General features: G+C 66.2%; 47 protein-coding genes, 1 tRNA gene and 1 pseudogene (1 of these 49 running past the window's edge). 23 read left to right on the top strand and 26 right to left on the bottom strand.

Annotated features, from left to right (window positions below):
- From ACZ6YI_RS10515 to ACZ6YI_RS10480, 8 genes are all read right to left on the bottom strand, one after another.
- Positions 1-887, bottom strand: partial view of an O-antigen ligase family protein gene (locus ACZ6YI_RS10515; RefSeq protein WP_465778590.1) — the 5' portion only. Its footprint begins 343 nt before the window's first position; 887 of the gene's 1,230 nt are visible here — the first part of the coding sequence; its start codon is at positions 885-887; its stop codon lies beyond the left edge, outside the window.
- Entirely contained in the window at positions 887-1,777 is an 891-nt protein-coding gene (locus tag ACZ6YI_RS10510) for a glycosyltransferase family 2 protein (protein ID WP_465778589.1), read from the bottom strand. The genes ACZ6YI_RS10515 and ACZ6YI_RS10510 overlap by 1 nt, the downstream gene beginning before the upstream one ends.
- A 1-nt stretch (position 1,778) precedes the next feature.
- A complete protein-coding gene (locus tag ACZ6YI_RS10505) occupies positions 1,779-3,203 on the bottom strand; it encodes an MOP flippase family protein (protein ID WP_440324479.1) in 1,425 nt (474 codons plus the stop codon).
- Between the two features lie 12 nt (positions 3,204-3,215).
- Positions 3,216-4,448 (bottom strand): glycosyltransferase, encoded by a 1,233-nt coding sequence (locus ACZ6YI_RS10500; protein ID WP_465778784.1) that lies wholly within the window; start codon positions 4,446-4,448, stop codon positions 3,216-3,218.
- Between the two features lie 2 nt (positions 4,449-4,450).
- Positions 4,451-5,680 (bottom strand): colanic acid biosynthesis pyruvyl transferase WcaK, encoded by a 1,230-nt coding sequence (gene wcaK / locus ACZ6YI_RS10495; protein ID WP_465778588.1) that lies wholly within the window; start codon positions 5,678-5,680, stop codon positions 4,451-4,453.
- A 2-nt stretch (positions 5,681-5,682) separates the two neighbouring features.
- The gene (locus tag ACZ6YI_RS10490) at positions 5,683-7,854 is read right to left on the bottom strand and encodes a polysaccharide biosynthesis tyrosine autokinase (RefSeq protein WP_465778587.1); all 2,172 of its coding nucleotides are present in this window, start codon (positions 7,852-7,854) and stop codon (positions 5,683-5,685) included.
- Between the two features lie 494 nt (positions 7,855-8,348).
- Entirely contained in the window at positions 8,349-9,365 is a 1,017-nt protein-coding gene (locus ACZ6YI_RS10485) for an LLM class flavin-dependent oxidoreductase (RefSeq protein ID WP_465778586.1), read from the bottom strand.
- Between the two features lie 46 nt (positions 9,366-9,411).
- Positions 9,412-10,095, bottom strand: a complete 684-nt coding sequence (locus ACZ6YI_RS10480) for a hypothetical protein (RefSeq protein ID WP_465778585.1) — start codon at positions 10,093-10,095, stop codon at positions 9,412-9,414.
- A gap of 119 nt (positions 10,096-10,214) precedes the next feature.
- Here ACZ6YI_RS10480 and ACZ6YI_RS10475 point away from each other — a divergent pair, with 119 nt between their 5' ends.
- From ACZ6YI_RS10475 to ACZ6YI_RS10460, 4 genes are all read left to right on the top strand, one after another.
- Positions 10,215-11,114 (top strand): LysR family transcriptional regulator, encoded by a 900-nt coding sequence (locus tag ACZ6YI_RS10475; RefSeq protein ID WP_465778584.1) that lies wholly within the window; start codon positions 10,215-10,217, stop codon positions 11,112-11,114.
- Between the two features lie 76 nt (positions 11,115-11,190).
- A complete protein-coding gene (locus ACZ6YI_RS10470; protein WP_465778583.1) occupies positions 11,191-11,961 on the top strand; it encodes a YkgJ family cysteine cluster protein in 771 nt (256 codons plus the stop codon).
- Positions 11,962-12,031: 70 nt separating this feature from the next.
- Positions 12,032-13,069: a Dyp-type peroxidase gene (locus ACZ6YI_RS10465; protein ID WP_465778582.1), complete on the top strand. Its 1,038-nt coding sequence runs from the start codon at positions 12,032-12,034 to the stop codon at positions 13,067-13,069.
- Positions 13,062-13,862, top strand: coding sequence for a family 1 encapsulin nanocompartment shell protein (locus ACZ6YI_RS10460; RefSeq protein WP_465778581.1), 801 nt, complete (start codon positions 13,062-13,064; stop codon positions 13,860-13,862). Before ACZ6YI_RS10465 ends, ACZ6YI_RS10460 begins: the two co-directional genes overlap by 8 nt.
- Before the next feature lie 85 nt (positions 13,863-13,947).
- On the opposite strand, the gene ACZ6YI_RS10455 is transcribed toward ACZ6YI_RS10460, so the two are convergent.
- From ACZ6YI_RS10455 to ACZ6YI_RS10445, 3 genes are all read right to left on the bottom strand, one after another.
- Complete coding sequence (locus ACZ6YI_RS10455) at positions 13,948-16,998, bottom strand: efflux RND transporter permease subunit (RefSeq protein WP_465778580.1); 3,051 nt, start codon at positions 16,996-16,998, stop codon at positions 13,948-13,950.
- Positions 16,995-18,089, bottom strand: a complete 1,095-nt coding sequence (locus ACZ6YI_RS10450; protein ID WP_465778579.1) for an efflux RND transporter periplasmic adaptor subunit — start codon at positions 18,087-18,089, stop codon at positions 16,995-16,997. The genes ACZ6YI_RS10455 and ACZ6YI_RS10450 overlap by 4 nt, the downstream gene beginning before the upstream one ends.
- Before the next feature lie 81 nt (positions 18,090-18,170).
- Positions 18,171-18,773, bottom strand: coding sequence for a TetR/AcrR family transcriptional regulator (locus ACZ6YI_RS10445; protein WP_465778578.1), 603 nt, complete (start codon positions 18,771-18,773; stop codon positions 18,171-18,173).
- Between the two features lie 145 nt (positions 18,774-18,918).
- Here ACZ6YI_RS10445 and ACZ6YI_RS10440 point away from each other — a divergent pair, with 145 nt between their 5' ends.
- Positions 18,919-20,481, top strand: a complete 1,563-nt coding sequence (locus tag ACZ6YI_RS10440) for a DHA2 family efflux MFS transporter permease subunit (protein ID WP_465778577.1) — start codon at positions 18,919-18,921, stop codon at positions 20,479-20,481.
- Here ACZ6YI_RS10440 and ACZ6YI_RS10435 read toward each other — a convergent pair.
- Together ACZ6YI_RS10435 and ACZ6YI_RS10430 are read right to left on the bottom strand one after the other, a co-directional pair.
- Positions 20,469-23,519: a TonB-dependent receptor gene (locus ACZ6YI_RS10435; protein WP_465778576.1), complete on the bottom strand. Its 3,051-nt coding sequence runs from the start codon at positions 23,517-23,519 to the stop codon at positions 20,469-20,471. The genes ACZ6YI_RS10440 and ACZ6YI_RS10435 overlap by 13 nt on opposite strands.
- 180 nt (positions 23,520-23,699) lie before the next feature.
- Positions 23,700-24,083: a TraR/DksA family transcriptional regulator gene (locus ACZ6YI_RS10430; RefSeq protein WP_440324453.1), complete on the bottom strand. Its 384-nt coding sequence runs from the start codon at positions 24,081-24,083 to the stop codon at positions 23,700-23,702.
- 104 nt (positions 24,084-24,187) lie between these two features.
- Here ACZ6YI_RS10430 and ACZ6YI_RS10425 point away from each other — a divergent pair, with 104 nt between their 5' ends.
- Positions 24,188-24,466 carry a hypothetical protein gene (locus tag ACZ6YI_RS10425; protein ID WP_440324451.1) on the top strand — a complete coding sequence of 93 codons (279 nt, stop codon included), beginning with the start codon at positions 24,188-24,190 and terminating at the stop codon, positions 24,464-24,466.
- A gap of 129 nt (positions 24,467-24,595) precedes the next feature.
- Here the strand turns inward: ACZ6YI_RS10425 and ACZ6YI_RS10420 are convergent, their stop codons facing one another.
- Positions 24,596-25,642 (bottom strand): permease, encoded by a 1,047-nt coding sequence (locus ACZ6YI_RS10420; RefSeq protein WP_465778575.1) that lies wholly within the window; start codon positions 25,640-25,642, stop codon positions 24,596-24,598.
- An 81-nt stretch (positions 25,643-25,723) separates the two neighbouring features.
- On the opposite strand from ACZ6YI_RS10420, the gene selD reads away from it, so the two are divergent.
- Complete coding sequence (gene selD, locus ACZ6YI_RS10415; protein WP_465778574.1) at positions 25,724-26,764, top strand: selenide, water dikinase SelD; 1,041 nt, start codon at positions 25,724-25,726, stop codon at positions 26,762-26,764.
- Between the two features lie 60 nt (positions 26,765-26,824).
- On the opposite strand, the gene ACZ6YI_RS10410 is transcribed toward selD, so the two are convergent.
- The 8 genes from ACZ6YI_RS10410 to ACZ6YI_RS10375 all read right to left on the bottom strand — a co-directional run bounded on the left by ACZ6YI_RS10410 (position 26,825) and on the right by ACZ6YI_RS10375 (position 35,899).
- A tRNA-Sec gene (locus tag ACZ6YI_RS10410) sits at positions 26,825-26,920 on the bottom strand.
- 11 nt (positions 26,921-26,931) lie between these two features.
- Positions 26,932-28,866, bottom strand: coding sequence for a selenocysteine-specific translation elongation factor (selB, locus tag ACZ6YI_RS10405; RefSeq protein WP_465778573.1), 1,935 nt, complete (start codon positions 28,864-28,866; stop codon positions 26,932-26,934).
- Complete coding sequence (gene selA, locus ACZ6YI_RS10400; protein WP_465778572.1) at positions 28,863-30,266, bottom strand: L-seryl-tRNA(Sec) selenium transferase; 1,404 nt, start codon at positions 30,264-30,266, stop codon at positions 28,863-28,865. The genes selB and selA overlap by 4 nt, the downstream gene beginning before the upstream one ends.
- A 33-nt stretch (positions 30,267-30,299) precedes the next feature.
- Complete coding sequence (gene fdhE, locus ACZ6YI_RS10395; RefSeq protein ID WP_465778571.1) at positions 30,300-31,247, bottom strand: formate dehydrogenase accessory protein FdhE; 948 nt, start codon at positions 31,245-31,247, stop codon at positions 30,300-30,302.
- Positions 31,244-31,903, bottom strand: coding sequence for a formate dehydrogenase subunit gamma (locus ACZ6YI_RS10390; RefSeq protein WP_465778570.1), 660 nt, complete (start codon positions 31,901-31,903; stop codon positions 31,244-31,246). Before ACZ6YI_RS10390 ends, fdhE begins: the two co-directional genes overlap by 4 nt.
- Positions 31,900-32,817, bottom strand: a complete 918-nt coding sequence (gene fdxH / locus ACZ6YI_RS10385; RefSeq protein ID WP_440324437.1) for a formate dehydrogenase subunit beta — start codon at positions 32,815-32,817, stop codon at positions 31,900-31,902. The genes ACZ6YI_RS10390 and fdxH overlap by 4 nt, the downstream gene beginning before the upstream one ends.
- A 10-nt stretch (positions 32,818-32,827) precedes the next feature.
- Positions 32,828-35,293: a formate dehydrogenase-N subunit alpha gene (gene fdnG, locus ACZ6YI_RS10380; protein ID WP_465778569.1), complete on the bottom strand. Its 2,466-nt coding sequence runs from the start codon at positions 35,291-35,293 to the stop codon at positions 32,828-32,830.
- 12 nt (positions 35,294-35,305) lie between these two features.
- Positions 35,306-35,899 carry a hypothetical protein gene (locus ACZ6YI_RS10375; protein ID WP_465778568.1) on the bottom strand — a complete coding sequence of 198 codons (594 nt, stop codon included), beginning with the start codon at positions 35,897-35,899 and terminating at the stop codon, positions 35,306-35,308.
- A gap of 396 nt (positions 35,900-36,295) precedes the next feature.
- Between ACZ6YI_RS10375 and ACZ6YI_RS10370 the strand changes: the two genes are divergently transcribed.
- Both ACZ6YI_RS10370 and ACZ6YI_RS10365 read left to right on the top strand, forming a co-directional pair.
- Positions 36,296-37,120: a restriction endonuclease gene (locus ACZ6YI_RS10370; protein ID WP_465778567.1), complete on the top strand. Its 825-nt coding sequence runs from the start codon at positions 36,296-36,298 to the stop codon at positions 37,118-37,120.
- Between the two features lie 98 nt (positions 37,121-37,218).
- Positions 37,219-37,542 carry a carboxypeptidase-like regulatory domain-containing protein gene (locus tag ACZ6YI_RS10365; RefSeq protein WP_465778566.1) on the top strand — a complete coding sequence of 108 codons (324 nt, stop codon included), beginning with the start codon at positions 37,219-37,221 and terminating at the stop codon, positions 37,540-37,542.
- Between the two features lie 95 nt (positions 37,543-37,637).
- On the opposite strand, the gene ACZ6YI_RS10360 is transcribed toward ACZ6YI_RS10365, so the two are convergent.
- On the bottom strand, positions 37,638-38,384 hold the full coding sequence (locus ACZ6YI_RS10360) for a glucose 1-dehydrogenase (RefSeq protein ID WP_465778565.1): 747 nt from the start codon (positions 38,382-38,384) through the stop codon (positions 37,638-37,640).
- Positions 38,385-38,827: 443 nt separating this feature from the next.
- Here ACZ6YI_RS10360 and ACZ6YI_RS10355 point away from each other — a divergent pair, with 443 nt between their 5' ends.
- The 4 genes from ACZ6YI_RS10355 to ACZ6YI_RS10340 are packed head-to-tail and all read left to right on the top strand — an operon-like array spanning position 38,828 to position 43,444.
- On the top strand, positions 38,828-39,892 hold the full coding sequence (locus ACZ6YI_RS10355; protein ID WP_440328315.1) for an HlyD family secretion protein: 1,065 nt from the start codon (positions 38,828-38,830) through the stop codon (positions 39,890-39,892).
- Positions 39,889-41,427 carry a DHA2 family efflux MFS transporter permease subunit gene (locus ACZ6YI_RS10350; RefSeq protein ID WP_465778564.1) on the top strand — a complete coding sequence of 513 codons (1,539 nt, stop codon included), beginning with the start codon at positions 39,889-39,891 and terminating at the stop codon, positions 41,425-41,427. The genes ACZ6YI_RS10355 and ACZ6YI_RS10350 overlap by 4 nt, the downstream gene beginning before the upstream one ends.
- Complete coding sequence (locus ACZ6YI_RS10345; RefSeq protein WP_465778563.1) at positions 41,417-42,874, top strand: efflux transporter outer membrane subunit; 1,458 nt, start codon at positions 41,417-41,419, stop codon at positions 42,872-42,874. The genes ACZ6YI_RS10350 and ACZ6YI_RS10345 overlap by 11 nt, the downstream gene beginning before the upstream one ends.
- A 3-nt stretch (positions 42,875-42,877) precedes the next feature.
- Positions 42,878-43,444 carry a TetR/AcrR family transcriptional regulator gene (locus tag ACZ6YI_RS10340; RefSeq protein WP_465778562.1) on the top strand — a complete coding sequence of 189 codons (567 nt, stop codon included), beginning with the start codon at positions 42,878-42,880 and terminating at the stop codon, positions 43,442-43,444.
- Positions 43,445-43,447: 3 nt separating this feature from the next.
- Here the strand turns inward: ACZ6YI_RS10340 and ACZ6YI_RS10335 are convergent, their stop codons facing one another.
- Positions 43,448-45,745, bottom strand: coding sequence for a sensor domain-containing protein (locus tag ACZ6YI_RS10335; protein ID WP_465778561.1), 2,298 nt, complete (start codon positions 45,743-45,745; stop codon positions 43,448-43,450).
- Positions 45,664-46,707 (bottom strand): annotated as a pseudogene (gene xth / locus ACZ6YI_RS10330) (exodeoxyribonuclease III). Before xth ends, ACZ6YI_RS10335 begins: the two are co-directional and overlap by 82 nt.
- Before the next feature lie 134 nt (positions 46,708-46,841).
- Between xth and ACZ6YI_RS10325 the strand changes: the two are divergent.
- Together ACZ6YI_RS10325 and ACZ6YI_RS10320 are read left to right on the top strand one after the other, a co-directional pair.
- On the top strand, positions 46,842-46,994 hold the full coding sequence (locus ACZ6YI_RS10325) for a hypothetical protein (RefSeq protein WP_440328909.1): 153 nt from the start codon (positions 46,842-46,844) through the stop codon (positions 46,992-46,994).
- Between the two features lie 6 nt (positions 46,995-47,000).
- Entirely contained in the window at positions 47,001-47,288 is a 288-nt protein-coding gene (locus ACZ6YI_RS10320) for a hypothetical protein (RefSeq protein ID WP_440328907.1), read from the top strand.
- Positions 47,289-47,331: 43 nt separating this feature from the next.
- Here the strand turns inward: ACZ6YI_RS10320 and ACZ6YI_RS10315 are convergent, their stop codons facing one another.
- Positions 47,332-47,940: a flavodoxin family protein gene (locus ACZ6YI_RS10315; protein ID WP_465778560.1), complete on the bottom strand. Its 609-nt coding sequence runs from the start codon at positions 47,938-47,940 to the stop codon at positions 47,332-47,334.
- Positions 47,941-48,080: 140 nt separating this feature from the next.
- Between ACZ6YI_RS10315 and ACZ6YI_RS10310 the strand changes: the two genes are divergently transcribed.
- From ACZ6YI_RS10310 to ACZ6YI_RS10275, 8 genes are all read left to right on the top strand, one after another.
- Positions 48,081-48,404, top strand: coding sequence for a YXWGXW repeat-containing protein (locus tag ACZ6YI_RS10310; RefSeq protein ID WP_465778559.1), 324 nt, complete (start codon positions 48,081-48,083; stop codon positions 48,402-48,404).
- A gap of 75 nt (positions 48,405-48,479) precedes the next feature.
- Entirely contained in the window at positions 48,480-49,469 is a 990-nt protein-coding gene (gene tehA / locus ACZ6YI_RS10305) for a dicarboxylate transporter/tellurite-resistance protein TehA (RefSeq protein ID WP_465778558.1), read from the top strand.
- Between the two features lie 162 nt (positions 49,470-49,631).
- Positions 49,632-50,258 carry a hypothetical protein gene (locus tag ACZ6YI_RS10300; protein ID WP_465778557.1) on the top strand — a complete coding sequence of 209 codons (627 nt, stop codon included), beginning with the start codon at positions 49,632-49,634 and terminating at the stop codon, positions 50,256-50,258.
- Positions 50,259-50,439: 181 nt separating this feature from the next.
- Positions 50,440-50,610, top strand: coding sequence for a hypothetical protein (locus tag ACZ6YI_RS10295; RefSeq protein WP_440328898.1), 171 nt, complete (start codon positions 50,440-50,442; stop codon positions 50,608-50,610).
- A 286-nt stretch (positions 50,611-50,896) separates the two neighbouring features.
- Positions 50,897-53,626: a TonB-dependent receptor gene (locus tag ACZ6YI_RS10290; RefSeq protein WP_465778783.1), complete on the top strand. Its 2,730-nt coding sequence runs from the start codon at positions 50,897-50,899 to the stop codon at positions 53,624-53,626.
- 16 nt (positions 53,627-53,642) lie between these two features.
- Positions 53,643-55,010: an APC family permease gene (locus ACZ6YI_RS10285; protein WP_465778556.1), complete on the top strand. Its 1,368-nt coding sequence runs from the start codon at positions 53,643-53,645 to the stop codon at positions 55,008-55,010.
- On the top strand, positions 54,992-55,936 hold the full coding sequence (locus ACZ6YI_RS10280) for a carbohydrate kinase family protein (RefSeq protein WP_465778555.1): 945 nt from the start codon (positions 54,992-54,994) through the stop codon (positions 55,934-55,936). The genes ACZ6YI_RS10285 and ACZ6YI_RS10280 overlap by 19 nt, the downstream gene beginning before the upstream one ends.
- Positions 55,914-57,311, top strand: coding sequence for a family 4 glycosyl hydrolase (locus tag ACZ6YI_RS10275; protein WP_465778554.1), 1,398 nt, complete (start codon positions 55,914-55,916; stop codon positions 57,309-57,311). Before ACZ6YI_RS10280 ends, ACZ6YI_RS10275 begins: the two co-directional genes overlap by 23 nt.
- Positions 57,312-57,671: the final 360 nt, after the last annotated feature.

Genomic DNA, 57,671 nt, shown 5'->3' with positions numbered 1-57,671 from the left:
AACTTCAGGCCGGAGATCTGCTCCATGATCGGTACGCCATTACCGACGCCGTAGCCGAGCATGTTCTGTTTCAGCGCGATGCCGGCGTTGGTCCACAGGGCCAGGCGGCCGACGTTCTTATGCTCCAGCTGGGTCTCGGCCTGCAGGTTGAAGCGGTCGAGCACCGGCACATCGATGACCTGCGACAGGATCAGGCCCACGACCAGCACGACCATGGCGACGCAGAAGAACGTGTAGAAGTAGTAGTGGCGGGTCTTCCGCATGCGCCAGGCGGCGATGAAGATGGACACCGCGGCGCCGATCAGGCCGGCGCGCGAGAGCATGGTCGCGCTGGTGAGGAAGGCGATGCCCGCGGCGATGGGGTAAGCCCGGGTGCCGATAAGCAGGATGGAGAGCAGGGCGAGCAGGCTGGCCTCGATATTGCGGCCGCCGGTGGACATGTACAGGACGCTCGAAGCCGATTCGCTGCGTGTGTAGATGGAGCCGAGCGCGTTGGCATAGGCGATATCGCGCAGGAAGATGAAGACGATGCAGCAGCCCAGCATCCAGACGAAGATCCGGCGCAGCTCGATCTCCGCAAGTTTGTGGCCGAAGACCATGCCCAGGAAGTACGACGAAGCCACGAACACGATCAGCGTGGAGCGCAGGCCGCCACCGTAGGTCGCCGCGGCCGCCATCGAGGTAGCGGTAAGCACGCCGATGAAGGCGGTGGCCGGGTTGAGCTTGAGATGGCGCACCGCCGGCAGGTACAGCACCGGCATCATCAACAGCAGCAGGTGGTACACGTTCACGTGGGTCTTGCTGGCCGAACTGTGCCCGAGCGGAATCTGGACGAAGATCATCGCCATCAGGGTGATCGCCATCGCGCGGGTCTTGTTGATCGCCATCAGCCGAGGGCCACGCCGAAGAACTTGTGGATGAGGACCTTCAGCGTCGATTTGTACCCGCCGAGCGAGAAGTTCCTGGCGATATCACCCAGCGGCGGCCGCTCGCGGTTCATCACGTACTGGATGTTGCGGTGGTTACGCCGCTGGTCGGCGCTCATGAGGCCGGCATGCTTGGCGATGAAGCGCTCGCTGCCCTCGGCGCGCTTGCTCGAGTTCCGGATGCGGGCGCGGCTGCGATCGTCATCCACGAACGAGAGCAAGTGGCGTGAGCGCACGGCCGGGCCGAAACGTTCGGCCAGGCGGATCCACATGTCGTAGTCCTGCCAGCTCGGCATGGCCTCGTCGAACCCGCCCAGTTCGCGCATGCGCGAAAGCTCGGTGAGCACCTGGTTGCCGGCGTGGTTTGCGTAAAGCAGGCCGGGCAGGGTGAGCGGATCGGACTTGAACAACTCGGCGGAACCGTACTTCCGGTCGCGCAGCGGCTCGACCTGCTGCAGGTCCTGGAAGTAGCGGAACCGGGTGCAGGCGAAGGAAGGCGCATGCGCCTCGTACAGCCCCACCAGGCATTCTACCCGCTGTGGATGGAAGAAATCGTCGTCATCGAGGCCGGTGACATAAGTGCCACTGGCGTGCTCGATGCAGCGGTTACGGGCACGGCAGGCGCCCTGCGGTGTGTCGTTACGCAGGTACGTGAACTTGCCCGGGTATCGCTCGATGTATCCGGCCATCACCTCGGGGGTATCGTCGTCCGACGCCTCGTCACACACGAGGATCTCGATCTCCGGATAACTCTGGGCCAGGACGGAGTCGATGGCGCGGCGCAGCAACGCCGAACGGTTGCGGGTAGGGATGTAGACACTCACCAGCGGCATGGCGTGTTCGCTCCTCATTTCAGGCTCCCACCGGCGCCGCATGGCGCGAGAGCAACACGGCACGATTGCGCCAGGCCAGCCAGGCGAGCGGCGGCACGGCGAACGCGAAACGGATGGCGCAGGCCTTCCAGTCGTCGGCGGGGTAGATCGCGACGGCCAGCATCAGGAAGGCATAGGGGATGAAGCTCTCCAGCGTCCAGGCGCTGAAGAAATCGCGTGGGGTGATCGAAATGATCTTCGACGAGAAGAAGTAGTACGAGAGGATGGTGGAGAGCACCTGGCTGAAGGCCAGGGCCACCGCCATCACCTCGAGTGAGCGCGACATGGCGCCGAAAACGCTCACGGCGAGCGTGATCCCGCAGATCTTGAGGTTCCAGCTGAACTCGATGTCCGAACGCCCCAGGCTCTGGCTGAGGGCGCCGATGAGCGAGCCCAGCGGGCGCAGCATGCCAAACAGCAGCATCAGCGGGATGAGCGCGGCGACGCCGTCGTAGCGGTGGCCATACAGGATGGTCACCGCCAGCGGCGCGGCGACGGCCAGCATGATGAAGACCGTGGCGCTGAAGATGGACACGCCGCGCAGGCCGAGCAGGTAGATGCGGCGCAGCGCGGCCGGATCGCCCTGCAACGTGGCCAGGCGCGGCAAGGCCAGGCGGGCGGCCACGGGCATGATCAGCTTGGTGGGCTGCAGCACCAGCTCCTTGGCGAGCGAATAGACGCCCAGCGAGGCAAGGCCGAGGAATTTGCCGAGGATGATCTGGTCGGCCTGGCTGCGTAGCTGGTTGATCACCTGCGAGCCGAACTGGAAGGCGCCGTAGCGGAACGCTTCCCCGATGATCTGCCGGTCGAATTCGCGGCCCGGGTGCCACTCGCGGTCGGAGGCCAGCACGAACAGCGCGAGGCGCACGAAGCTGTTCACCACCATCGCCCATACCGCCGCCTCGATCGACGCGTTGAACCCCAGGACCATGACCACCAGGGTTGCCAGGCCGGACAGGCGGCCGGCGACTTCGATACGTGCAAGGCGCGGGATCTGGAACGCCTTGATCAGGCTAGCCTGGTACTGGGCAGCGACGCCAAGCATCAGGAAGTTCAGCGTGGACAGGCGCATGAGCTGGCCAAGCACCTCGGACTGGTAGAAGTCCGCGATGCCGTACGAGGCGACGAAGAGTACGGCGGCGGAAACCACGCCCAGGCCGGTGCTGATGAGGAACAGCGAGGTCCGCTCCGGCTTGCTGATGTCCTGGCGGTGGATGAGGTAACTGGAAAGCCCCATGTCCTGCAGCATGGTGGCCACCGCGTTCACCACGTTGACGATGGCGAGCGCGCCGAGCAGGTGCGCATCCACGTGGTGAGCCAGCAGGGCGATCTGCAGCAGCTGGCTGAGCGCGCTGACGACGGTCGAGCCAGCGGTCCAGAGTGCGTCGCGGCGAACGGATGCCATCGTGCGCCTCCGTCAGGCCAGCTGCGCGGCCAGCTGGTCGTGCAGCCGGTGCTGGTTGAAGCGGGCTTCCACGGTCTCGCGGGCGTGACGCGCGACGGACGCCAGGTCGTAGGATCCGTGCTGGATTGCCGTCAGCTTTTCAGCCAGCGCCGCCGCATCGCGTTCCGGGACCAGCCAGCCGCTCCGGCCGTCCTCGATCAACTCGGGGATGCCGCTGTGCACAGTGGAAAGGCAGGGGACGCCCGCGGCCATGGCCTCCATCAGGGAGACCGGGATGCCTTCCTGGTCGCCGTCCGCGGCGGTGACGCTGGGCAGTGCGAAGACGTCGGCGGCGCGCAGCGCGGCCTGGACGAACGCCTTGTCACGGCGGCCGCGCAGATGGATGTGGGCCGCCATGCCACGCGAGGCCACGAAAGCCTCGAGCTCGGCCTGCAGCGGGCCGTCGCCGATGATCTCCAGATCGATCGGCACGCCGTTCGCGGCGGCGTCGGCCACCGCTTCGCACAGGTAGCGGACACCCTTCTTCTCGACCAGCCGCGCAACCGTCACCACGCGCAGTGTGCGTTCCGGCGAGAGCGCGTCGCTTGCCCGGTGGCGGAACGGGAAACTCTCAAGGTCGACACCCATGCGGTGCACCTGGATCTTCTCCGGCGCACAGCCCATGGCCTCGAGCTTGCGCTGCCAGCGCGTACTGATCGGGAGCATGCGCTCGCCGGCGCTGAAGAGGATGGGGTAGTCCGCCGCGTGGCGGGCCAGGACGCTGTGCTGCGAAAGGTCGTAGCCGTGGAACACCGTGTACAGCGGGCCTTCGATGAGGCCGAGCGAACGCAGGTGCACGGCCAGGATACCGGTCGGACCGAAGTGGGCGATGATCGCGTCGGCCTTGATCGGGTGGCGGATCCGGCTCACGGCACCGGCGAGCGTCAGGCTGCGCGCGACGTGGCCGTACCGCCGGGCCGAGAGGGCGCCACGCACGCGCGGCTCGCCTAGTGCGGGCAACACCTGCTTCACGCGGTCGAGCAGGCGCTGCCAGCCGGGCATCACCGATGCCGACTGGTTGAAGACGAAGGTGGCGCGATCCATCAGGCCCCGCTGCTCCACGATGTCGCCCGGCGTGGGCGAACTGCCGCGGCTGACCGCCAGGATCCGCACATCGAACCCGCGATCGAGCAGGCCGACGATCTGGTCGATCACGAAGGTTTCCGAGTACTTCGGAAACTCGGGGAGGACGAACAGCACCACCATGGTCACGACCCGACGCCGAGCGTCGCAAGGACGGATTCGCGCGCGAAGGCCTTCTCGCGCGCCACCGCGGCGGCGACGCGCGGCCGCAGGCCCTCGTCCTGGAGCAGGCCGAGCACCTTGGTCTTCAGCGAGCCATCCAGCAGCGATTTGACGGGCATGGACAGCTCCGACGTGCCGAGCCGCTTCATCACGCCCTCGCTCTTGTGTTCGTACGCCAGCGCCACCGCCGGCGTGCCGAAGTTCATGGACATGATCGCGCTGTGCAGGCGCGTGCCGATGGTGAGCGCGCACTGGGCGAAGCGGTTGCCCAGCTCCACGTCGTTGAGCTCGTCCATCTCCACATCCATGGCATCGGCACGGCGCATCCGGTTGCGGACGCGCAGGGCGATCATGCGATCGTCCTTGGGGTAGCCATCGATCGCGGTGCAGGTGGAAAGGGCCTGCACCTGGTAACCCGCGTCCGCCACTGCGTCGAGCAGTTCGGCGAAGGCGGTTTCGTAGGTGTCCTGGCTGATGCCAAGGCGCTTGTCGAACGGGGCCAGTTCCCGGAAGGTGACCGCGACCGTGGGCCGTGCACTGGCCTGCACGGGCTCGCCGGTGGAGACCAGCCATGCCGTGTCGGCCGCGGCGCGCACCTTCGTCTGCGGCACCTGGCCATCGGCCATGTGCTTGAGGCTCACTTCCTCGCGCAGCGCGAGCGCATCGACCCGCGCCATGACGTCCTGCGAGATCCTGCGGAAGAACGGGTGCTCGAACGGACCCACGCTGTGGCCGATGAAGAAGATGGGCCGGCCGGCCAGCAGGGCGCACAACGAGTGGTCGTACTGCGTCGGCCCGTAGAGGTCCACGAAGAACGAGCCACCCACCTGGATGACCAGGTCGTACGACGCCAGCGAGGCGATGTACTCCTTGTGCCGGCGCGGCAGGCCGATGAACCGGGACCAGCCGGTCTTCATCATGTGGCCGTGCAGCAGCCACGGGATGAAGCGGCGGAGCACCTTGGCGCGCAGCGACCCAAAGCGCTTCTTCCCCGCCTCGTTGTAGTAAGCGTTGAGCGTATCCGGCTCGAGCCGGCGCCCCAACAGCCATGCGGAGCTGGTCGGGAAGCGGCTGATCACATCGATCCGGCCGCCCGGGATGGCTTCTTCCAGGCACTGGAGCAAACCACGAAGGATGGCGGCGTCACCGCGGTTGCCGCAGGTGTGGTTCCCGACGATAAGGATGCGCGTCATGGTTACGTCGGCTCGGTCTGGTACTTGTAGTAGGCGTAGGCGGAATACCCGGCGGTGCGGCGTTCCACGGCGTTGAAGATGGCGCCCTTGAGCTCGACGCCGTTCTGCTCGAAGCGTTGCTGGGCCAGGGCCAGCTCGCGCGCCTTGTTCAGGCCAAAGCGCGCCACGAGCAGGCTGGTGCCGGCGTGGTGGCCGATCACCGCGGCATCGGTGACCGCGAGGATCGGCGGCGTATCGATGATGATCAGGTCGTACTTCGGCACCACGCCCTCGATGAACTGCGTGAAGTTCTGGTGCATCAGCAGTTCGGAGGGGTTGGGCGGTACGCGCCCGCGGGTGATGAAATCCACGTTGGGCACGATGTTCTTCTGCATCACCGCGTCGACTTCACGCGTGCCGACGAGCACATCCGAAAGGCCTTCGCCGGCGCGGATACCGAGGTGCTGGTGCAGGGTGCCGCGGCGCATGTCGCCGTCGATCAGCAGTACGCGCTGGCCGGATTGCGCGATGACCGCCGCGAGGTTCGCGGAAACGAACGTCTTGCCGGCGAACGGGCTGGCACCCGAGATCATCAGGATGTTGTTCTTCGCCTCCAGCCGCGCGAAGTGCAGGCTGGTGCGCAGGCTGCGGAAGGCTTCCACGGCGAGGTCGGCCGGATCGGCGACGGCGAGCAGCGTGCGCTTCTTGCCGCGGTTGGTCGTGGTCTGCCCACGGCTGAGTGGCACGGAGGCGTAAACCGGCAGTCCCAGGTCTTCGATCGCCGTGGGGTCTTCGACGCCACGGTTGAGGATCTGCTTCAGGAACACGAAGGCGAGGGCAAGGAAGCCACCGAGGAAGGTGGCGATGACGACCACCAGCGCCTTGCGCGGCTGTACCGGCTGGTTCACGTCGACGAGCGAACGATCCACGATGCGCACGTTGCCGACCGTGCCGGCGCGGGCGATATCCAGCTGCTGGGCCTGGTTGAGCAGGCTGGTATAGGTATTGGAGCTGACCTGCACATCGCGGTTGAGCTTCAGCAGCTCCTGCTGGGTATCCGGCAGGTCGCCTACCTGCTTCTCCATGGCCGCCTTCTGCGCCTGCAGCGTGCCCATCTGCTGTTGCAGCGCCTGGTAGGCCGGGTGGTCATGGGTGAAGCGGCGATCGATGTCCGCCTGCTGCATGTGCAACTGCTGGATGTTGTTCTCGACGCCGACGATCTGGTCGAGCAGGCCCTTGGTCTGCATGCTGATATCGACCGCATGCGACTTGGTCTGGAACACGTTGAGGGCCGCCTGGGCGCGGTCGAGCTCGTTGCGCACCTTCGGCAGCTGGTCCTTCACGAACTGCAGCTGGCTCGCGGCTTCGGCCGAATTCCGTTCAACGTTCTGCCGTACGTATGCCTGCGTGACATGGGCCATCAGGTTCTGCGCGAGGACCGGGTCGGCGTTGTTGTAGCTGAGATCGATGATGCCGGAATCCGCGCCTTGCTCCAGGGCAACGATATCGGTCTGCAGCTTGCTGATCGTGGTGAGCGGCGGCTGCTCCACCACATCGAAGCGCGTGCCCGGGTTGGCGACCAGCTGGCGGATCTGCACGGTGACATCGCCCGCCTTGACGAGCTGGCCGACCGTGCCTTGCGCCAGGGTCTTGCCGTTATCGTCCAGCAGGGTGAACTGGTGGTTCTCGCCGGCACGCAGTTCGAGCTTGTGGTTCAGCAGGTTATCCGGCAGGTCGAGCTTGAAGATGTCGACGATCTCGCCACCCCAGCCGTAACGGCTCAAGCCGAAGCGGACGGGGCCGAGGTTGCCGGGCTTGCGGCCCCGCGAGAGATAGTCGCCGAATATCGGCATGCGCTGCGGATCGACCTGGACATTCAGCTTCAGCTCGTCGACGGCCTGGCCGATGACCAGGCGCGACGTGATGAGCGCGATTTCTGTGGTGGCTTGCGAAGCGGTGGTACCAAGTGACTGCGTGAGGTCACTCAGGCCGGGAAGGGAAGGCGTCTTCTGTTCCACCTGCACCACGGACGTGGCCTGGTAGATCGGTGTGGCGAACACCGTGTAGAGAACGCCGATTAGGAAGAAGGCTCCGGTGACAGTAGCTATGACCCACTTATGGTCTAAAAGCGTGCCGAACAGCGCGTTTAGGTCGAGGGTGTCGTTGTCACGCGCCTGATCTGTTGAGTTCATCATGCGTGGGCAGGGTGTCCCAGAGTGAAATGGCCGTCCGAACGGTTATAACGAGGTTTTGATGAATGACTCACTAAGCGCATGAATCTCACGCTTCCGTTCGACACAAAATCGCAACACCTCCGTGCACCACGGTGAATGCACCGTGATGGTGAAATCCATGTCGTAAGCACGTGGGGGACAGTCTTCAGAATTGTCGGACAAATGATGCCGCGACACTTCTAATCGTGGTGCTTCGCCTTCGGAGCTTAGACGCGAGGCGTGCGCGGCGGGTAGCCCACGCGGACGTGTTCTGCGACACGCATCAATAAAATACATATCCGATGTCGGATATAAGCGTAATTCGTGATGGTTCAGTGAGTGTGCATAATTGATACGTGCACGCTCACCTAACGAACGGTTCACGATCGGGCAGGAATCGCTGCGCTGCACATCTCTGCATGGCGCGTTGCGCCGGGACACGCGGCCAGCACGTGTCGCAGCGCATTAGGAGACGATTAACGCCAGCCGAGCGCCGGCGCGACGTGTTTCAGGATCGATTCGAGCAGGTGCACGTTGTAGTCGACACCGAGCTGGTTGGGTACGGCGAGCAGCAACGTGTCGGCCTCCGCGATCGCCTGGTCGCTGGCGAGATCGGCCACGAGCGCCTCGGGTTCGGCGGCATACGTGCGGCCGAAGACGGCTTCCATGTTGTCGATGAAGCCGATCTGGTCGCTACTCTTGCTGCGGCCAAAGTAGGCGCGATCCATGTCGTTCATCAGCGGGAAGATCGAACGCAGCACCGACACCCGCGGCTCGCGCGCGTGACCCGCCTCAACCCAGGCCTCGCGATAGGCACGCATCTGCTTCGCCTGCTGCACATGCAGCGGCTCGTTGGTTTCGTTGGCCTTGAGCGTGGAGCTCTGCAGGTTCATGCCCATCTTCGCCGCCCATACTGCCGTGGCGTTGGACGCGGAGCCCCACCAGATACGGTCGCGCAGGCCGGGCGCATGCGGCTCGGGGCGCAGAAGGCCCGGTGGGTTGGGAAACATGGGATTCGGATTGGGTTCGGCGAAGCCCTTGCCTTCGAGCAACTGCAGGAACACTTCCGCGTGGCGCCGGCCCATATCGGCGTCGGTTTCACCTTCGTCCGGTGCGTAGCCGAAGTGGCGCCAGCCATCGATGACCTGCTCGGGTGAGCCACGGCTGATGCCGAGCTGCAGGCGTCCGCCGCTGATAAGGTCCGCGGCGCCGGCGGTTTCCAGCATGTAGAGGGGATTCTCGTAGCGCATGTCGATCACGCCGGTACCGATCTCGATGCGGCTCGTGCGCGCGCCGATCGCCGCAAGGAGCGGGAAGGGCGACGCAAGCTGGTTGGCGAAGTGATGCACGCGGAAGTACGCACCGTCCGCGCCGACCGCTTCCGCCGCCACTGCCAGGTCGATCGATTGCAGAAGCACATCCTTCGCCGAACGCGTCCCCGAGTGAGGGGAGTCGGTCCAGTGGCCGAACGAGAGGAAGCCGATGCGTTTCATGGCGGGGCCCTGGCTGCCGTCGCGGGGTGCGACGCGATAGAGCGGATCATACGCCGTGTGCGTGGCCTCCCGACCGGGTGTGACGATGCCTCGTCTCGAACACAGTGTTCTCCAGGAGGTCACAACCGTTCGGCAGATGGAACCCCGGAACGTGGCGATGCCCGATGTCGACAAGTCCCGTGCCCGCCGCGAGCATGGGCTTCTTGCGGATGACCTCGGCCAGTGCCGCCTGGAAGGCGGCCGCGAAGCCGATGCGCGGGTAAAGCTGCAGCGTGTGGTCGATCAGCGCTGGCGTCACCTCGTCGTAGTAGAAGCCGAGCACGTCGAGGTGCGAGCCCATGTGGACGAGGGCAATCTCCGGCGCCTTGTACTCGGCGATGCCGATGCTGGAGTGGAACGCGATCGCATCCCAGACCGTCTGCGCGCGTTCCTCGTCGAAGCCATCGGCGCGCAGCGTGCTGCGGGCGGCATCGGCGCCATCCACTTCAAAGCGCTTGTCGGCGTGGAACGGCTCGGCAAGGCCGAGGTCGTGCATGACCGATGCAAGGTAAACGACCTCACGATCGTATGTGAGGCCACGCTTGCGGCCGAGGAAATCGGCGAACCACCAGGAGCGATGGACATGGTTGAGCATTTCGCGGTTGTGCACGCGCGCGACGAGGTCGTTGGCCTTGCGGGTATAGGCGGTATCCGGGGCGAGGATGCCGGCAATGGAGACGGGGGCTTGCATGGTGGGGCCTGCAATGACGGGAAAGTTTTCCTATCGTAGGGACGGCATGGCGCTACGATTAGGGCCAACACGGGACCGACAGCCGGTCAGGAATCGATGGAATGGATCGCTTGACTTGCATGGCCGTTTTCGAAGCCGCGGTGCGGATGGGCAGCATCGCAGCGGCGGCGCGGGCCTTCGACATGACGCCGTCCCGGGCGAGCAAGCACCTGGCGGCCCTGGAAACGGAGCTTGGCGTCGCGCTGCTCCGGCGCTCGACGCGGCAACTGGCATTGACCCCGGAGGGTGATCGTTACCTCGATCGGTGCCGGCAGATCCTGGGTGCGGTCCGCGAGGCGGATGACGAGGCGCGGGCGCAGACCGGGGCGATCTCGGGCACGTTGCGCGTGACGGCGCCGGTGACGTTTGGCGCGCTCCACCTGGGACCGGTCGTCGCCGGGTTCCTCGAGCGGCACCCCGGTGTCAGCCTGCAGGTCCAGCTGGACGACCGCTACCGTGACATGCGCAGCGACGCGGTCGATGTAGCGTTGCGCATTGGCAAGCTGGCGAATTCAACGCTGGTGGCGCGGCGTCTTGGCGCGTGCCGGATGGTCCTGTGTGCGTCGCCTGGATTCCTTGCGAAGCACGGACCACTGCTGACGCCGGCCGACCTTGCCGGACTACCCATGCTTGCGTTCAGCGAGGCCGTATCGCCCGCGGACTGGACGGTGCGCGACGCGAGCGGGAAGAGCCATCGCATCGCGGGCAAGACGCGTCTCGCCGCGGACAACGTCCAGATGCTTTCCGCCGCGGCGGTCGCGGGCGCGGGGGTGGTCTTCGGGCCGAGCTTCATTCTTGGGCCGGCGATGCAGGGCGGCGAACTGGTACAGGTGCTGCCAGGCTATTCCGCGGAAAGCCTCGACATCAGCATCGTATACGCCACCCGTGCCCACCTTCCGAGCACGGTGCGGGCGTTCGTCGACTACCTGGTCGAGCAGCTGCGTGAGCCTTTCGATTGGGATCGGGGCATGGATCACTGATGAGGTCCGAGAAGACCCGCTAGGCCGCGATCTTCCGCACCGCTAGAATGGCCGAATCCATCCCCCCGGCCGCACCATGCCTCTCCATTTCTCCTGCACCATGTGCGGCCGCTGCTGTCATGGCCTGCGCCTTCCGTTGAGCCTGGATGAAGCGCGGCGGTGGCTCGATGATGGCGGCGAGGTCGAAGTTTTTTGCGAGGCCGTGCCATGGCCCGAAGAACCCGCCGCCGATAACGGTCCGGCGTGGCACAAGCGCAAGCGTTCTTTCCTGGCACGTAGCGGCCAGCTCCCGGTTCGCGTGGTCGTGACCCTGGTGGCGAGTTTCGATGGCGCCTGCCCGAACCTGCGCGCCGACATGGGTTGCGGAATCTACGAGCGCCGGCCGACAGCGTGCCGCGTGTACCCGGCCGAGGTGAACCCGTTCATCGATGTGGATCCGGCGCTGAAGCTTTGCCCGCCCGAGGCCTGGCAGACGCCCGAGGTGCTGCAGGCCGATGACGGCACCTGGGCCGATCCGGTGGTCGCCGCGGCAGTCGTCCGGCGCCGTGAGGATGACTATGTGGAAGCCGATGCGAAGCACGAGCTGTGCAACCTCCTAGGCATCCATGAGGCCGGGTTGGCCAACGAAGGCATGCTGGCCCACACGCCAGGCCGCGAACGCATGCGCGAGGTTTTGCAAGCCATGGCGGTTCCGTCCAAATCCGCTGCGCCGGAAGCGGACTGGATCCTGGTGTCGCACCGGTTGCGCACGATGTGGCTGCTCGAATCGGCAGGCGCACGTGGCCTCCAGGCCGCGGATCTCGAAGGCGCCGGCCGGCGTTTCGTCAGCTTCGTCGGCGACGAATAGCCGCATCGCACTTGCCACCCGACGTGGCCGTGGTGGATCCTTTCGCCTGACGCTATGAAGGGGTGAAACCGTGGCAACTGTTGTTCCCCAGCCGGTGGTGGCCACGCTGTCACGCTCGGCCATGTTCCTCGTGCTCACGGTGAACCCGGGATCGGTAGCGGCGGAAGCCGTGCGTGGCATGTGTGGTGACCTTGCCGGCCTGCTGCGCGCCGTCGGCTTCCGCGATCTCGATGGGCAGCTTTCGTGCGTGATGGGCTTTGGTTCCACCGTGTGGGACCGCCTGTTCTCCGGCCCGCGCCCGGCGAACCTGCATCCGTTCAAGGAGATCAACGGCGTGCATCGCGCGCCTTCCACGCCAGGCGATGTCCTGCTGCATATCCGCGCGAAGCGCATGGACCTCTGCTTCGAACTCGCGACGCAGATCCTTGCCCGCCTGGACGGCGCGGTCGAGGTCGTCGACGAAACGCACGGCTTCAAGTACTTCGATGATCGCGACCTGATCGGTTTCGTCGACGGCACCGAGAACCCCACCGGCTTCGAAGCGATCGAGGCTGCCGTGATCGCCGACGAGGATCCCACGTTCACCGGCGGCAGCTACGTCATCGTCCAGAAGTACCTGCACGACCTGAAGCGCTGGAACGAGGTGCCGGTGGAGGCGCAGGAGAAGATCATCGGCCGGCACAAGCTGTCCGATATCGAGCTCGACGACGCGGCCAAGCCTTCGTATGCGCACAACGTCCTCACCAGCATCGAGGAGGACGGCCAGGAGCTGGACATCGTCCGTGACAACATGCCGTTCGGCGATGTCGGCAAGGGTGAGTTCGGTACGTATTTCATCGGTTATGCGCGCTCACCGGCGCGCACCGAGAAGATGCTCGAAAACATGTTCGTCGGCCTGCCGCCCGGTAACTACGATCGCCTGCTCGATTTCAGCATCGCGAAGACGGGCTGCCTGTTCTTCGTGCCGGCCGCCAGCTTCCTCAGTGATATCCCCGATGCGCCGGGTGCCACCGGCGCGCGTATCGATTCCGACTCCGATGCGTCGGCGCCAGCCGGTGACGGCTCGCTGGGCATCGGCTCGCTCAAGATGGAGAAGCAACATGGGTAACCTGTTCCGTGAACTCGCGCCCGTCAGCGGCGGCGCGTGGAAGCAGATTGAAGACGAAGCCACGCGCACCCTGAAGGAGCACATGGCGGCCAGGCGCCTTGTGGACGTAGTAGGCCCGCGTGGCTACGACCTCGGCGGCGTGGCGACCGGCCACGTCCGCGAGATCGCCGCGCCGGATCAGGGCGTTCGCGCATTGCAGCGGCAGATGGCGCCGCTGGTCGAGCTACGCGTCCCCTTCGTGCTCTCGCGTGAAGAGCTCGACGGCGTCGCGCGCGGCTCGAACGACCCCGACCTGCAGCCGCTGAAGGACGCCGCGCGCAAGCTGGCCTTCGCCGAGGACCGTGCGGTCATCGACGGCTATGGCGATGCCGGCATCACGGGCATCCGCCAGGCGAGCGACAACAAGAAGGTCGCGCTGCCGGCGGATATCGCCGCGTATCCGCGCGCGGTGGCCAAGGCATTGAGCGAGCTCCGCCTCGCGGGTGTGAACGGGCCGTACCGCCTGGCCCTGGGTGCAAAGGCCTATGCCGCCGTGAACGGGGCGACCGACGAGGGTTACCCGGTCTACCGTGAGCTGCACGGGATGCTGAACGGCGGCATCGTCTGGGCACCGGCCATCGAGGGCGGGCTGCTTGTTTCGACCCGTGGCGGCGATTACGAGCTGCACCTTGGCCAGGATGTATCGATCGGTTATGACTCGCATGACGCCACCTCGGTGACGCTGTACCTGCAGGAGAGCTTTACGTTCCTGTCGCTGACGGCGGAAGCGTCGGTTGATCTTGTCGCTGGGTGATCGGGCTCAGCTGGGCGTTTAACCGCTCATGCGCGATAGAGGCACTTGTTGGCCCCTATCGCGCGCAAGCGCGCTCCCACAAGGCTTAGGCGGGCCTGATGCGGTACCAGATCGCGTACAGCGCCGGTAGGAACAACAGCGTCAGCACGGTACCGCCGATGGTGCCGCCGATCAGCGTGAAGGCCAGCGAGCCCCAGAAAACCGAGAAGGTCAGGGGAATAAACGCGAGTACGGCGGCGAGCGCGGTGAGGATGACCGGGCGCGAACGTTGCACCGTCGCTTCCACCACCGCATGGTAGGGATCGAGGCCTTCGCGCTGGTTCGTATGGATCTGGCCGATCAGGATCAGCGTGTTGCGCATGATGATGCCGGCCAGGCCGATCAGGCCCAGGATGGCGTTGAAGCCGAACGGCTGGTGGAACAGCAGCAGCGTCGGCACCACGCCCACCAGGGCCAGTGGCGCGGTGGCCAGGATCATCAGCATGCCCGAGATCGAGCGCACCTCGAACACGATCACGATCATCATCAGCAGGATCATCAGCGGGAACACGGCGGCGAGCGCCTTGTTCGCCTTGCCCGCTTCCTCGAGCGCACCGGCGGTATCGATCGCATAGCCCGGCGCGAGTGAAGCCACCAGCGGCTTGAGCTGCGTGATGAGCTGCATGGAAATGTCCGGCGGCTGCAGGCGTTCATCGATGTCGCCGCGCACGGTGATCGTCGTAACCCGGTCGCGCCGGCGCAGGATCGGATCCTCCATGCGTGTCTCGGCGTGGCCGAGCTGGTCGAGCGGCACGCGCTGGCCAGCACTACCCACGAGCGAGAACGCCCCGAGCCGCGCCGGATCCAGCCGGGTCGGGCCTGCGCTGCGGGCGACCACATCGACCGAGCGGATGTCTTCGCGCACGCTGGTGACGGTGATACCCGTGAGGAGGAACTGCATCTGCTGGGCGGCGTCGTGGGTACTCAGGCCGACGGCCTGGAGCCGGTCCTGGTCGAGCACGAAATGTACCGTGGGCACGCGCTCGTCCCAGTCCGAATTCACCGTGCGCATGGCAGGGTTCTTCTGCATCACTTCACGGACCTGCGCGGCGATGGCACGGACCTTGTCTTCGTCGGGACCGGAGACACGAAACGCGACGGGGAAGGGCGAGGGCGGCCCGAACACGATCTGCGTGGCGCGCACGCGTGCCTCGGGCGCAAGGCCATCCTGCACAGCCTGGCGCACGCGCAGCTTCAGCGCTTCGCGGGCTTTCTCATCCTGGGTCAGCACCACGATCTTGGCGAACGACGGGTCGGGCAGTTCCGGGGCCATGCCCAGGAAGAAGCGCGGTGCCCCCTGGCCGATGTACGTGGTGACGATGGCGGACTCGGGTTGCTTGCGCAGCCAGTCCTCCACCTTCGTCGCCGCCCGTTGGGTCGCATCGAGGGCCGTGCCTTCCGGCATCTGCACCTCCACGAGGACCTCGGGGCGATCGGAAATCGGAAAGAACTGCTGGCGAACGAAGCCCATGCCGAACACCGCGACGGCGAACAGGCCGACGACGCCGAGCGCCACGATGACCTTGCGCCGTACGACGAATGCGATGAGCCGGCGGAACGCCTGGTAACGCGGCGTGCCGTAGATGGCGGCGTGGCCGCCTGGCACGGGAGCGATCTTCGGCAGCATCTTCACGCCGAGGTACGGGGTGAAGATGACGGCGACGAACCACGAGGTGAGCAGCGAGAACATCACTACCCAGAAGATGTTGCCCGCGTACTCGCCCGCGGTGGATTGGGCGAAGCCGACCGGCATGAGGCCGATGGCGGTGACCAGGGTGCCCGCGAGCATGGGTGCCGCGGTGTGGCTCCAGGAATAGGTGGCCGCCGCGACGCGATCCTTGCCTTCCTCCATTTTCACGACGATGGTCTCGATGACGATGATCGCGTCATCGACCAGCAAGCCCAGTGAGAGGATGAGTGCGCCCAGCGTGATGCGGTCGAAATCGCGCCCCGTGACCAGCATGATGATGAAGACGCCGGCCAGCGTGAGCGGGACGGCCGCTGCGACCACCAAGCCGACGCGGAAGCCGAGGCTGATGAGGCTGACCGCGATCACCACGGCGAGGGCGACGAAGAACTTCAGCATGAACTCGTCATAGGCCTCGGCGATGTTCACCGCCTGGTCGGTCACCTTGGTGAAGGACAGGCCGAGCGGCAGGTCGCGCGAGATGGTCGCGGCCTCCTTTTCCAGCGCCTTGCCGAGTTCGAGGCCGTTGTAACGCTCGCGCATCACGACGCCGAGGATCAGCGAGGGTTCGCCGCCGTTGCGGACGAGGAAGGTGGCGGGATCTTCATAACCACGACGCACCGTGGCGATGTCGGCGAGGCGCACGGTCTTGCCGTTCGCGATCACCGGGGTCTGCTCGATGGTCTTCAGGTCATCGAATGCGCCATCGAGCCGGATCAGCACCTGCGGGCCGGCCGTATCGATCGAGCCCGCGGCGGTCAGCACGTTCTGCTTGTTCAATGCATCGAAGATCGCGGTGGGGGCGATGCCGAGCGTGGCCAGGCGTTCGTGGGAGAACTCGACGAAGATCTTCTCCGGGCGCTCGCCGATGATGTTGACCTTCTTCACGCCCGGGACGTGGAGCAGCTGCTGGCGAAGCGTTTCGGCCTCGCGCACGAGCAGGCGCTGCGGTTCACCGCGTGCCTTCAGCGCGTACAAGGCGAAGGTGACGTCCGCATACTCGTCATTGATCAGCGGCCCGATGACGCCCTGCGGAAGCTTCGCCGCTTCGTCGCCGAGCTTCTTGCGTGCCTGGTAGAACTCTTCCTGCACTTCGCCCGGTGGCGTGTCGTCGCGTAGCGTCAGCGTCGTCCAGGCCACGCCAGGACGGGTGAAGGTCTCGCTGCGGTCGTACCACTTCAGCTCCTGCAAGCGCTTCTCCAGCGGCTCCGCGACCTGGTCCTGCATTTCCTTCGCCGTGGCGCCGGGCCACGCCGTCACGATGGTGAGGACCTTGACCGTGAACGCCGGATCCTCGGCGCGGCCCAGGTGCACGAAGGCGAACAGCCCCGCGACGGAGACGGCGATGATGAGGAAGAGGGTGACGGCGCGCTCGCGCACGGCAAGCGCTGAGAGGTTGAAGCCGCTCATGGCTGGATCCCCGCGACCTGTGCGGTACGCACCTGCTCCCCGTCATGCAGTTGATGCGCGCCGAGCGCGACAAAGCGCTCGCCCGCGTGGAGGCCGGCGGTGACGGCGACAGTCTCCTCGCCGACGGTGCCGAGCGTCACGGCGCGCCACGTCACGGTGGATCCCTTGTCCTGTACGACCCATACGCCCGGGCCCTCGCCGCGATCGAAGATCGCCGCGAGCGGCACCGTCGCGGGCGCTGCGTGGAGCGATGCGAGGTGGATGACCACCGTGGCGCCCAGCGGTGCGTCCGCGGCCGTGCCATCGAGCACGTAGCGGGCTTCGAAGGTGCGTGTGAGCGCATCCGCCGCATCCGAGAGCAGGCGCAGGTGGGCGCTCGTGGCCGCGCCATCGGCGCCGTAGAGCGTGGCGCGCGCGGTGGAGCCGATGGCGGGGCGCAGGGTTTCCGGCAGGGACACCAGCGCCTCGCGCGGGCCTGCGTGGGCAAGGCGGATGACCACCTGGCCGGCGGTGACCACCTGGCCTGGCTCGGCGAGCGTTTCGACCACGGTGCCGTCGGCGTCTGCGAGGAGGACGGAGTAACCGGCTTCGTTCGCGCTGACGGCTGCCTGGGCCTGCGCGGCACGCAAGCGCGCCGCGGCGGCGTCGGCGGCGGCCTTCGCCTGGTCATAGGCCGATGCCGATACGGCGCCACGACCGACCAGGCCGCGGAAGCGCTTTTCGTCCGCTTCAGTCTGGATCGCTTGCGCCCGCGCGGCTTCGAGCTGGCTGGCGGAGGCGCTGTCGGCCAGCGCAAGGTCGGTGCGGTCGATCCGCAGGAGCGGCTGGCCCTTCCGTACGGTCTGGCCCGCGTCGACGAGCCGCTCGACGATCTTGCCGGGGACGCGGAAGCCCAGGTTGCTTTGCACGCGCGCCGAGACAACGCCCGTGAACGCCGATTCGCCGGTTTGCGTGGCTTCGAGCGTCGCGGTACGGACCAGCGGGGCCACGAGGCGGGGATCCGCCTCGGTGCGGGAACAGGCCGAGAGAGCGACGGCGAGCGCCGCGCTGGCCAACAACGGGAGGGCGAGGGTGAGCGGACGAGCGTGCATGGTGGCTTTCCGGGGCTGGGAAAACCACTGGATAGTGTCGAGTGACCAATTTGGCAAGTGGTCACAAGAGATTTATTTTTCCTAGGGCGCGAGGCTCCGCAGGATCAGGCTGGTCACGGCTGGGAGCCCGGCGTCGACCAGGTCCAGGTTGTGCTGCAGCAGGACCGGGTCGGCGAGCGGTAGCGCGGAAATCCAGATGCCACCGATCACCTCATCCAGCGGGGTCTTCCGCTCGAACGCGCCGCTTTCGCGGCCCGCCTGGATGATTTCCGTAAGCAGAGCAGATATTTGCGCGATATGGCTCTCGGAGCTTGTCCATCCTTCGGCGCGCGAATGGGCGACGATGTCGTAGAGCTGCCGGTCGTTGAAGAACTGGGCCAGCGACTGCTCCACGGCCGTCCGCAGCAGCGCGCGGACCTGTTCATGCGGCGTGGCGGCGGCGTCGACGGCGGCCTGGATCGCGGTGAACTGCGCGAGCAGGGTTTTGCTGCAGATAGCTTCGCCAATTGCCTGTTTTGAGTCGAAAAACTTGTACAGGTACGCCTTCGAGAAGCCGATGGCCTTCGCCAGGTCGGACATGGTCGTCTTGGCATAGCCGTAGCGGCTGAAATGGGCGTCGGCGGCCTCGATGATCTGATCGCGTACGCCGGGCGCCGGGGTGTCGACGGAGTTAACGGAGTTCATGGCCAGACCTATACAGGAGCCCGGGCCGATGGGCAATGAATGACCATTTCGGAAATGGGTCACGGCCCGGACCGATTCAAGACATGCCCGAGGGACGTTCGTCGCGTCCAAGGCAGCCGGGGGCCGCCGGCACTAAGCTTGGCCCATGACCGACAACCCATCCCTTGATACCGCGGCCACGTCGGTCCCCTGTACGGAGAGCCAGCGGCGCTGGACCCTCGTCGCTGCCATCCTCGGCTCCGGGATGGCGTTCGTCGACGGAACGATCGTCAACGTGGCGCTGCCGGCGATCCAGCAGGCCATGCACGCGACGACCGCGGACGCGCAGTGGGTGATGGAGTCTTACGCGTTGCTGGTCTCCGCCTTGCTGCTCGTCGGCGGCGTGCTCGGCGATCGCTTCGGCCGCCGCCGGGTGTTTGCCATCGGTGCGGTCGTGTTCACGCTCGCCTCGCTCGTGTGCGCGATGTCGCCGGACGTCAACGCGCTGATCATCGCGCGCGGCGCGCAGGGCCTGGGCGCCGCGCTGCTGGTGCCGGGGAGCCTCTCCCTGATCACCTCGGCGTACCCGAAAGAGCGGCGCGGTCGCGCGATCGGCACGTGGTCGGCGTTCAGCGGTGTCACTGCCGCACTTGGCCCGGTCCTCGGCGGTTTTCTCGTCGAACATTTCTCCTGGCACTGGGCCTTCCTGATCAATCTCCCGCTGGGCATCGCGCTCGTGGCCATCTGCCAGTGGCGCGTGCCGGAAAGTCGCGGTGCCGGTGCCGGGCGCATCGATGCCTGGGGTGCGCTGCTTGCCACGGTGGGGCTCGCCGGGGTCGTGTATGCGCTGATCGAGGCACCATTGCTGGGCTGGATGGCACCTGCTGTTTTGGTCGCGGGCGTGGTCGGCATCGTGGCGCTGGTCGCGTTCCTTATCGTCGAGCAGCGCGTCGCCTCACCGATGCTTCCTCTGGCGCACTTTCGCGATCGCAACTTCGCCGGGGCGAACCTGCTGACGCTGCTGCTCTATGCCTCGCTCGGCGGCAGCATGTTCTTCGTGCCGCTGAACCTGATCCAGGTGCAGGGCTACGGCGCCACGGCGGCGGGCGCCTCGCTGTTGCCGTTTATCGTGATCATGTTCGTGCTCTCGCGCTTCGCCGGCCGCCTGGTGGATGTCGTCGGCGCGCGCCTGCCGCTGGTCGTCGGCCCCAGCATCGCCGCCGTGGGCTTCGCGCTCTACGTGTTGCCAGGCGTCGGCGGCTCGTACTGGACGACCTTTTTCCCGCCCTCGGTGATGCTCGGCCTGGGCATGAGCATCACCATCGCGCCGCTCACCACCACGGTGATGAACGCCCTCGATCCCTCGCTCGCCGGTACCGCCTCGGGCGTGAACAACGCCGTCTCCCGGGTGGCCGGCCTGATCGCGATCGCCGTCTTCGGCGTGCTGCTTACCCACGGTTTCGACGTGGCGCTGCGGCACAACCTGGCGGCGATGCACCTGTCTCGCGAGGCCGTCGAGACGATCATGGCCCAGCGCGCCAGGCTCGCCGGCATCGAGCTGCCGCCGGGCGCCGAGGCGGCGAGGCGAACGGTCAACTACGCGTTCGTCGCCGGCTTCCGCCAGGTGATGTGGCTTTCGACGGCGCTCGCTGCGCTCTCGGCGCTCGTCGCGGCGGTCATGATCCGCGACAAGCGCACACCAGCCAGCCGGGCGCCTCAGAAGTCGTAGCTCGCCCCCAGCCGGACGTAACGCGGGAGCTGGCGGACCTGTGCCTGGCCATACTGCGGATCGGCGACGCCGGGGTCGGTCTGCGAATACGGGTAGATGTTGAGCGGGCGCTGCTCATTCGCCACGTTGAACACGCTCGCGGTGAAGGCGAGCTTCCCGTCGGCGAAGCCCGGCCGGTACGTGGTGCCGATATCGAGCTGGCGGACCCACGGCAGGCGGCCGTGCGAGCCCGGCGGCGACGGCTTGCCATCGCAGTAACGGTACGAGTTGCCATAGCCCGATGGATCGGTGAAGTCAGGGCCGTAGAAGCCGAGGCAGGTCTTCGGGGCGCCGGAGACGAGGCTCAGGTTGGCCGACACCAGCCATTCCGGCGTGAGCTGGTAGTAGCCATAGAGCTTGAGTTGGTGGCGGTGGTCGTTGTTCGTCGGGCCGTTGGTGTTTTCCATGAGGTAGCTGTTGTCCCAGTCCTCGCTGGTCGACGCCGCGGTCTGCTGCAGGTCCGAGCGAAGCTGCCCCTCGGTGTTGCCATAGCTGCGCGAGAAAACGTAGTCGAGCTTGGCGTACCACGTGCCATCGAACGGGTGCTCGAGGAACCCTTCCAGCGCGTAGTAGCGGCGCTTCAGGCCCTGGAAGCCGAGTTCCTTGTTGCTGAGCGGCACGTTCACGACGTTGCCGTTCACATCGATCAGGTTGAACGTGTTCGCCCGGCCTGGATTGAACAGGTAGCAACTGTTGGTCGAGGTCACGTCGTAGCCGAGCGAAGCGGCCTTCGCCGTGATGCGGTCGACATCGCAGTAGTCATCGATGGCGCTGCGCAGGATGCGTTGCGTGGCCTTGGCGCCATATACCCAGTTGGCGCCCGCGGTCTTCTGGAAACCGAGGATGAATTCGTCCTGGTATTCGGACTTCAGGTTCTTCGCCGTCACCGTGCGCGCATCAGGCAGTACGCCGTAGTAGTTGTTTGACGAGACCGGCGCCGAGAAGGCGGTGAGGCCGGTCGGCAGGCCCTGGCCGTCGATGCCGCCATACGTGAAGTACTGCGACGTGCTGAGCGAGGCGCCGGCGGCGTTGAGGCCCGGATTGAGCGGCAGGCCCAGGTAGTAGCGTCCCGCGTTGCCGTAGACCTTGAAGCTGGCATCGCCATTCACGTCCCAGCTGAAGCCGAGGCGCGGTGCCCACTGCGGACGATGCTGGCTGACGTACGAGTCGCCATCGCGGTTGAAGTTCTCGAACTGGTCGTTGCGCAGACCCAGCGACAGCAGCCACTGGTCGCTGACCTGCCACTTGTCCTCGACGTACTGCGCGCGCTGGGTGGCACGGACGCTGGCGAGCGAGCTCACGACGTGGCGCACCACGTAATAACCCTGCTGGCCGTTGGGGATGCCACCCGTCGCGGGCACGCCCAGGCCGGTCGAGATCGGCACGTTGGGATCGGCCTTGCCGTAGCTCCAGTAGTAACCATCGGCCGAGGCGGTCGAGCCCTGGTCGATCGCCCGGGTGACCTGGTTGTCGATACCGGCGCTCAGCGTGTGGTCGCCGAGCACGTACGTGATATCGAGGCGCGTGTTATTGCTGCGCGTGCTGCGACCGGGATTGATGACCGTCTGGACGGTCTGGTTGTTGCCGATCGGGCTGCCACCGTTGAGCGCGGGGTTCTGGTTGATCAGGCCATCCGCATAGGTCAGGGTGCCGTCGTACGCGCCGGGCTGGTCGTACTGGTCGAGCTTCATCTTGCCGTAGAGGGCGGACACGGTGAGGTTGTCGGTGATGTAGCCGGTGTACTTGGCCGTCCACACGTCGCCACCGGTCTTGATGTCGTCGGCGCTGCCGATGCGCTCGCCGCGCTGCAGGGCGTTGTAGTCGTAGTCGTAGACCGTGCCCTGGGTTTCGCGCTTGCTCGAGGCGCCGGTGAGTTCAAGGATGTGGTTGTCGGTGATGTTCCAGTCGACCTTGCCGTACCAGCGCGGCGAGTCGTAGCGGTAGTGCACGTCGGGGCTCACGTTATCGACGGCGTTGTGCGTATCGGCCTGCTCGCGCTCGAACTCCCCGGCGAGGAAGAAGAACAGCTTGTCCTTGATCAGCGGGCCGCCCACATAGCTGCTGACGGTCGTCACCCAGTCGCGGTTCTCGCGGTTGGGCTTGTACAGCGAGCCGGCCACGGGCGAGGAGGGCAGGCCGTTGGTGTAGAACGTGTTGACCGAATCGGCGCGGGCGAACGCGGGCTCCCACAGGATCTGCGCGCCGTAATGCCATTCGTTGGTGCCGCGCTTGCCGACCTGGTTGATCACGCCACCATCGGAGCGGCCGTACTGCGCGCTGTAGCCGCCGGTATAGACCTCCTGCTGGTCGATGGCGCCATAGGGCAGGGAGATGCCGCCCATCCCGCGCTGGGGATCCGTGACGTTGTAGCCGTTGATGTAGTAGGCGTTCTCGCTGGCGGCGGAACCGCCGAAGCTGTTGAGGCGCTGGCCCGTCGGGCCGGTATAGCCGCCGCCGTTGCTCACGACGCCTGGCGCGAGACGCGCCACTTCGTCGGCGTTGCGCGCAAGCGGCAGCTTGGCGAGCTGGTCGGCAGTGATCACGCTGCGGGAGTCCACCGCCGCCACGTCGATGGAGGGCAGCGCGTTCTGCGTGACGGTGACGGACTCGAGGTTCTGCGCGGCCTGCGCGGTGAACGACACATCGACGGAGGCACCGACGCGGAGCGTCACGCCGCTGCGCTTCTGGACTTCGCTACCGGCTTTCCGCAGCGTCACCGTATAGGTGCCTAGCGGGAGCTGGCCTGCGGCGTATCGGCCCTTGTCATCGACGGGGACCTCGCGGCTGAGCCCCGAATCGCCCTGGACCAGGACAGTTTCACCTGCATCTATCGGGGCCTGGCCGGTGATGGAGCCGGTTGTGGACTGCGCGTAGGCCTCAGCGGCGCCAAGCAGGGCGACCACCGCGACGAACAGGCGGCGACGGGCGGAAACAACGGCATTCGGCTTCAAAACAGCTTCCCCTTGGTATCCAGGATGAGATGCGCGGGCACCGTTCATGTTGCGGTGCGGCAGGCGTGTCCAAGGAATATCGAATAGACGTCTATATGTCTAGACGTACATACGTGAAGCAGCCGTCACGAGGGAAACATTGCGTTTCCCGTGGTGAACGCTGAAGCGGGAAAAGGGGTTCCCATAGGCCGGCAATCGGCCTATGGTGGGGAGTTGTCCCGGGATTCCTTACAGGCCGCGGCGAGCGTTGCGCTCGCGGGCTTCGGACTCATCGATCGTGTAAATGGTCTCCGGCACCGCCTCCAGGCGCGCGCGCGGGATCGGCTCGTCGCTTTCGTCGGAGCGGCCATAGCTGCCTTCCTCGATCTTTTCGAGCGCGCGGTCGATCGCGGCCAGGCGGCCCTCGCTATGGGCAAGCACGGCTTCGTCGTTTTCCTGCTGGGCGAAGCGTTCGCCGTCGTCGCCTTCATCCTGGGGCTCGCCGCCCGCGGCGGCCTGCCAGGCCTGCTCGTCGCGGCCCGCGGCATTGCCGACCGAGATCAGCTGGCGGCGGAGCTCGATGAGACGCTCCTTCTGGCGGGCGATGAAGGCGGAATCGAGGTCGTGGGACATGGGTCTCTCCGTGAATGGTGCGTGTGGGAAAGCGCGTGGTTTAGCAGGCGCCGCCGGCGTAGGATTGTCAAATCGCATCCAGCCGACCGCCCGGACGGTACGCCATGCTGCGTGAGCCCCATATCCATTGCCCGCTTTGTGGCTGGGAACCGAAGGCCGATTCCCGCTGGATCTGCGCGCCCGGCGAACCCGGTTCGGGCTGCATGACCCGCTGGAACGTGTTCTGGACCGGTGGCTGCTGTCCCGGATGCGGGCACCTGTGGGCCGTGACGTCCTGTTACGCATGCAACAAGGCCACGCCGCTGAAGGACTGGTACCACTACCCCAGCGATGCCGAGAGCGCGATCGAACTGGCGCGCGAGGCCGAGGCGGATCCGTTGTAACGCCACACCGGTGGGAGAGTACCTGTGGGAGCGCGCTTGCGCGCGATTTGGGGTGCCGCGAGCACCCATCGCGTGCAAGCACGCTCCCACAGCACGCTCCCACAGCGCGCTCCCACAACGGTCGGGCGGTTACTTCAGTAGCGCCAGGGCCAGGTATGCGGCGGCGATGCCGAAAGCCACTACGGCGAGGGCGAGCGCAACCAGTAGCCGCAACGGAAGCGAGCGGCCCAGCATCGCGAGCGACGGCAGGCTCACCGGCGGCAGCGTCATCAACAGCGCCGCCGCGGGGCCCACGCCCATGCCGAGTGCAAGCATGGCCTGCACGATCGGGACTTCCCCCGCCGTCGGAATAACGAAAAGCATGCCCGCGATGGCGAGGCCGGCGATCCAGTACCAGCTGTTGTCGATGTCCGCGCCGATATGCGGGAACAGCCAGGCGCGTGCCGCGCCCAGCGCAAGGACGATGACGATGTATTCCGGGATCAGTCGCACCGTCATGCGCAGGAACAGGGTGGCCCAGCGTCGCGCGATGTCTCCGGGCGAGCGGGCTTCTTCCTCCGGGAGCGCGTCGAGCGGGACCACCATGGCCGGTCCCGCGATGCGGTTGGCCAGCCAGCCGAGCCCGAACACCATGGGAATGGCCAGCGCCAGCCGGAAGCCGGCCCACTGCCACCCCAGTACGAAGCCGGTGAAGATGAGGGTGGCCGGATTCAGCAGGGTATTGCTGAGCCAGAATGCCACCGAAGCACCGGGTGCGGCCTGGCGCTGGCGCAGTCCTGCGACGACGGGCGCGGCGCAGCAGGTGCACATCATCCCGGGTACGCCGAGCAGGCCGCCGGCCAGGGTGCTACCGAAACCGCCGCTGCCTAGCATGCGCTGGATGGCACGGGTGGGAAGCAGCGCCTGGATGCCCGAGCCGAGCAGCAGGCCGAGCAGCATGGCCTTCCAGATGGCCTTGCCGTAAGCCATCGCATAGTCGAAGGCCGCGCTCCACGAGGGTGCGGGCGGTGCTGCCGCATCACCCATCAGGATGGAATGCCCGATGGAATGTTTCGCCGCAGCCTCATAGGCACGGCCGTAGTACGGGTACCACTTCACGTAAAACAGCCCGGCGACAACGATGAGGGCGAAGATCGCCCAGCGCATGCCGTTGCTTCGATGCGAGACTGCATTCATGGCTTTCCCCGGTAACCAGAGCATCGTTATGCTGCACCTATCGCGCGCCTCGCGCTACCGCGCTTTTGTATGGATGTGCCCATGAATGCCATGCGTTTGACTGAACTCGCCCACGGCGGCGGTTGTGGCTGCAAGCTGGCTCCCGCCGTCTTGCAGGAACTGCTCGCCGGAAAGGCGGCCAGCATGCCGTTCGCGCAGTTGCTCGTCGGCAATGAATCGAGCGATGACGCGGCGGTATGGCAGGTCGATGAGCGCACCTGCGTGATCGCAACCACCGACTTCTTCATGCCGGTGGTGGATGACCCCTACGAGTTCGGCAGGATCGCGGCGGCCAACGCGCTATCGGACGTGTACGCAATGGGTGGCAAGCCGATCATGGCGCTGGCGATCCTTGGCATGCCCCTCGGCAAGCTGCCCGTGGATACCGTGCGCGCCATCCTTGCCGGTGGCGAATCGATCTGCGCGGACGCAGGCATTCCCGTGGCGGGCGGGCATTCGATCGATTCGGCGGAGCCGATTTACGGCCTTGCCGCGATCGGCCTGTGCAAGCCGGAGGAGGTGCGCAGGAATTCGGGCGCACGAGTGGGCGATGTGCTGATCCTCACCAAGGGCATCGGTGTCGGGATCTATTCGGCGGCGTTCAAGAAGGAAGCGTTATCACCCGAGGCATATAGCGAAATGATCGCCTCGACCACGCTGCTCAACCGCATCGGGCATGAGCTGGCCCAGGACAGCGACGTGCACGCGATCACGGATGTCACCGGCTTCGGTTTGCTCGGCCATGGCATGGAGATGGCCCGCGGTAGCGGCGTGCGGCTGCGCATCGATCAAGCACGCGTCCCGTTCCTTGCCGATGCCGAGGCGTTGATCCAGGCGGGCTATGTCACGGGGGCGTCGAAGCGGAACTGGGCCAGTTACGGCGAGGGTGTGGCCTTGCCCGATGCGTTCCCGGAGTGGCGGCGTGACCTGCTTACCGATCCGCAGACGTCAGGCGGCCTGTTGGTCGCGTGCGCGCCGGAGCGGGCGGAGGCAATCCGCGCGATGATCGAGGCGGCGGGGTATGCGTGGGCTAGCATCGTGGGTGAGGTGGTTGGGGGTGAGGCGGGGGTTGTTGTGGCTTGATGCATGGCTATCGCGCGCAAGCGCGGCCCGACAAGAGCGCGGGCGCGCGGGGTAGCGGGATGGCGGAAGAGCATGGGAGTCGAACCCACCCGAAACAGTCTGGCTGCCTCACCCGGATTTGAAGTCCGGACGCCCCACCGGGGACGATGCTCTTCCATGGATGCGCGTTAGCGCGCGGTTGGTGCGTAGAGGTCGAGGTACTCCGCGCGAATGCTGCGCAGCGTGCCGCGATTGAGCATAACACCCTGCCTGTCGAAGAACTCCAGGATCTGGATCGCTACCTTGCGGCCGTTGTCCAGCCGGTCGCGGAACTGGGCGGCGGTGAAGCGTCCGTCGGGTGCGTGGCTCGCGATGTCGACGGCGATCCGCACCATCTCGTCCACGACATCGCGCAGGAAAAAGTGGTCATGGGCGATCTCGTCGGCGAGGCCGCGTCGCGCGGCGGATTTCATGCGCTGGCGGATCTCCGCTTCCGGCCTGCCAAGCGCGCCGGCGATGTCGCGTACGCGTGGCGGACGGAAGCGTTCTTCGCCTCTGAGCAAGGGCGCGATGCGCTGCCATGCGGCCTCGTCTTCAGGGGTTGCCCTGGGCACGTGGCCCGCCAGCCTGACGAAGGCACCATCACGCACGACGCGTGCCTGCACCTCGGGACGCAGCAACGCCTGCGTGAAAGCAGGGGCGGGCAGGCGTGGCTGCACGGCGCGGCGCAGTGTCTCGCGCGGCATGCCTTGGAGGTCGGGGTGTTCGCCATGGAACGAGGCGAGCCGTTCCACCATGCTGTCGACGGCCCGCTGCCAGTGCGGCGCGCCGAGTGCGATGCGCGTGCCACCCCCCTCGAGGACCACGGGTGCGAGGTCATCCACCAGGAACTGCAACGCCCCAGCGGATAGCGCGCGATCCCGCGCGAACGCAAGGAGGTCGCGTGCGTGCGGCGGCGCATCCAGAAGGGCGCGGAGGCTGTCACGCGACGCTGCCTCCGCCCATGCGTTGCGTTCGGCGACGCGCGCCGGCGTTCGCCGCTGGCGGCCAGGCGCACGCAGGTCGATGAAGAAGCCGCCGCCTATCGTCCGTTGGGCCGTGGTGTCGCGTAGGACGAAGCGGTCCAGGGACGCGGCGGCGATCGGGCGATCCAGCACGAGCTGGACGTCCATGCTTTCGCCAGGGCGCATCGCGTCGCCCTCGAGCAGCACGATGCGCACGCCGGTTTCGGCGGACGCATGATGCAGACGGGCCGGAAACCATGAGCCGATCGCGCGCGGCTCACCGGGAAGCAGCCGCAGCCGCGCATCGATGCGGTCGGTGGGCGCATGCAGCGCGGGATCCACGATCATGTCGCCGCGATGGATCGCATCCTTCGTGATGCCACTGCCGGCGAGATTCAACGCGACGCGATCGCCCGCGGCACCTTCCTCCGCCTCCTGGTTCTGCGCGTGGACGGAACGCACGCGCGCAACAAGTCCCGAGGGGCTGACCACCACGGCGTCCTTCACCTGGACCGCGCCGGACAGCACCGTGCCGGTGACGACGACACCGATGCCTGGGAGCGTGAAGACCCGATCGACCGCGAGGCGGAAGGGAGCGTCGTCGCGTCGTGCCTGCCGTGTCCATGCTTCCGCGGCGAGTCGCGAGCGTAGCGCATCGATGCCTGCGCCACTGACGACCGAGACCGGGATGATTTCAGCATCCTCGAGCGTTGTGCCGGCGAGCATCTCGCGCACGTCAGCGCTCACCTCGGCCACGCGCAAGGGCGTCGCGACATCGGTCTTGGTCAGGGCGACGACGCCGTGGCGGATACCCAGCAGGTCGAGGATCGCGAGATGCTCGCGCGTCTGCGGCATCACGCCATCATCCGCGGCAATCGCGAGCAGGGCCATGTCGATCCCGCTGGCACCCGCCACCATCGTCCGTACGAATTTCTCGTGGCCGGGCACATCGATGAAACCGAGTGTCGGGCCATCGGGCAACGGCAGGTAGGCGAAGCCAAGGTCGATGGTGATCCCGCGCGCCTTTTCCTCCTTGAGCCGGTCACCCGCGACGCCGGTCAGTGCCCTGACCAGCGACGTCTTGCCGTGGTCGATATGGCCCGCCGTGCCGACGATCATGGGTGCTGGGCGAGGTTCGCCAGGAAGCCAGCCTCGTCGGCCTCGTCCAGGCAGCGCAGGTCCAGCTGCAGCGCACCCTCGGTAATGCGGCCGATGATCGGGCGTGGCACCGCGCGCCAGGTATCGGCAAGCGCGTCGAGCGCGCGCTGGCTGCCGGCCGACCGGATCAACAACGCGGCACTGGGCAGCGTATCGAGCGGCAGCGCGCCGGAGCCCACCTGGCTCGCGCAGTCGCCGACCTCCACCTGGAACGCGTCGCCAAGGCGGCTGGCGACGTCGGGACGCAAGCGTTCCGCCTGTGCGCGGATGGTCTCGTGCGTGCGCGCGAGGTAACGCAGCGTGGGCAGCCGTTCCACCAGGCGGTCGGGATCGCGGTAGAGGTGCAGGGTCGCCTCGATGGCTGCGAGCCGGACCTTGTCGACGCGTAGCGCGCGCTTCAGCGGGTTGCGATTGATGGCCGCGATCAGCTCGGTGCTGCCGACGATGAAACCCGCCTGCGGGCCGCCCAGCAGTTTGTCCCCGGAGAAGGTCACCAGCCGCGCGCCTTCGGCAACCGCGTCGCGCACGGTCGCTTCGCGCGCCAGGCCGTAAGCGGAAAGGTCGACAAGACTGCCGGAGCCGAGGTCGTTCAGCAGCGGCACGCCTGCCGTATCGGCGATATGCGCCAGCTCGCGTGCCGGCACCTCCGCGGTGAAGCCCTGGATCCGGTAGTTCGAGGTGTGCACCTTCAGGATAAGGCCGGTGTGCTCGTCGATCGCGGCACGGTAGTCGGCGGCGTGCGTGCGGTTCGTGGTGCCGACCTCGACCATGTGGGCGCCGGCACGGGCCATGATGTCCGGCATGCGGAAAGCGCCGCCGATTTCGATGAGCTCGCCACGCGAGACGATCGCACCGCGGTTGAGCGCAAAGGTGTTGAGGCACAGCAGGACGGCGGCCGCGTTGTTGTTGACCAGCGTGGCGTCCTCGGCGCCAGTGAGCTCGCGAAGCAGCCCGCGGACGTGGTCGTCGCGTTCGCCGCGGCCGCCTTCCTCAAGGTCGTACTCGAGTGCCACCGGATGGCGCATGGCATCGACCGCCGCCTCCACCGCCGCCTCCGCGAGCAGGGCGCGGCCGAGGTTGGTATGGAGCACGGTGCCGGTGAGGTTGAACAACGGGCGCAGGCCCGGGAGGCGGGCGTCGAGCCGGCGACGCGCTTCATCGACGATGGATGCGATATCGGATGCGGCCGGCGTACCGGCACGGATGCGGTCGCGCGCGGCGTCCAGCGCCAGGCGTACCGCGTCGGTCACTGCGACCCTGCCGTGGGCCTCCAGGAGCGGCACGGCTTCAACCGCGCCCAGCACGGTGGCGACGGCGGGGAGGCGGCGCAGGGCGCCGTGGTCGGCTTCAGCGATATCCATGCCGGGAGCGTAGCCCCATCGCACGGCGGTTTTCTAGTCGATGTCGGCGGCTTCGCCCACCAGCAGGAACGGGTTCGGCGCATGCCGGGAAAAGCCGGCTTCGGCGACAAGGAGATCCAGCCCCAGCGACGCAAGGTCATCAGCGACCGGGTCCGCCTGCATGTCCTGCAACTGGTAAAGGAGCTTGCTGTAGGTCTGGCATTCCCCACAGGTTTCGGCCTTCACCAGGCCGTCGTCGCCCTCGATCGCCTGCACCTGCAGGGTACGGGTTCCCCCACAGGTGATGCACGAGGCACGCACGTGGTTCCACGCGGTGGAGCACAGCGAGCAGTGCAGGAACCGCGTGCCGGGCGTGATGCCGCTGGCGGTGATCATACCGGCCACGCTGGGCGAGCCGCAGCAGGGGCAGAGCGAGCGTTCTTCGAGGAGGCGCAGGTCGGCGACGACCAGCCGCGAGGCGGAGACGGTGAAGTAGATCTGCAGGGCGGCTGCGATGTAGACGGCCGCTGCGGTCTCCGTAGCAGCTACCTTGCCACGAAGGAACTGGTCGGCGAGCCGTTCCAGCGCGGCATCGTCCATGTCACGCAACTGCGCGATCGCCTCGAGCGCCGGCGGAGGCAGTTCGCCGGACTCGACCTCGGCAAGCATCAGGCGCAGGCCTTCCAGCCAGGCGGGATTCCGCGGATGGCCATCGGCGGCCATAGGAGGTAACCGGTTTTCCACGGCGCGTGCGACGACATCGGCGTCCGGTGTGCCGGATGGCGCCAGCGTGGTGGCGACCGCGTGCTGGGCTCGCGAGAGGCCGGCGATAAAGCGGAGCCACGCTTCGAGCGGATGCCCATCGCTAAGCTTTTCCAGCCGCTGGGCAGTCACTGCGAAGCGCCGGGAGCGGTCGGGCAGGGCGATCGGATCAGGCGACTTGACACCCGCGTGCGAGGGTCCGGTCCATTTGGCGTCGGGCGGCAGTTGGGCTTGCTTCACGTATGTTTCCCAGGGACGTCGCCACGGCGACGGTAGCCGATGATCTGTTGGAACCACTTCCGGTGATGGTGCCACGCCCAGCCAGGGGTTACCCAGCCCTGGGTCATGCTGCGCACCGAATGGCGGATCCAGATGCCGGCATAGATGTGCACCACCAGCACGAGGATGGCGGCGAAGGCACACAGGCTGTGAATGAGGATCGCGATGCGCTGGGTTTCGATGGAGGTGGCCTTGCCGAAGTACACCTCCCACACCAGCAGGCCCGTGATGAACAGCACCGGGATCAGCGCGGTCATCGACCAGAACACGGCCTTCTGGCCCGCGTTGTTGCGCTCCACCGGGGGCACCGCCTCATCGTGGTTCAGCGCGACATCCACGATGGACTTCGACCATTCCACATCGCCGCGGTTGAACAGGTTGTGCCGCCAGAACTGGATGAACATGCCGATCCAGCTGATGACCAGCCCGCAGCCGAACCAGGGGTGCGCGGCGCGTGCCCACTGGCCGCCGCCGAACAGGCCGGACATCCAGAACAGGATGGGGTGGAACATCGACAGGCCGGAGATCACCAGCAACAGGAACAGGCCGGCATTGATCCAGTGGTTGACGCGGTTCAACGTGGTGTACCGCGTGATCGCGTTGGCGGGACGGGTCATGGCACCTGTTCCTCCTCGGTTTCACGGATCTCGCGCGCGGCCTCTTCTTCGTCTTCCTTCATCGTGTCGTTGGGGCCCACGGTGATCCAGTGGAAGAAGCCTGCGAGCGCGGCAAGGGCGATGCCGGCGACGGCCAGGGGCTTGTACAGCCCCTTCCAGGCCTGCACGAGGTAGCTGATGTGCGGCTTGTCGGGCAGCCCCGAATAAAGCGAAGGCTTGTCCGCATGGTGCAGCACGTACATCACGTGCGTGCCGCCGACTTCCTGCGGGTCGTAGAGGCCCGCGTTCGCGAAGCCGCGCGATTTCAGGTCGACGATGCGCTCGGCGGCCTGGTGCTGCATGTCCGTCTTGGCGCCGAACATGATTGCGCCGGTCGGGCAGGCCTTGACGCACGCGGGTTCGAGGCCCACCGTCACGCGATCCGAGCACAGCGTGCACTTGTACGACTTGTGGTCGGTCTTGCTCACGCGCGGGATGTTGAACGGGCAGCCCTTGATGCAATAGCCGCAGCCGATGCACTTGTCGCTGATGAAGTCGACGATGCCGTTGGCGTACTGGACGATCGCCCCGGGCGCCGGGCACGCCTTCAGGCAGCCCGGATCCTCGCAGTGCATGCAGCCATCCTTGCGGATCAGCCACTCGAGGTTGCCCTGTTCGTTCTCGTGCTCCGCGAACTTCATCAGGGTCCATACGCTCGGCCCGAGGTCATTCGGGTTTTCGTACGAGCCCTCGAAGAAGCCGATCTCCGGGCGCAGGTCGTTCCATTCCATGCACGCCGCCTGGCACGCCTTGCAGCCGATGCAGCGGCTGACATCGATCAGCTTGGCCACCTGGTCTTCGTGGCTGCGCGTGGCGGGCGGCGTCATGGTCGACGCGGAGCGGCGGATGTAGTCTTGCGATTGCAGGTCTGACATGTCGTCCGCCTCAGGCCGTGGGAGCCGACGTCTTTTCGACGTTGACCAGGAACGCCTTGAACTCCGGCGTCTGCGTGTTGGCGTCGCCCACCGAGGGGGTCAGCGTGTTGGCGCCGTAGCCCTTCCGGGCCTGGCCGGTGAACCCCCAGTGCAGCGGTACGCCGATGACATGCGTCGCCTTGCCATCGACCAGCAGGGGCTTGATGCGCTTGGTAACGTAGGCCTTGCAGATCACCTCGCCGCGCTTCGAAGACACCTTCACCCAGCCACCCTGCGTGATGCCCTTCTCCTTCGCCAGCACCTCGCCGATCTCGACGAATTCCTCCGGCTGGAGGATCGCGTTGATCAGGGCGTGCTTGGTCCAGAAATGGAAATGCTCGGTGAGGCGATAGGTGGTCGCGACGAACGGGAAGTCCGAGGGCTTCCCGAAGTTGTTGCGGTCGTGGTCGAACACACGCGCCATCGGGTTGGCCCGTACCTTCGGGTGCAGCACGTTCTCCACGGGTGATTCCATGGGTTCGTAGTGCTCGGGGAAAGGCCCCTCCACCAGCAGGTTACGGCCGAACAGGCGCGCCTGGCCTTCCACGGTCATGATGAACGGACCATCGTTCGCCGACGGCTTCTGCGCGACCGGGTAGTCCGGCACATCGATGCCGACCCACTTGCTGCCATTCCATTCGATGATGGGTTTGCGTGGATTCCATGGCTTGCCATCCGGATCCGCGCTGGCGCGGTTGTACAGGATGCGGCGGTTGGCAGGCCACGCCCACGCCCAGTTCGGCGACAGGCCCTGCTCCCGCGGATCGGTCGCATCGCGCCGAGCCATCTGGTTGCCCTTCTCGGTGAAGCTGCCCGCGAAGATCCAGCAGCCGGACGCGGTGCTGCCGTCGTCGCGCAACTGGGCGAAGCTATCGACGAGCGTGCCCCCCTTCGAGGTCACGTTGCTCACCGGATCGGTCACATCCGTGAGGAAGCGGCCGTTCATTTCCTTGGCCAGCTCCTCGGGCTCCGGCTCCCATGGGTTCAGGTAGGGCCAGGTCATCGACATGAGCGCGTCGGGGAAGGCACCGCCTTCCTTCTTGTACAGCGCGCGCAGGCGCTGGAACAGGCCGGCCATGATCCACAGGTCGGACTTCGCGATGCCCGGCGGGTCGGCGGCCTTCCAGTGCCACTGCAGCCAGCGCGCGGAGTTCACCAGCGAGCCGTTCTCCTCGGCGAAGCAGGTCACGGGTAGCTGGAACACCTCGGTCTGGATCTCGTGCGGCTTCGCCGGATTCTGCGGGCCGAAGTCCTGCCAGAAGCGCGACGTCTCGGTGTCCAGCGGATCCATCGTCACCAGGAATTTCAGCTTGCTCAGGCCCGCGCGGATCTTGCCGCGATCGGGGAACGCCTGCAGCGGATTGAACCCCTGGCAGATGTAGCCCGTCATCTGCCCGTTGTTCATCATCTCGAACGCCTTGATGATGTCGTAGAGCGGGATATCGAGCTTGGGCAGCAGGTCATAGGCCCAGTTCGTCTCCGCGGTGGCCGCGTCGCCGAACAGCGATTTCTGCAGGCTGACGAACAGCTTCCGGGTGTTCTGGTAGAAACTCGTCTGGCCCGGCCGCAGCGGCTTGAACAGCCGCGTCTTCATGTACTCGTCGTAGCTGGTTTCCTTGTCCGTGGGCAGGTTCATGTACCCCGGCATCTGGTTGGAAAGCAGGCCGACGTCAGTGAGACCCTGGATGTTCGAGTGCCCGCGCAACGCATTCATGCCGCCGCCGGATACACCGATGTTGCCGAGCAGCAGCTGCACCATGGCCATGGCGCGGATGTTCTGCACGCCCACGGTGTGCTGGGTCCAGCCCAGCGCGAACAGGCTGGTCATGGCGCGGTCGGGCACGCAGGTGCTCGCGATCAGCTCGCAGATGTGCAGGAATTTGTCCTGCGGCGTGCCGCAGATGCGCGACACCATCTCCGGCGTGTACCGGGAGACGTGTTCCTTCAGCAGGTTGATGACACAGCGCGGGTTCTGCCAGGTATCGTCCGCCTTCGCGAAGCCGTCCTCGCCCAGTTCATAGTCCCAGCTGGACTTGTCGTAGGTATGGTTTTCCTCGTTGAACCCGCTGAACAGCCCGTCCTGGAAGCTGAACTCGTCCTTCACCAGCAGGCTGGCGTTGGTGTAGTTCCGGACGTAGGTGTGCTGGATCTTGTCGTTGGTAAGCAGGTAGTGCATCAGGCCGCTGAGGAACGCGATATCGGTTCCCGGCCGGATGGGCGCGTAGTAATCGGCCACGGAGGCCGTACGGGTAAAGCGCGGGTCGACCACGATGAGCTTCGCGGCGTTCTCGATCTTCGCCTCGATTACCCATTTGAAGCCGCACGGGTGCGCCTCGGCGGCATTGCCGCCCATGACGATCACGACATCGGCATTCCTGATGTCGCCCCAGGTGTTGGTCATCGCACCGCGACCGAATGATGGGGCCAGACTGGCCACCGTCGGTCCGTGTCAGACGCGCGCCTGGTTGTCGAACACCACCATGCCGAGCGAGCGGGCCACCTTCCACGTAAGGAAGGAGGTTTCACTGGAGGACGCCGATGCGGCGAGCATGCCGACGCTGGTCCACCGGTTCACGGTGGTGCCGTCGGCATTCTGTGCGATGAAGTGTTTGTCGCGGTCGTCCTTCATCAGCCGCGCGATGCGGTCCAGGGCAAAGTCCCAGGAGACTTCCTTGAACTCGGTGCCGCCGGGCTCGCGGTAGCGGGGCGCCTTGAGCCGGGTAGGGGCATGGACGATATCGAGCAGGGCGGAGCCCTTCGGGCACAACGTGCCACGGTTCACCGGATGATCCGGATCGCCTTCGATATGGATGATGTTGGACCTGGCGTTTTTCGCCTTGTCACCCATGCTGTAGATGAGGATGCCGCACGCCACCGAACAATAGGTGCACGTGTTGCGGGTCTCGGTGGCGTGGGTGAGCTTGAAGGGGCGGACGGCGGCGGCTTGCGCCACCCCCGATGCCCCGAAGCCGATCATGCCGAGGCTGGACGCTGCCAACCCCATGCCTGTCAGCTTGATGAACTCGCGGCGGGTGAGTGCCATCGCAAGAACTCCGTAGGAAACCTGGCTGGACCACCGCACTCCCGGGGGAGGCGGGCACTGGCTTGTGTTCCTTCCAGGACATGGCGGCGGGCCGGCACGTCCCTGGATGAACTTACCACGATCCTATAAAGCCCGGTGGGGGAATTCCTGCACAAAACGCGCCTGTCGCGACGCTAACAAACTGTTAAAAGAGCGACAGGTGCGAGAACGGGAAGCAAGGTATTTCGGAAACAGCCCCCGGGCCTGAGGCCCCTTTCCAATGACGCGTTACGCGCATAACATCGGCGCGTCCGGCAGTCGGCCAAGGGGGCCGTCACCCGGCAGGGGAGCCAGCATGGAATGTCGCCACGGCGCCGGAAGGCGCCCCAGGGATATCGTGCGCGCCGGGTGCGCCGCATGAGCCGCTACGCAAAGCGCGTCAGCGAGCGTTGGTCCGATGCCCTCAGCCGCGTGGGCTGGGACGATTTTGAAAGACGGGTCGGCGCTTACTACGCGAGCCAGGGGTACCGCGTGGAGCACAGCGGCACCGGCAGCGGGTTCGGCAATACCGACGGTGGCATCGACCTGAAGCTGTTCAGGGATGATGCGTTCATCGTCGTGCAGTGCAAGCACTGGAATGCCTTGCAGGTGCCGCACAACCCCGTGCATGAACTCATCGGGGTCATGCATACCGCGGGCGCGACGGGCGCGATCCTGGTCACCTCGGGTGAGTTCACCCGCGCGGCGATCGATTCGGCGGCGCGCTTTCCTGGCATCACCTTGATCGATGGCGCCGCGGTTCGCGAGATGATCGGTCCCGTGGACGACGCAGGCCTGCAGTCGACCGGGCTCGTCACGGTGACCCCTGGCGCCGGTGCGCTGCTGCCGTGGCCGGGCAGGGCTCGGAGGGCAAAGCAGAAGGACGCCGCCATGTTCGTCGTCGCCATCGCCGTGACGGTTGCCGCGCTCCTGGTTTTCGTCCATCTCGTACGCAAGACGACCTTGTCACCGCGCCGTCCTGTTCCGGTCGTGCAGGAAGCCCTGCAAAGTCCATGGCCGTCCACGACGCGCACCAGCGCACGGCGTGACGACTCTCTCCCTGTCATCAGCCGTCCAGACGGCCAGGCCGCGGGACGCGACACGACGCCGCGAACGGCCGCGGAGATCAAGGCATGGGAGCGCCAGAACGCCGAATCGATGAAAATCCTGGAGAAGACCACGCCAGCGCTGCAGTCACCGTAGCGTGCGTTCCGTTCAACAATCTGATGTATAAAACGCAACCCCACAGTACGGGCCTGCTGGGTAGCATCCGTGAGTGACCAACCAAAGGGGTAGTTGAAGTGAAAGTCCGCTTTTTGTTCGTGAGCCTGCTTGCCACCGCCGCCACCGTCGCCGGTGCCCAGGGAACCGCCGGCAGCATTTTTGGCCATGGCCCGGCCGGCGGTTCGGTAACCGCCACCAGCAGCACAGGCTCGCAGCGCCACGCTGAAATCAACAAGAAGGGCCGCTATACGCTGGCACCGTTGCCGATGGGCAGCTACACCGTCACGCTCGACCGCGACGGCAAGACCGTCGACACGCGGAAGAACGTGAACATCATGGTCGGTCGCGGCCTGCAGGTCGATTTCGCCTGTGACAACGACCAGTGCGAGGCCGGCGGCTGATTCGTCGCTAGCTCGATCGCGCGCAAGCGCGCTCCCACGTCAGTTCGTCGGGGGACGACCGGGTGGGAGCGGGCTTGCCCGCGATGCTTTCGCGCTTAGCGCATGCCGCCCGAAGCAAGCATCAGCTCACCCGTCACCCAACCGGCATCATCCGACGCGAGGAAGGTCACGATCGGGGCGATATCGCTGACCTGGCCGATGCGGCCGAGCGGCGTCTGGCCTTCGGCCCAGCCCTGGAAATCCGAGCCGATGAAGCCGGCCGTATGGGTGCCTTCGGTTTCCACCATGCCGGGGTTCACCGAGTTGACGCGGATACCGCGCGGGCCAAGCTCGCGCGACAGCACGCCGGTGATCGCATCGAGTGCACCCTTGGTGCCGGTGTAGATCGCGCTCTCCGCCGGGACGAGGCGGGTGACCGCCGAACCGATGTTGATGACGCTGCCGCCCTTGCCGAGATGCGGCGACGCCGCGCGGGTCACCAGCAGCGGGCCAAGCACGTTCGTATCGAACATGCGGCGGTACAGGGCCTCGGTGTTGTTCTCTACCGAAGCGAATTCGTAGACGCCCGAATTGTTCACGACGATGTCGAGGCGACCGAAGTTGTCGACGGCGGCGGATACCAGCTTGCCGGCCTCGGCCTCCTTCGTGACATCGGCGCCGACCGCGACGGCCTTGCCGCCCGCTGCCTTGATTTCGGCAACGACCTTCTCGGCGCCTTCCTTGCTCGAGGCGTAGTTGACGACGACGCTGGCGCCTTCCGCCGCCAGCGCCTTCGCGATCCCCGCACCGATGCCCTTCGAAGCGCCCGTGACGATGGCGACCTTGTCTTTCAGCTTGCTCATGGTGTTTCCCTTGATGGCATGGTCGGCCCGACATGAGCCGCCTGCGCTATCTCTGGGGTTGGCCATGGCCGGCTGTGATACCTCGCGGGGAAAAGCAGCTTTGCCTGGCGATCATGGATGCACGGCGTTCGATACTCCTACATATCCACCAGTTCAAGAATGCCTGACTCGGTAGCGGCACACGCTTACCGCTATGTAGAAACGGTGGCGCCGGTAAAGCGCGACCGCCATCACGCTTTGCGCCCCACGTGGCCGGGCACGATGGAGTTGCCTGGCGTCCCCCCGGAATCCCCCATCGCCAGGCCTGGCGCCGTCCGGTCCATCAGCCGGGTCGGCGCTTTTTTTATTTCAGCCGGGTAAATCTATTTTTTTCACTGGCCCCTTGAATCCCGTTCGGGCGATCATAGAAGTACGAACGTAATTCCACTATCGAGGGTGCCCCCGTGTCCGCTGTCATCGATTCGCCCGCCGTCCCGGCGGGGCGTAGCAAACCGCTCAAGCTCGCCGCCGGCGCCATCGTCCTCGCTGGAGTGCTCGCCTATGGCGCCCACTGGTGGACCGCGGGCCGTTTCATCCAGGACACCGACGACGCCTATGTCGGCGGCGATGTGACCGTCATCGGCTCGAAGGTCTCCGGCTATATCCAGACCGTCGCCGTGACCGACAACCAGTCGGTGCACAAGGGCGACCTGCTGGTCCGGATCGACGACCGCGACTATCGCGCCGCCGCCGCCAGGGCCGATGCCGCCGTGGCGGCCCAGGAGGCCGCGTTGCGCAACCTCGACGCCGTGGCGGCCCTGCAGCAGAGCGTCATCCACCAGGCCGAGGCGGGCAAGGCCGCCGCGGACGCGGAAGCCCAGCGCGCCCGGCTGGACGACACCCGTTACGGTGACCTGGTAAGCCGCTCCGCCGTCTCGGTCGAGGCGGCACAGCGCGCCCGCGCCGCCGCGCAGACCGCGGCCGCCGACACGCAGAAGGCCGGCGCCGCCGTGGAAGCGGCGCGCCGCCAGCTCGACGTGATCGCCACGCAGAAGCACCAGGCTGAAGCGGCCCTGGCCCAGGCGCACGCCCAGGCGGATAGCGCCCACCTCGATCTCTCGTATACCGAAGTCCGTGCGCCGGTGGACGGCACGATCGGCAACCGCCGCGCCCGCGTCGGTGCCTTCGTCAACGCAAGCAGCCCGATGCTCGCCGTAGTGCCGGCGCACGGCCTGTGGGTCGATGCGAACTTCAAGGAAGACCAGCTCGCGCGGATGCAGGTCGGGCAGGGCGTGGAGGTCCGCGCCGACGTGCTGCCGGGCCATCCTTTCCATGGGCACATCGCGTCGCTGGCCCCGGCCACCGGTGCGCAGTTCAGCGTGCTCCCGCCGGAGAACGCGACCGGTAACTTCACCAAGATCGTCCAGCGCGTGCCGGTGCGCGTTGTGCTCGATGGCAAGGACGGTGACCTGGGCCTGCTGCGCCCCGGTCTTTCGGTGACGGCGACCGTCGATACCAAAGCGCCATGAGCCCCGTCGCGCACCTCACCCCGGGCCAGAAGATCTTTGCCTTCGCCAGCATGTGCGTGGGCATGTTCATCGCGCTGCTCGATATCCAGATCGTCTCGGCGTCGCTGCGCGATATCGGTGGCGGCCTGTCCGCCGGCGCTGATGACACGGCGTGGGTCCAGACGAGCTACCTGATCGCGGAGATCATCGTCATCCCGCTTTCGGGCTGGTTGTCACGCGTGTTCTCGACGCGCTGGCTGTTTGCCGTATCGGCCGCGGGTTTCACGCTCACCAGCCTTCTGTGCGGCATCGCCTGGGATATCCAGAGCATGATCGTGTTCCGCGCCGCGCAGGGTTTCATCGGTGGCTCGATGATCCCGATGGTGTTCACCACGGCGTTCGTGTTCTTCGAAGGCAAGCAGCGCGTGATCGCCGCGGCGACCATCGGCGCGCTGGCCTCGCTCGCACCGACGCTGGGGCCGACACTGGGCGGCTGGATCACGGATAACTTTTCGTGGCACTGGCTGTTCTTCATCAACCTGGTCCCGGGCATCTTCGTGACCGTCGCCGTGCCGGCGCTGGTGAAGATCGATGAGCCGGACCTGGGCCTGCTGAAGCTCGGCGACTGGGCGGGCATCGTACTGATGGCGTTGTTCCTGGGCTGCCTGGAATACACGCTGGAGGAAGGCCCGCGCTGGAACTGGATGGAAGACAGCGTCATCCGCACGACCGCGTGGACGGCGATGATCGCCGGCGTGCTGTTCATCTGGCGCGAGCTCACCGCCGAGCACCCCGTGGTCGACCTGCGGGCCCTGAAGGATCGCAACTTCGCACTCGGCTCGTTCTTTTCCTTCGTCACCGGCATCGGCCTGTTCGCGACGATCTACCTGACCCCGTTGTTCCTGGGCCGCGTGGAGGGCTACAGCGCATTCCAGATCGGAAAGGCCGTGTTTTCGACGGGTGTGTTCCAGATCCTCACCATCCCGGTCTACACCTTCCTTGCGAACCGGGTGGACCTGCGCTGGCTGATGATGGTCGGCATGGCGATGTTCGCGCTGTCGATGTTCGAGTTCACGCCGATCACGCACGACTGGAGCGGTACCGAACTGTTGCTGCCGCAGGCCTTGCGTGGCGCGGCCCAGCAGCTTGCCGTGCCGCCGGTGGTGACGTTGACGCTCGGTGGCTTGCCGCCGGCGCGGCTGCGCCACGCATCGGGTCTGTTCAACACCATGCGCAATCTCGGCGGGGCCATCGGCATCGCCGCGTGCGCCACGATCCTCAACGACCGCACCAACCTGCATTTCCAGCGCCTGGCCGAACACCTCACGCCCGCGAACGAAGCGATGAATGGCTTCCTCACGAGCATGGATAGCGCGGCACAGACCTCCAGCGTGGCACTTCGCGAACTCTGGCAGCTCACCTTCCGTGAGGCCCAGACGATGACCTACAGCGATGCCTTCTTCTCCATCATGTTGTGCTTTGTGCTCGCCACGGTCATGGTGCCGTTGATGCGCAAGGTGCAGCCCCCGAAAGGTCCTTCCGCCGATGCGCACTAAGCTGCTTCCCCTTGTGTTCTCCCTGACCCTGGCCGGATGCACCGTGGGTCCCGACTATGTGAAACCGAGCTTGCCGGTCGCGCCGGCGTGGCACGAGCAGGCCGCGCTTGAAAAGCGCGCCGGCGAGGCGCCCGCTCCGGCGCTGGATACCTGGTGGAGCGGGTTCAACGATCCTGAACTGAGCACCATCATTGGGCGCGTCCTCGACCAGAACCTGGACCTCGCGGCTTCCGAAGCGCGTGTCGAGCAGGCCAGTGCGGTGGCCCAGCATGCGCATGCCGACCGCCTGCCTCAGGGCAGCCTCGATGCGAGCGCAGCGCGCCTGCGCCAGTCCGAGCGCAGCCCGCTGGGCAAGCTGGCCAGCCCGACGCCGGGTTACGAGCGTAACCAGACCTACGAAGACGCCGGAGTCGGTGCGAGCTGGGAGCTGGACCTGGCCGGTGGCCTGCGTCGCGGGGATGAGGCCGCCAGCGCGGCATGGCAGGCTGCCGAGGCCACGCACGCCGGCGTGCGCATCACCCTGGTCGCCGAGGCCGCGGACGCGTATTTCCGCGTGCGTGGCGCGCAGGCGCGCATCGGCATCGCCAACGAACAGATCCAGAACGAGCAAGGGCTGGTCGACCTCGTCCACCTGCGCCTTGAGCATGGGCTGGGTACGGAGCGCGAAGTGGCGCAGGCCGAGGCGCTGCTGTTGCAGGCCCAGGCGACCGTGCCGCCCTTGCAGGCCGAGCTGGATACCCAGCTCAATCGCCTCGACGTGCTGATGGGCGCCGCACCGGGCACGTATGCAAAGGAAATCGCTGCATCGGGCGTGCCGTTCAGCGTGCCGGGGGTGGACGGCGCGGGTGGTCCGGCCTCGCTGCTGCGCCGCCGCCCCGACGTGATCGCCGCCGAACGGGAACTGGCCGCCAGCAACGCGCGGATCGGCGTGGCGCTGTCGCAGTACTATCCCCAGGTCTCGCTCTCCGGCCTGCTGGGCTTCGCCTCCCTGGACAGCGGCAAGCTCTTCACGGGGTCGGCCCTACAGTCGCAGGGCGCGTTGGGGCTGCACTGGCGCCTGTTCGATTTCGGCAGGGTCGATGCCGAGGTGAAGCAGGCGCGCGGGGCGAATGCCGAAGCGCTGGCGAGGTATCGTGGCTCGATGCTGAAGGCGACCGAGGATGTCGAGAACGCGATCGTGGCGCTCACGCAGCTGGAAGCGCAGCATGCGGTGCTGGAGCGCGAGGTCGCGGCGCATGCCCGGGCCCGTGATGCCGCGCAGGATGCGTACAAGGGCGGTGCCGTAAGCTTGCTGGAGGTGCTGGATGAAGATCGCCAGCTGCTGGCTTCGCGCGACCTGCTGGCTCGCGTGCGTACCGATGATGCGCGCGCTGCGGTGGGTGCGTTCCGCGCGCTGGGTGGTGGCTGGGACGTGCCGGCCGACAAGGTAGCCGATGTTTCGAGGTGAATCATGCGATATGCGAAGGACCACAAGGAGAAGACCCGCCAGCGGATCATCGAGGTCGCGGCGCAGAACTTCCGCGAGCGCGGCTTCGAAGGCGAGGGCATCGCCTCGGTGATGCAGAGCGCCGGGCTGACCAACGGCGCCTTCTTCAACCACTTCAGTTCGAAGGAAGACCTGGCGCGGGAAGTCGTGGCGTATGCCCTGGCCGAGCGGCTCGACTTCCTCAACGAGCGGCTGGCGGCGGGCGGGAATACGCGGGCCTACATCGAGTCGTACCTGTCGGCGCGGCACCGTGACAACCCGCAGCATGGCTGCCCGATCGCGAGCCTCGTCGGCGACGTGTCGCGTCGTTCCGAGCCGGTCCGTGATGCGTTCGCGCAAGGCATGGAGACCCTGGTCAACCGCCTCGCCGAACAGTGGCCGGAGCTGCCGGCGGCGCGGGCGCGCGCGAAAGCCATAGGTCTGTATGCGCTGATCAACGGTGCGTTGCAGATGTCGCGGGCAACGAAAGACGATGCGCTATCGGAAGAGATCCTGGCCTCCGGCCGCGAAGCCGCGATAGCGATGTTGTGATCGTTACAGCACAGCCACCTTGTTCTTGCCGCTGGCCTTAGCCTCGTACAGCGCATCGTCGGCGTGGCGGACGAGGGCGAGGGCATCCACGCCGTGCTGTGGCGCCGTGGCGATACCGACGCTCACCGTGACGTGCAGTGGCACGCCATTCCAGAAGAACGGCTGGGCCGCTGCGTCGACGAAATCCTCCGCGCGCACCATCGCCTCGCGCAGTGAGATCGGCGGGGCCAGCAAAGCCACGAACTCATCGCCGCCCAGGCGGCACACGGTATCCGCCTTGCGCGTGCGGCGGAGCAGGCGCTCGGCGAACTGGCGGAGCAGTTCATCGCCCGCCGCGTGGCCATGGATGTCATTGACGGCCTTGAACCCGTCCAGGTCCATGTACAGCACCGCGAGGCTGTCATCCGCCTTCAGGTGGGCCAGCGAAGCCTTCAGCCGTTCCTCGAACACCAGCCGGTTCGGCAGCCCCGTGAGCGTGTCGGACTCGGCGAGCTGGCGCATCCGGTCGGCGACCGCGCGGGCGACCGAGACATCGCGCAGCACCAGCACGCCGCCCACCACGTGACCCTCGCGGTCGCGGATAGGTGCCGCCACATCCTCGATATCCAGGCGCGTGCCGTCCGCCAGGAGTAGCTGGCGGGGCTGCAGCATGTCGACGGGGCGCTCCTCGGCGATCGCGCGCATGAGCGAGCTCTCGCTCGGCTGGTCGTTTGAATCGCGCAGGTGCACCACGGATTCGATCGGCATGCCGCGGGCACGCATCGCGGGCCGTAGTAGCAGCGCTTCGGCGCGCTGGTTGAGGAAGGTGATGGTGCCCGTCGTATCCGTGGTGAGCACCGCATCGCCGATCGAATCCAGCGTGACCTGGGCCAGTTCCTTCGCTGCGAACAGGCTTTCCTCGAGCTTCTTGCGCTCGCTCACGTCGGTGACCATCACATAGAAGCCGCGGAACACGCCGGCGTCGTCGATCTCGGGCGTGTAGGTGACGTCGCCGGTGAAGTACTTCCCGTGCAGCTTCATCTGGTTCATTTCGAAGCGCACGGTCTGCCCGTTGCGCACGCGGGCCAGCATGGGCACGAGCCGCTGGTAGTTCGCATCGCCGACGAACTCGCGCAGCGTCTGGCCGATCCGCGGCGCCGCGTCGCCGAACCAGTTCCGGTAGGTGTCGTTGGCGAACCGATAGGTCTCCGAGTCATCGAGCCGGCCGATGAGGGCAGGGATGGAATCGGTGAGACGGCGCAGGCGCTTGCGCGACTGGTCGAGTTCCTCCTGCAGCATGCGCGCGCCGGTGATGTCCTGCAGCACCGCGACGAAGCCGCTGGTGGTGCCGGCGACGACGACCGGCGTCGCGTGCGCGTGGGCCCAGATGTTGAGCCCGTCCGTACCGCGGAAGCGGAACACCTGTTCGAAACGTTCGCCCGTGGTGACGAGCTGGCGCCAGGCGTCGAGCACCCGCGTCTGGTCGCTTGCCTCGATGTTCTCGCGCATGAACGTGGCGACGTCGACGCCAGCCCGCGTGCCGACGAACGCGTGCGCCTGTGCGTTCTGCCACAGGGGGACGCCCATGGCATCGACATGGAACACGGCGAGCGGGGCGGCGTCCGTGAACGCCTGCAGTTCGGCGCGTCCGCGCTGCGTGGCATCCAGCGAATCGCGCCAGCCATCCAGGAGGCTGCGTGCCATGCGGCGGGAGCGGCGCAAGGTCACGACCGACCAGGCGACGAGGGCGATCAGCGCGGCGCCGGCGATGGAAAGGACCATGGCCTGGCGGAACTGGCCGCGCTGCAACCGGTCGCGCTCGTAATTGGCCAGCGCCAGCACGTCGCGGGAGACGGCATCGTTGCGGGACTGGTAGTCGCCGCCCATGAGCTCCTCGATGCGCCGGGCGCGATCGGCGGCCGCCGGCCGGGCAAGCAGCGGTGCCGCTGTATCGATGCGCTCGCGTACGCTGCCCGCGAGGGTCGCGACCAGGTTCCTTTCGCGGCCATCGCTGCCCAGGCTGGCCTGCAGCATGGCGATGTGATCGTTGGCCGAGTCGACGGCCTGGTGCCAGGCGGCGGCGGCATTCCTGTCGTCGCGGATGACCCAGGCGCCGACCGCGACGCGCATGTCGTGGACATCCTGGGCGATGGCCTGGGTGGCGATCAGCACCTCATAGCGCTTGCCGACGATGCGTTGCGTGGCCAGCAGGCCCAGCGCGGTCCCCACGCCCGCGAGGGTCAAAAGGACCACCAGGGCCACGCTGGCCTTGCTGCTGCGATCGACGAGGCGGGTGAGCCGGGCGTGGCGCTCTTGGGGCATGGACGTCGTGGTGGTCGTGTTATCGCGAATCTAGCAAACCGGACCGGCCCGTGCTTCGCTTTTTTGGCCGTTCTGTGACGGGACCCCTCGGAGCCGCGCTTCGAAGGCGTCGTGCCACGGCAGGTACCGCCAGCCGGACACGGCGATACGCCCGCTCGCCACGGTTACCTCCGCGCCTTTTTCCCCTGCGGGTCGCGCAGCTCGACCCAGGTAGGCGCATGGTCGCTGGCCTTGGGCAGGTCGCGGACCCAGCGATCGACGCCCGCATTCTTCATCCGCTTCGCCAGCTCGGCCGAGAGCAGCAGGTGGTCGATGCGCAGGCCGCGGTCGCGCGGCCAGTGCTGGCGGAAGTAATCCCAGAACGTGTAGATGTGCGCGTCCGGGTGCATGGCGCGCAGGGCATCCGTCCAGCCCTGGGCGAGCAGGCGCGCGTAGGCGTCGCGCGATTCCGGCTGCAGCAGTGCGTCGCGGCGCCAGTTCTTCGGGTCGTAGATATCCGCGTCCGTCGGCACGACGTTGTAGTCGCCCGCCAGCACGATCGGGTAGCCGGTTTCGAACAGCGGCTTCGCATACGCGATCAGGCGCTCGAACCAGGCCAGCTTGTAGTCGAACTTGGGGCCGGGCCGCGGGTTGCCGTTCGGCAGGTACAGGCAGCCGACGAGCACGCCATGTGCGAGCGCCTCGATGTAGCGGCTGTGCACGTCCTTGTCATCGCCAGGCAGGCTGCGCCGGCTCTCGATCGGATCCTCGCCACGGGAGAGGATCGCCACGCCGTTCCACGAAGCCTGCCCCGACCACACCGCGCCGTAGCCGGCGTCATGGAAGGCTTGCAACGGAAAGCCGCGGTCCGGCGACTTCAGCTCCTGCAGACAGGCCACGTCCGGCTTCTCGCGCGCCAGCCATTCGAGGACATGCGGCAGGCGGGAGGTGATCCCGTTGACGTTGAAGGTCGCGATCTTCATGCGCTTACTCTCCCGTCGGCGGCGTGCAAGGCCGGTGATGGAAACGGGGCCGGTGCGAACAGCATTGCACGTCGCCATCACACCGTCTTCAGGGCCGCGCGCAAACCCTGCGCATGACGAAGACGGAGAACGATATGGCCAACGAAAAGAACGCCCCTGAAAAGCATCCGGGCCAGAACGACGTACCGGAAAACCCGCGCAACCCCACCCGCCCGCGCGAGACGGATGCCTCCGGCGACCCGGTCGACGGAACCGGTGAAGACAACCACACCCAGAAAGGTGGATGACCGCCCATGCTGCAGCTCAACCCGCCGCTCCCGCTGAACACCCCCAAAGGCGAAGGCTTCGCCCATTTCCTGATCGACTACGGCCCGGAATCCGACCTGTACTGGACGGTGTTCATCACGGAGACCGGTGAGATCTGGACCTTCTCGAACCGCGAGGTGCGCGCGTCGAAGAACATCACGCTGGGACGCACGTCACCCTCGCAACCGCGCGCCGCACCCGTACGCCGCGCCGATGCCGCGGAGGCACGTGAGCGCGCCGTCGTACCTTTGAGCGCGAAAGAAGGCGGCAAATGAGCAATCGGTTCATTCGCCCTAGCGAATGAACCGATGATGTGCGTTACAGCGGAGCAGGATAGTTATCCTGCTTCAACACGCGGGCAAGATGCGCCGCATTGGACGCCAGCGTCTCGATCGATTCCGCCACCTTCTTCGGCGTTTCCTTGAGGTCAATGTAGTTGGTGTCACCCATCGCCTCGCCCACCCAGTACGCAGGGCTGCAGCCGGGAATGGTGAAGCCCACATCCGCGAGCGCCTGATAAAGCTCGGCGCTCACGTGGTGCGCGCCGTCCTCATTGCCTACGACGCCGACGATCGCCACCTTGCCGAACGTGGGATAACGCCCGTCGTCCCCGATATCGCCGAGGATCGCATCCATCCGTTCCAGCGCACGCTTCACGACGCTGCTCGGCTGGCCCATCCAGATCGGCGTGACGATGAGCAGGATGTCGGCCGCCATCATGCGCTTGCGCAAGCCCGGCCACTCATCACCATGGCCTTCGTCGTGGCTGACGCCCGGCTTGATATCGAGATCGACCACGCGCTGGCTGTCGGTCTCCACGCCACGCTTGGCCAGCGCGGACAGGATCTGGTCGAGCAGTTTCTGTGAGGACGAGGGCTTGGGGGAAGGCGCGAGCGTGCAGTTCAGGCCAAGGGCTTTCAGCGGCATGGGTTGGACTCCGTGGGGGATGCCCCCACCTTGGGTGGGCTGGCGTGGACAGGGTGTCCGCGTGGCATGAATCCGTGTAACGAAATGAGCCGGAAAGCGTTACCCGGTCTACTTCCCCCTTTTCTTTCCCCAAGGTCCCCATGCGCCTGACGTCCGCCATGCCCCTCCTGGCCCTCGCCACCGCCCTGGCCGTTTCGGCCTGCGCCCCCCAGCCGCGGCTCGCGCGCAACGAAACCCTTGTGAAGGTGGACCACGAGCCGCCGCAGCACCCGACCGAAGAGGAGCCGGCTGAACGAGTGGGTTGGGTATGGGCGCGCGGTTATTGGCAGTGGGATGGCCACGACTACATGCCGGTGCGTGGCCACTGGGAGCGGGAGCGGCCTGGCTACCACTACGTGCACCCGTTCTGGGAGCAGCGGAACGGCCGGTGGGTCTTCCACGCGGGCGTCTGGGCGAAGGACTGAGTACCACATTTGCCAAGACGACCCGGGGTGGGCCCAAGATAGTGGGCGCGTTCGCCACCCACGAGGACTCCCATGGTGATCCACCGGTCCATCCCTGCGTCGTTCTTCGGCATGGTCCTGGGCCTAGTCGGCCTGGGCAGCAACTGGCGTAACGCGAGCCACCTCTGGGGTGTCCCGCCCGTGATCGGCGAAGCGATCATGGCGGTGGCCTTCGTGGTCTGGGCCGTGCTGATCGGCTCGTACGCGCTGAAATGGCTCGGCCACCGTGGCGCGGCGCTAGAAGAAGCGAAACACCCCGTGCAATGTTGTTTCATCGGCCTGGTGCCCTCGAGCACGGCGCTGATGGGCGTGGTGCTCGCGCCGCATTCGCATACGCTCGCGCTCGCCGCACTAATCATCGGCGGGGCAGGCCATGTGCTCTTCAGCGTGTGGCGCGTCGGCGACATGTTGCAGGGTGGGCGCGAGGTCACCACCGTGACGCCGGTGATCTATCTTCCTTCGGTCGCGGGTAACTTCATCACCTCGATCACCGCAGGCTTGCTCGGGTACCCGTCGTGGGGCGTGCTGTTCCTGGGTGCAGGCATCTTCGCCTGGCTGTCGCTTGAGTCGGTCATCGTGAACCGGCTGTTCCACGCGCAGCCCTTGCCGACCGCCCTGCGTCTAACACTCGGCATCCAGCTCGCGCCGCCCGTCGTCGCGGTAGCGGCCTGGCTGGCGAATACGGAGGGTACGCCGGAACTCCTGGTGCAGGCCGCGTGGGGCTACGGGCTGCTGCAGCTGTTCCTTATGATTCGCTTACTGCCCTGGATCATGCAGCAGCCATTCGCACCGAGCTACTGGGCCTTTACCTTCGGACTGACCGCGCTCTCCGGCACGGCGATCAGCATGGTGTCACGTGGCGTGACGGGGGCGATCGCGCAACTCGCGCCGGTGCTGTTCGTTATCACGAACGTATCACTGGCGATCATCATTATCGGCACTGTCATACGTGCGGCGCAGGATAAACTGCTACCGCCTGCCACCGTGACAGTGACGGCACCGACAACGGCGCCTTCGACCAAATGACGAAACTGCGCATATCGCGAATATGCCGAATGGATTAAAGACATGCTCCGATATGCCGCTACGCAAGATCCGGCATCGCCCATATCCCCCAGATGCCGGCTTTATGCGTCGCGTCGAATGCGAGTTCGTCGCGGCGTTTTTTTTCTGCGCGCGGCAAGCGCCATGGCGTGCCTTTTTTCCGGCGCGACGCTTCATGCCGAAGGCGGGAGCTATAACGTCGATGACGCCTCGGTCGTCGGTGCCGGCAAATGCCAGCTTGAATCCTGGTTGCGTGAATGGTCGCACGGCAGCAACGGGGTCTATACCGTGCCGGCGTGTGGCGCGGGGCCCGTGGAATTCGGAGTTACGCTCAACACCGGGCACGGTGCCTTCGGCCCCGGCGTCAATCCATCGGTGAAGTGGCAGCTGCGCAACGGCGACGACAAGGGCATCGGCGTCGCGATAGCCACGGCGGCGACATGGATCCGTGGACGACAGGATGATGCGCAGACGTATGTCGCGACCACGTTCGGCATCGATGATGCACGACGCTTCATGGTCGCCTTGAATGCAGGTGCTGATCGCATAGGTGGCGAGTCCACCCATGCACTGTATGGCATCGGAGTCGACTTTGCGGTGACCTCGCGCTGGACGCTGCTGGTCGAACGCCTGTGGACGCACCGTACGATCACCGACCAGGGCGGTGTGCGCCTGGCCTTCGGTGAGTCGAGCCTCGACCTGGTCGTCGGTAGCGAGAAGAGTCCGCACCCATCGCACTGGATCAACCTCGGGTGGAACGCGGCGTTCTGAAACGCGGTGGCAATTGCTGCTCCGCAGCAGGAATCTCGATCTAAATCCGCTGGTTGACGCCGATTTTACGCTGCGCTATATCTTGTCCAGTGCTGCGCGTTACCGATAACGCGTAGTCGCTACCGCCATTGCATGCATGGGGCATGCAAGCGGCGCACCTCGTGATCGGCAACGGGACACCATGCGTCACCGCACTCCCAATCCAGCGAATCCGGGTTGCGCACTGGCGGAGCCGTCGTTCCCGTTCGTGCAGGCCGATGGCCAGCCGATCCTCTCCCGCGCCAAGCTGAGTGCCCTGCGTTCGCGGGGCAAGTCGCTTGCTGGCTATTCGCCGCCGCGCCACACCGCCTGATCCGGTTTACTGATCGGCCCATCCTTCTTGCCGGGCGCCTGTAAGGGCGCTGTTTGTGGGAGCGTGCTTGCACGCGATACACGGGTATCGCGAGCTATCGCGCGCAAGCGTGCTCCCACATAGCCAATGCACCACGAAGGTCGCTGGTCAGCTTTTTCCGCAGCACGTGGCGGAGGGTCATGTGTTGTCTGCTATCGACACTTTCGGGGTGGGGTGACTTGTGCGTACTAACCATGTTTTGACGAGGAAGACGCTTGTGCTGGCCGTGTGTACGGCCTTCGGCGTGATGGGATCGCCGGTATTCGCGCAGCAGGCGGCGCAGGCGGGCGATCCGCCGGCGAAGACCGAGAAAGAAAAGGCCGAGAAGGACAAGGCCGTGCAGATGAAGGCGCTGAGCGTCGTGGCGAACCGCTACGAGGCGACCAGCATCCGCATGGATTCCGTAAACACCGTGGACGTGCTGTCGGCCAAAGACCTGCAGAACACCGCGGTGCATAACGTCGCCGAGGCCCTCGGGCTGATGTCCGGCGTGAACGTCACCACGACCGGCACGGGCTATTTCGGCGGTATCGACGGCGCGGCACGCGGCGAAGGCATGTTTGCGTCCGTGCGCGGCTTGCCGTCGGAGTACAACGTCAACCTGGTCAACGGCAGCAACGTCGCCCAGGGCATGCCGTACAGCCGTAGCGTGCAGCTCAGCCTGTTGCCGCCTTCGGGCCTGCAGACCATCGTGCTGAACAAGACCTCGACCGCTGACATGGATGGCGATGCCATCGGTGGCACCATCGATTTCCGCACCCCCAGCGCCTTCGATTTCAAGAAGGACTTTAGTGGCAGCGTGACCGCCAGCGGCCGCGTGGAAAGCCGCGCACGCGATTACGGCGGCAGTGGCCTGGGCAGTGGTCTCGCGGGTGAACTGCAGAAGAAGTTCGGCGAGGAGAAGCAGTTCGGCTTCTACATCAGCGGTTACTACGATTACCGCAACATCGCCAATAGCGAGATCGGTGCGGCCGAAAGCGCCTCGAACGACGGCTCCTGGGCGTTCCTGCATGCGACCGCCGAGGGCGAAAACGCACCCGGGTACGACCCGCAGCACAACCTGACCAGCATCGGCACCAACGTCGGCATCGCCTCGGGCTTCGAGCGCCGCTACGGCGGCAACATGTCGTTCGACTGGAATATCGACCCGACCCTGCATGCGTATGCGAAGGCCTCGTATGCGTACGCGCTGACCGAGCAGAACACCACGTACAACCAGCTGCTGCCGCAGGATGTCACCTACGAACCCACCGCGACCCCGGGCGTGTACTCGCCGAACATCGGGCGCATCGCCAACCGCTTCTGGTTCGAGACCAACCCGGAGCGTGCGGACCTCGCCACCATCCAGCTGGGCGCGGACAAGACCGCGGGTGGCTGGACCATCTCGCCGAACGTGTTCTGGAGCATCGGCCGCAACGATCGCCCCGAGCATGTCGAGATCGACGGACGCGAGGACAAGTACTCGCAGGACAACTTCGCCTATAACCAGAGTTCGCTGCTGAACTACGGCGGAAGCCATTTCCCGTATCCGCAGCTCACGCCGGCGCTGCTGAACTCGGTGAACAACATCCAGAACATGTGGGCCAACGATTACGGCGAGGTCACCAAGATCCGCTCCGGCCAGAAGCGCGGCGGCGCCAAGCTCGACCTGCGCTATGACTTCGAGGACGGCCCGGTGCAGAACGTGAAGTTCGGCGTGAAGTACAGCGACAGCTCGCGCGAGTTCACCAACCGCGACTGGTCCACGGGCGGTATCGACGATGGCACCACGACGCTGGACGACCTCGGGATCTTCAAGGGCTATTACAACCAGATCTTCCCGGGCAAGTTCCCGTGGCGTACGCCCGAGGTGAGCCGCGCCGCGGTCGCCGCCCTCATCGACGCTCACGTACAGCCGTCCGACCTGGATACCTGCGGCCAGCTCGATTTCAACAACTTCAACTGCGACACCATGCGTGGTACGGAGGCGGTATCGGCCGCCTATGCCATGGCGACGATCCAGGAAGGCCCGTGGGAGATCATCCCGGGCGTGCGTTTCGAGCACACCTCGATCCACAACACGTTCTGGACCACGCCGCAGGATGCCGACGGCAACGAACTGCCGGGTCACTTCTCGAACAACCGCACCATCTACAACGAGCCGCTGGGCAGCCTGTTCATCAACTACCGCCCGGGCGGCAACGTCGTCTTCCGCGGCTCCATCTGGCAGAGCTATACCCGCCCGGCGTTCGTCCAACTGGGTGGCGGCGAGCAGATCAGCGTATCGAACGGCGTCACGACCATCACCCGCGGTAACCCGGATCTCGATCCGATCAAGGCCACCAACGTGGACCTGGGTGCGGAGTGGACGACCAACCACGGCGGCTTCTTCTCGCTCACCAGCTACTACAAGAAGCTGAGCGACTACATCTACGACAGCGGTGGTGGCCAGGCCAACCCGAACACCTCGGGCGTCGGCACGGTGCTGACGAAGACGCCGACCAACGGTGGCGATGGCCGCGTTTACGGTATCGAAGCGACCGCCCGGCAGAAGTTCGAGGACCTGCCGGGTGCCTGGAACGGCCTTGGCTTCAGCGTCAACGCCACGAAGCAGAACTCGCGCGTGGACCTGGGCCGCGAGGGCTTCGAACACGAGCGCCTGCAGCAGGCACCCCGGACCATGGCGAACGTGGAGCTGTTCTACGAGAAGTACGGCTTCTCGCTGAACCTGAGCTACCACTACACGGGGTCCTACCTGTCGACGTACGATTTCCTCAACCAGGGGGCGACCTGGGATGACCTCTGGCTGCGGCCGATCCGTCGCGTGGACCTGCATGCGGGCTACCAGATGGCCAACGGCCTGCAGTTCGACCTGCAGATCAGCAACCTGACGAAGCAGTACCAGTACTGGTCGCATATCGGCCGCTACAGCCTGGTGAACTCGGATAGCGTCGATGCCGGGCGTACCGCGCTGGTTACCGTGAAGTACTCGTTCTAGGCGGCGGAGAGGATCGATGACGGGCTGGCGTGAAGGCCAAACCACGGTGATGACGAAGCCGGTACCCCCGCGGGCCATCGGCTTCTGGGGCGGCCTGTCGGCCAATGTGCTGAACATGATCGGGATCGGGCCGTTCGTGACGATCCCGCTCGCGCTCTCCGCGCTCGCGGGGCCGGCCGTGTTGCTCGGCTGGATCGCGGGCGCGCTGCTCTGCCTTTGCGATGGCCTGGTGTGGGCGGAACTGGGCTCGACCATCCCGGAATCGGGTGGCCCATACCATTACCTGCGCGAAGCGTACGGCCGGGAGCGGGCAGGGCGGCTGTTCGGCTTCCTCTACCTGTGGCAGACGCTGCTCACGGCGCCGCTCTCGATCGGCTCGGCGGCGGTTGGGTTTGCCCAGTACGCCGGCTACCTCATGCCATCGCTCGGCGATAGCGGCAGGATCCTCATCGCCGCGACGCTTTGCCTGGTCAATACCGCGATCCTGTATCGCAAGGTTGGCGACATCCAGAAGCTGTCGCTGGTGGTGACCGTGGCTGTCGTCGCGGCGGCGGCGTGGATCGTGTTCACGGGCATCAGCCACTTTGACATGGCCACGGCGCGGCACTTCCTCGATGCACCGTCGCCGACGGGCAAGGGATTCTGGCTGGGGCTTGGCGCTGTGTCGCTGATCGCCGTATATGACTACGGCGGCTACAACAACGTATGCATGCTCGGTGGCGAGGTGAAGCAGCCGCGCCGAACGATCCCGCGTGCGGTGCTGATTTCGATTCCCGTGGTGGCCGTCCTCTACCTCGGCCTCAACGTGAGCATCCTCGGCGTGCTGCCCTGGGAAACCGCGTCGAAATCCACGGCGGTCGTGGCGGACATGATGCAGGCGGTGCATGGCGCGTGGGGCGGCACGGTCGCGGTGGTGCTCATCCTGGTCGCCAGCTGGGGTTCGGCGCTGGTGGTGCTGCTGGGTTACTCGCGCGTCCCGTATGCCGCCGCCGCGGACCGGCAGTTCTTCAAGCCGTTCGCGCGGCTGCATCCGCGTGATGGCTTCCCCACGGTGTCGCTGCTGTTCGTCGGCATCACGTCGGCGCTTGCCTGCTTCCTCTCGCTCGAGAAGCTGATCAGCATGCTGATGGTGGTGCAAATCCTGTTCCAGTACATCGCGCAGTGCTTCGCCGTCGTGGCCCTGCGTCGGCGCGGGCACGCCGCGGATGTGTTCCGCATGCCGCTGTATCCGCTGCCGATCGCCATCAGCGTCGCCGGCTGGCTCTATCTCGTCGCCACCAGTGGCGTCTCCACCATGCTTACCGCCGTGGTCGCGATCACGGCCGGCTGCATCCTTTTCCTTTGGCAAGCCCGGAGAACCCGTACGTGGCCGTTCCCCACCTGAAGTCCTGGGATGTGGCGGTCGTCGGAGAAATCTTCGCCGACCACATCTTCACCGGCTTCCCCCATTGGCCCCAGCCTGGCGAGGAAGTGATCGCGCAGGGGTACGTGCGCGAGCTTGGCGGCGGTAGCGTCAACACCGCCTGCGGGCTTTCGCGCCTGGGCCGCCGCGTACGCCTGGTCGGCCTCATCGGCGACGCGGACTTCGACTGGTTCGAGCAGCGCCTCGGCGAGTTCGGCGTCGGCATGGGCGGTATCCGCCTCGAGCACGATGGCACGGGCATCACGGTCAGTGTCTCGATGCGCGACGACCGCACGTTCTTCACTTATCCCGGTGCGAACCGCGGCCTGGCGGAATGGCTGACGGTACCCGCCGTCATCGCCGACCTCGCCGCCGCGCGCCACGTCCACTTTGCCATGCCCCTGTCACGGGAGCTGGCCGGATCCGTCCTGCCCGCGTTGCGCGCCGCGGGTTGCACGACGTCCCTCGATGTCGGCCACACGCCCGCGTGGCTCACCGATCCGGCGAACATGGCCACGTGCCGCGAGGTGGACCTGTTCCTGCCCAACGCGGCCGAGGCGGCGCTGCTATGCGGCGACCCCTCCGCCGAGGCGTACCTCGCCTGGGCCAGTGCGAACGGCTTGGCGCGCACCGTGCTCAAGCGTGGCGCCCTGGGCGCGCTGGCGATGGCTGGCGGGGTCACCAGTCAGGTGCCGCCCCCGGTCGTCGAGGCGATCGACACCACGGGTGCCGGGGATGCCTTCAACGCCGGCCTGATCGACGCGTGGCTCGATGACGAACCCCTTGGCCCTGCGCTGGAGCGCGCCTGCATCTGCGGCGCGCTGTGCAGCACGGCCCCCGGCGCCCTCGCGGCGCTGCCCCATTCCCCCCAATTGAGGACCCTTCGTGAACGGACGTACCGATCGTAAGATCGCGCTGGTTGGTGGGGGCGGCGTGCGCTCGCCCCTGGTCGTGTTTGGCGTGAACGAGGCCGCCGAGGCGCTCGGCGCCGCCGAGATGGTCCTTTTCGATCCGGACCGCGAGCGCCTGCAGGTGATGGTCGACCTGGGCAACGCGATCATCAGGCGCTCCGGCGGCGCGCTTCGCCTGCGCGGCGCCACGTCGATCGAGGACACGATCGACGGTGCGGATTTCGTGTTGAACAGCATCCGCATCGGCGGCATCGCCGGCCGCGCGGCGGACGAGCGCGTGGCCATCGAGCACGGTTACCCAGGCCAGGAGACCACCGGCCCGGCCGGCGTCGCCATGGGCCTGCGCACGGTTTCCGCGGCGATCGAATACGCGCGGCAGGTCGAGCGCCTGGCGCCTGACGCGTGGCTGGTGAACTTCACCAACCCGGCGGGCCTGATCACCCAGGCGGTGAACGACCACAGCAAGGCGCGCATCGTCGGCATCTGCGATACGCCCACCGAGCTTTTCCACAATATCGCGCGCGCGCTCGGCGAACCGTTCGAGGATGTCGAGTGCGACTACGTCGGGCTGAACCACCTGGGCTGGGTGCGCGGTGTCCGCGTCCGCGGCGAGGAGCGGATCGATAGCCTGATCGATAACGACGAGCTGCTGCGCAGCCTCTACCTGGCGCCGCTGTTCGATACGGCGATGATCCGTACCTTGCGGCTCATCCCCACCGAGTACCTGTTCTTCTACTACGAGCGGCGCCGCGCGCTCGGCAACCAGCGCCGCCAGGGCGGCAGCCGCGGCGCGGAGATCGGCAAGCTCAACGACGAGTTGTTCGCCGCGCTGCGTGCGCGGCTGGCGGCCGGGCAGGGTGACGAAGCGGTCGATATCTACGCGGCTTACCTCAACCAGCGCTCGGGTTCGTACATGAAGCTGGAAGCCGAGGGCGGCTCGGCGTTCGACCATGGCGTGAGCCTGGATGTCGATCCGTTCCGCGTGGCGACGGGTTACCACCGCATCGCTATCGATGTGATGAGCGCGCTGACCGGGGCGAAGCCGGCTCCGATCGTCGTGAATACCCGTAACCGCGGTGCGGTGCCGGACCTGCCGGATGAGGATGTGGTGGAGACGCTGTGCGATATCTCGCTGGACCGGATCGAGCCGCGCAAGCTGGCTCCGTTGCCGGATGAGGTGGCGGGCCTGGTGCGTTCGGTGAAGGCGTATGAGCGGGCTGCGATTGCGTCGGTGCTGGATAACTCGCGGCTGGGCGCGCGCAAGGCGATGCTGATCCACCCGGCGATCGGCGAGTGGAGCCCGACGGCGGACCTGATCGATGCGTTGATGGGCCACCCAAGCGAAGACGGCGACTGCCTGTGCCACCGCTAGGCGACTCACGCTCTCCTGTGGGAGCGCGCTTGCGCGCGATGCTTTTGGTTTGTCCTCTCGATCGGGCTCGCCTTCGGCTTCGCGGTTGCTCGGCTTGCACCATCGCTTCTAGCGCTCTGACGTCTCCGGAAAGAGCCCTTGGTGCCCACCCTCGCTGCTCAGACATGTCCTCGTCGTTCGAAAAGGTGTGCCCCTCCGGGGCAAATGTACCTATTGCCCTACGGGCGCGAACCGGCAGCCGGGCGGGGCTTTTCTACGAGACGTCGGGCGATCTCAACGGGTGGTTGCAACACCGTAGTCTGAACAGGACGGAGGTGGCCATCATGAGCAGAACAGTGCGGTTATGGCGTCACGTGTCGA

It is taken from the genome of Luteibacter sp. NPDC104163, assembly GCF_055584245.1.
Note: the sequence above shows the minus strand (reverse complement) of the source record. Positions and strands in the feature narration are given on the sequence as shown.

Coding starts and splice junctions, on each gene's coding strand:
- ACZ6YI_RS10510 (WP_465778589.1), bottom strand. CDS start 1,777: ATGAGGAGCGAACACGCCATGCCGCTGGTGAGTGTCTACATCCCTACC.
- ACZ6YI_RS10505 (WP_440324479.1), bottom strand. CDS start 3,203: ATGGCATCCGTTCGCCGCGACGCACTCTGGACCGCTGGCTCGACCGTC.
- ACZ6YI_RS10500 (WP_465778784.1), bottom strand. CDS start 4,448: ATGGTGGTGCTGTTCGTCCTCCCCGAGTTTCCGAAGTACTCGGAAACC.
- wcaK (WP_465778588.1), bottom strand. CDS start 5,680: ATGACGCGCATCCTTATCGTCGGGAACCACACCTGCGGCAACCGCGGT.
- ACZ6YI_RS10490 (WP_465778587.1), bottom strand. CDS start 7,854: ATGATGAACTCAACAGATCAGGCGCGTGACAACGACACCCTCGACCTA.
- ACZ6YI_RS10485 (WP_465778586.1), bottom strand. CDS start 9,365: ATGAAACGCATCGGCTTCCTCTCGTTCGGCCACTGGACCGACTCCCCT.
- ACZ6YI_RS10480 (WP_465778585.1), bottom strand. CDS start 10,095: ATGCAAGCCCCCGTCTCCATTGCCGGCATCCTCGCCCCGGATACCGCC.
- ACZ6YI_RS10475 (WP_465778584.1), top strand. CDS start 10,215: ATGGCCGTTTTCGAAGCCGCGGTGCGGATGGGCAGCATCGCAGCGGCG.
- ACZ6YI_RS10470 (WP_465778583.1), top strand. CDS start 11,191: ATGCCTCTCCATTTCTCCTGCACCATGTGCGGCCGCTGCTGTCATGGC.
- ACZ6YI_RS10460 (WP_465778581.1), top strand. CDS start 13,062: ATGGGTAACCTGTTCCGTGAACTCGCGCCCGTCAGCGGCGGCGCGTGG.
- ACZ6YI_RS10455 (WP_465778580.1), bottom strand. CDS start 16,998: ATGAGCGGCTTCAACCTCTCAGCGCTTGCCGTGCGCGAGCGCGCCGTC.
- ACZ6YI_RS10450 (WP_465778579.1), bottom strand. CDS start 18,089: ATGCACGCTCGTCCGCTCACCCTCGCCCTCCCGTTGTTGGCCAGCGCG.
- ACZ6YI_RS10445 (WP_465778578.1), bottom strand. CDS start 18,773: ATGAACTCCGTTAACTCCGTCGACACCCCGGCGCCCGGCGTACGCGAT.
- ACZ6YI_RS10440 (WP_465778577.1), top strand. CDS start 18,919: ATGACCGACAACCCATCCCTTGATACCGCGGCCACGTCGGTCCCCTGT.
- ACZ6YI_RS10435 (WP_465778576.1), bottom strand. CDS start 23,519: ATGAACGGTGCCCGCGCATCTCATCCTGGATACCAAGGGGAAGCTGTT.
- ACZ6YI_RS10430 (WP_440324453.1), bottom strand. CDS start 24,083: ATGTCCCACGACCTCGATTCCGCCTTCATCGCCCGCCAGAAGGAGCGT.
- ACZ6YI_RS10425 (WP_440324451.1), top strand. CDS start 24,188: ATGCTGCGTGAGCCCCATATCCATTGCCCGCTTTGTGGCTGGGAACCG.
- ACZ6YI_RS10420 (WP_465778575.1), bottom strand. CDS start 25,642: ATGAATGCAGTCTCGCATCGAAGCAACGGCATGCGCTGGGCGATCTTC.
- selD (WP_465778574.1), top strand. CDS start 25,724: ATGAATGCCATGCGTTTGACTGAACTCGCCCACGGCGGCGGTTGTGGC.
- selB (WP_465778573.1), bottom strand. CDS start 28,866: ATGATCGTCGGCACGGCGGGCCATATCGACCACGGCAAGACGTCGCTG.
- selA (WP_465778572.1), bottom strand. CDS start 30,266: ATGGATATCGCTGAAGCCGACCACGGCGCCCTGCGCCGCCTCCCCGCC.
- ACZ6YI_RS10390 (WP_465778570.1), bottom strand. CDS start 31,903: ATGACCCGTCCCGCCAACGCGATCACGCGGTACACCACGTTGAACCGC.
- fdxH (WP_440324437.1), bottom strand. CDS start 32,817: ATGTCAGACCTGCAATCGCAAGACTACATCCGCCGCTCCGCGTCGACC.
- ACZ6YI_RS10375 (WP_465778568.1), bottom strand. CDS start 35,899: ATGGCACTCACCCGCCGCGAGTTCATCAAGCTGACAGGCATGGGGTTG.
- ACZ6YI_RS10370 (WP_465778567.1), top strand. CDS start 36,296: ATGAGCCGCTACGCAAAGCGCGTCAGCGAGCGTTGGTCCGATGCCCTC.
- ACZ6YI_RS10360 (WP_465778565.1), bottom strand. CDS start 38,384: ATGAGCAAGCTGAAAGACAAGGTCGCCATCGTCACGGGCGCTTCGAAG.
- ACZ6YI_RS10350 (WP_465778564.1), top strand. CDS start 39,889: ATGAGCCCCGTCGCGCACCTCACCCCGGGCCAGAAGATCTTTGCCTTC.
- ACZ6YI_RS10345 (WP_465778563.1), top strand. CDS start 41,417: ATGCGCACTAAGCTGCTTCCCCTTGTGTTCTCCCTGACCCTGGCCGGA.
- ACZ6YI_RS10340 (WP_465778562.1), top strand. CDS start 42,878: ATGCGATATGCGAAGGACCACAAGGAGAAGACCCGCCAGCGGATCATC.
- ACZ6YI_RS10335 (WP_465778561.1), bottom strand. CDS start 45,745: ATGCCCCAAGAGCGCCACGCCCGGCTCACCCGCCTCGTCGATCGCAGC.
- ACZ6YI_RS10325 (WP_440328909.1), top strand. CDS start 46,842: ATGGCCAACGAAAAGAACGCCCCTGAAAAGCATCCGGGCCAGAACGAC.
- ACZ6YI_RS10320 (WP_440328907.1), top strand. CDS start 47,001: ATGCTGCAGCTCAACCCGCCGCTCCCGCTGAACACCCCCAAAGGCGAA.
- ACZ6YI_RS10315 (WP_465778560.1), bottom strand. CDS start 47,940: ATGCCGCTGAAAGCCCTTGGCCTGAACTGCACGCTCGCGCCTTCCCCC.
- ACZ6YI_RS10310 (WP_465778559.1), top strand. CDS start 48,081: ATGCGCCTGACGTCCGCCATGCCCCTCCTGGCCCTCGCCACCGCCCTG.
- ACZ6YI_RS10300 (WP_465778557.1), top strand. CDS start 49,632: ATGGCGTGCCTTTTTTCCGGCGCGACGCTTCATGCCGAAGGCGGGAGC.
- ACZ6YI_RS10295 (WP_440328898.1), top strand. CDS start 50,440: ATGCGTCACCGCACTCCCAATCCAGCGAATCCGGGTTGCGCACTGGCG.
- ACZ6YI_RS10290 (WP_465778783.1), top strand. CDS start 50,897: ATGGGATCGCCGGTATTCGCGCAGCAGGCGGCGCAGGCGGGCGATCCG.
- ACZ6YI_RS10285 (WP_465778556.1), top strand. CDS start 53,643: ATGACGGGCTGGCGTGAAGGCCAAACCACGGTGATGACGAAGCCGGTA.